Origin of the sequence: Nocardia sp. NPDC059240, from assembly GCF_042753865.1 — a bacterium.
GTDB lineage: Bacteria > Actinomycetota > Actinomycetes > Mycobacteriales > Mycobacteriaceae > Nocardia.
On sequence record NZ_JBHZAC010000011.1, the window covers coordinates 173,015 to 228,807 of the forward strand.

Consider the following 55,793-nt stretch of genomic DNA (forward strand, 5'->3'; position numbering starts at 1 on the left):
CACCGCATCAGCTGGTCGGGTGAGACGGCTGACCAGCCGATCCGGTAGGCGTACGGACGATGGTGCGCCAGTGGTGTTCCGCCGCGCGCAGCACGTCGTCGCCCAGGGCTTCCAGGAAGCGACCGGACATTTCGAGACGCGCAGCGGCGACGGAGCCGGGGCCGAGCAGGTTCGCCCCGCGGCGGACGGTCGCGGCCAGTCGCCGGTTGGCGGTGAAACCGATCAACGCCGAACGGTATCCGGCCTCCTCGTCGAGGGAGTAGCGGTGACGCCGCGACCCGGCGTCGCGGGTGCGGACCACCAGGCCCTGCTGCATCAGCACGTGCACGGCGTGGGAGATGGTGGCGGGACTGACCCGCAGCCGGACCGCCAGCTCGAGGGCGGTGGCGCTGGCGGATTCGACGGTGAACAGGTGGGCGAGCACCCCCGCGGCGGTGCGGGGCATGCCGTTGTCGATGAGCACACCGGTGAGCTCCGCGACGAATTCCGCGGGCATGCCGGGAATCTCGGCCGCCTCGCTCGGGGGCGCGGCGGGTGGGCGCGGTGTGCGGCGGGCCCGGTGCGTGGTGGCCAGCTGGGCGAGGTCCGCGCGATAGCGGCCCGGGCCGCCGTTGCGGGCGACCTCCCGGGTGACCGTCGAGGTGGGACGGCCCAGCCGCCGGGCGATCTCGGCATGGTCGAGTCCGCGCGCCAGCCCCGCGCCGATCAATTCCCGATCGGCTCTGCTCAACCTGCTGCCCGGCATCGATCCTCCGTATAGCCCCGCCCGCCAGTATGCGGAGGACCCGGAACCCGGTGCAACGCAGCACCTCTCGCGGGCATTGACCGGCAAGGTCATTGCAATCACCGATTCCCGCTCCGACCAGCCCGGATACCGCACCGGCCGAGCGTGATTCCGTTGACCGGCCATCAGCGCGAACCTAACGTCGGGCCCATGCGAGCCAGAGGAATCACCTATGACACCGGCTTCACCCCGGGCGGGCGCAGCTCCCGGCCCGACTTCGATCCCGACGCCGTGCGCCGCGAAATACGCACCATCGCCGAGGAATTGCACTGCGACGCCGTCCGGATCACCGGCGGCGACCCCGAACGCCTGACCATCGCGGCCCGCCACGCTGTCGACGCCGGACTCGAAGTGTGGTTCTCCCCCTTCCCCAGCGAGCTGTCCGCGGCCGAGCTGCTCCCCTACTTCGACGACTGCGCGCAGCGTGCCGCCGAGGTCGGGGCGCATGTCTTCGTCACCGGTTGTGAGCTCAGCCTTTTCGGGCCCGGGTTCCTGCCGGGCGCGGACACTTTCGCCCGCATCGCGACACTCGGTAGCGGTTTCGCCGCCGCCGCGACCGAGCTCGCGACCGCCTCCACGACGCTGAACGAGCTGTTGGCACAGATCGTGACGCGCGTGCGGGAACGGTTCAGCGGCAAGGTCACCTATGCCTCGGGCCTCTGGGAGTCGATCGACTGGACGCCCTTCGACATCATCGGCGTCGACGCCTACGGCGATCCCGAGGACCCGGCCTACCGGGCCGGGGTGCGCGAACTGCTGCGGCTCGGGAAGCCCTTGGCGGCCACCGAGGTCGGCTGCTGCACCTATCGGGGCGCGGCCGACCGCGGCGGAATCGGCTGGGACATCCTCGATTACGAGTCCGACCCGCCCCGCATCATCGGCGATCACATTCGCGACGAGGACGAGCCGGTGCGCTACATGCGCGCACTGTTCGCACTGTTCGAGGAGGAGGCGGTGGACACCGGATTCTGGTTCACCTTCGCGGGCTTCACCTACACCCACCGCCCGGACCCGCACTACGACCTCGACCTCGCCTCCTACGGGGTCTGCGCGGTCCAGCCCGACGGCAGCCTCACACCCAAGCGCGCCTTCCACGCGCTGGCGGAGATCTGCCGCAAGGGAATTCAGCCGGCGAGGGCTTCCGGCGGCTCGGCGAGCGCGGGGTAGTGGCGACGTAGGCGGTCGAGCTGGTTCTGCACCGCGCGCAGGTCGGCGCGTTTGCGGGCCTGGGCGTCGGGGCGAGTGACGTACAGCAGCTCGCGGTTGATCATGTCGGCATGGGAGCGGAGTTCCTTGACCAGGACTCGAGCTTGAGCGAGTTCGGGGTCTTCGATCATGGGGTTTCGCTTTCGCAGGCACAGGGGTGCGCGAAGTATGTCATGTTTCGTCCACCTTCGCTTCACCCGAGATTCAGCGAATGGTTCCACCCAGCAGCCGGTCCAGACCGCCGATGAGGAAGATCACCTGATCCTCGTAGAGCGCGGTCAGTTCCGGCTCGGAGGGCGCAACGCGTCCGGGATGCCATTCGTCGGCCCGGCTCAGGGCCTGCAGGAACCCCATCAGGGCGATGGCCCAGCGGGCCTCCAGGCGCCCGGGATCCGAGTCCGGGAACGCGCGGCGCAATTGGACGAGCAGCAGGTCGGGTAGGTCACCCTCGGCGGCGGTGAGGGCGGGATGGCCGTGCAGGGAGAGCCTGGTCACGATCTTGATCCAGCGCATGCCGCGAGTGCGATGCCGCAGCAGCAGGTCTCGATAGGGCTCGGTCACCGCGCGCACCAGAGTCTCCGCGGTGGGCGGGGTTTCGTCGGCCGCGAGCCGCTCGGCATTGGTGCGGATGCGATCACGGACGGTCGCGCCGAGATCGAGCAGCACCGCGGCGATCAGATCGTCCTTGGTGCCGAAGTGATAGTTGACCGAGGCGGGGCCGAGCCCGGCGGCCGCATTCACCGCGCGCACCGACACCGCGTCCACGCCGTCGGCCGCGAACAGGCGCTCGGCGGTCTTCACCAACCGCGTACGGGTCGCGGCGCCTTGGCGGTTCTGCATCGGGACCGTCATGTCACGAGCTTGGCACACCCGGCATATCGCCTCGTCGGACCGTCTCCCACTCAGCGGGACCGGCCAACTTGTGGATCACTTGATCCAGTTTTACTCGGGGTACCGCTCCGGGCGACGAAGCCCGGCGCACTCGGGTAAGGAGCTCCACGATGTGGACCGCTGATTCGATGAAATTCGGGGCCTTCCTCGCGCCCTATCACCCCCTCGACGCCGACCCGGCACTGCAGTTGCGGCGCGATATCGACCTCATGGAACACCTGGACCACCTCGGCTTCGACGAGGCGTGGATGGGCGAACACCACTCCACCGGGGCCGAAATCGTGCCCGCGCCCGATGTATTCATCGCCGCGGCCGCCGAACGCACGCAGCGGATTCGCTTCGGCACCGGCGTCGTATCGCTGCCGTATCACCATCCGCTGGTCACCGTGGACCGCATCACCCAGCTGGATCTGCAGACGCGGGGCCGGCTGATCTTCGGCACCGGGCCCGGCAAGATTCCGCTCGACGCGCACATGATGGGCATCGACCCGTCGGATCAGCGCCGCCGCCAAGGCGAAGCGCTGGAGGCGATTCTGGCGCTGCTGCGCGGCGAGGTCGTGAACATGACCACCGACTGGTTCACCCTGCGCGACGCCCGCGCCCAGCTGCCGACCTACGATCCCGCGGGCATCGAGGTCGCGACCGCGTCGACCATCTCCCCCAACGGGTCGGTGCTGGCGGGCACGCACGGACTGTCGCTGCTGTCGCTGGCGGCCAGCTCGCCCATGGGATTCGAAGTGCTGGACCGCAATTGGGGCGTCTACGAGAAGGTGTGCGCCGAGCACGGGTACACCGCCGACCGGTCGCGCTGGCGGCTGGTCAATCCGATCTTCCTGGCCGAGACGCGCGCCGACGCCGAGCGCGCGGTGAGCCGGCGCATCGGATCCATGGCGGCGTACGTGAACCGGCAGACCGGCGAGCAGCCCGCGTGGGCGGACACGCCCCAGGGCATCATCGATCAGTGGCGCAATGACAATCTCGGCGAATTCGGGCAGGCCATTATCGGCACGCCCGACGAGGCGATCGCACGGATCGAGGCGCTGATCGAGAAGACCGGCGGGTTCGGGACCATGCTGCTGCTGCACGTGGACATGGCGAGCTGGGAGGACACCAAGCGCAGCTACGAGCTGTTCGCCTCGGAGGTGATCCCGCACTTCAAGAACCGCAATCGCCGTCGCGAGGACAGCCTGCAGTACGCGGCCGACAATCGGGAGCTGCTGATCGGGCAGCTGGTCACCGCGATCACCAAGGCGCACACCGACTACTACGGCGGCGCTGCCGCGACGGGAGCGTGATCACATGCGCGCCACACAGTTTCTGAACGGCCGCTTCACCGCCGCCGAGGTGGCCGAACCGCCCGCACTGGGTCCCGGCCAGTTGCGGATCGCGGTGGCCGCCTGCGGCATCTGCGGCAGCGACCTGTCGATGTCGAAGGATCCGTGCCGGTTCGTCCAGGTGGCGGCTGACAGCGGATATCCGCTGGCCACCTTCGACACCGACCGCCCCGTGGTGCTCGGGCACGAGTACGCGGGACTGGTCTCCGAAATCGGGGCGGGGGTCACGGATTTCGCGGTCGGCGATCGGGTCGCCGGGATCGGGCTGGCGACCGAGCAATCGACCGGCATCCCGACCATCATCGGGTACTCGAACGAGTATCACGGCGCGTTCGGGGAGAGCATCGTCGTCGACGGCTACTGGGTGCGGCAGGTACCGGACGGTCTGTCGCTGGAGCATGCCACGCTGGCCGAACCGCTGCACGTGGGCGAGATGCACGTGCAGCAGTCCGGGTTGACCGCCGCGGATTCCGCGCTCGTGATCGGCTGCGGGACCATCGGACTCGGGGCGATCATCGCGGCCAAGGCACACGGGGCGCGACTGGTCGTGGCGTCGGAACCCTCCCCCAAGCGGCGCGAGCTGGCGCGGGCGGTGGGCGCGGATATCGTCGTGGACCCGAACGAACAGGACCCGATCGAGGCCTGGACCACCGCGGTCGCGCAGTCGGATTCGGTGGTCGGGCAGTCCGGGAACGGGATTCTCATCGCCTACGAATGCAGTGGTCGCGCGGGCATTCTCGGCACCTTGATGCGGACGATGCCGTTCAATTCGCGCATCCAGGTGCTGGCCGCGCCGTTCGACGACGAACCGATCATTCCGGTGGTCGGCCAGTTCCGGCGCATCGCGGTCAATTTCGGGCACGGGCCGCACGAGAACGCCTACGACATCACGCTGCAACGGCTCGCCGACGGCGAAATCGACGCCGAGGCACTGATCACCGGCCGCGTCGGGCTCGACGGCGTGGCCGACGCCTTCACCGCACTCCGCCACCCCGACCAGCACGTCAAGATCATCGTCATCCCCGGCGAGTAGTCGATCGAGTGGCACACCAGAGTGGGGATTTGTCCGAATCACCCGTGCTCGGTGTGCCACTCGACGAATTTCCGTGGGGGGAGCGGATTTGTCGTGAGACAGGACCCGGGTATGTCGTGAGACAGGACTCAGGGGCGGGGTTCGGGGGAAATGGGGGGATGCGGGTTAGGGTGGCTAAATGTTGGCTAATAATCCAGGTGGGGCTACGGGGCAGGCCCGGGTGATTGCGCTCTGCAATCAGAAGGGCGGGGTGGGAAAGACCACCTCGACGGTCAATCTGGGTGCCGCACTAGCCGAGTTGGGGCTGAAGGTGCTGCTGGTGGATCTCGATCCACAGGGGGCGCTGTCGGCGGCGCTGGGGGTGGCGCACCATACGCTCGAACTGACGGTGTACGACCTACTCGGGCGCAATGCGCCGCCGATCGACGACGTGCTGATCAAGTCCAGCGTGCCGAATCTGCATCTGCTGCCCAGCAATATCGACCTGTCGGCCGCGGAGATCCAGTTGGTCAACGAGGTCGGGCGTGAACATTCACTGCGGCGAGTGCTCGATCCCATCCGGGACCGCTACGACTACATCCTCATCGACTGCCAGCCGTCGTTGAGCCTGCTCACCGTGAACGCGCTCGCCTGCGCGGACGGTGTGATCGTTCCGATGGAATGCGAATACTTCTCGCTGCGCGGGCTGGCGCTGCTCAACGACACCATGGACAAGGTGCGCGAGCGGCTCAATCCGGGGCTCGAACTGTCGGGCATCGTGGTCACCATGTACGACCCGCGGCTGCTGCATTCACGGCAGGTGCGCGATCGGGTCGCCGAATCCTTCGGTGAACTGCTCTACGAGACGGTGATCTCGCGGACGGTGCGGTTCCCCGACTCGACCATCGCCGGGGAACCGCTGACCAAGTGGGATCCGAAATCTCGTGGCGCCGAGCAGTATCGGGAACTCGCCCAGGAGTTCCTGCGGCGCTCCGACCAGCCCGGCAGTCAGTTGATGATGTCCTCGATGCAGTAGCTCTGCGCCGCCGCGCGCAGGGTGAAACTGATGATCGTGGTGACGGTCGCGGAATTCGTCACCGGGACGGTCACTTCCGCGCCACCGTCGCCGGTGCGATGCGCGGCCATCCGATCATTGTCGAAAGATATTGTGCCGGTGAGCTTTCCGGGATTGTTCGCCAGCACCGAACCGGCGCAGACGAGTGGATAGCGTCCCTCGGTGTCGTCGGGTTGCAGCGGCTGCCCGATCCAGCGCGACAGGTAGCGGCGCACGGTATAGCGCGCATCGTCCTCGCTGAGCGCGGGTGCGGCAGTAGGGATCTGCGCGACGGAGGCTTGCGGCGCGGCCGTGGCCGACACTGTCTGCGAAGTGGTCCCGAGCGTATCGAGAGAACCGACCGGCGGCGTCCCGGTCCGCTCGGCGGCGGGGACGGTATGCGCGCTCGCGCCGCAACCGGCGACAACGCCGCACACGGCGGCGACGGACAACAGCCGCAATACGCGAAATCCGGATCGGGTCACGGCGCCCACGATAGTCGCGTTCACGACATCGGCTCAGCGCGTTCCTGTCCGAGCAGTTCGCGCGTAGCTGCTCCACCAGTCGTCTGCACATCTTGTGCACCTGGGGCGCGAGACTGCGGGGGACGTCGCTGTGGCCGATGAGGCCGAGGGCGCCGGTCATGACGCCGTCGGCGTCACGCACGACGGCGGCCGAACAACTCCAGCCTTCCAGCACCCGTTCGGCCTCGGTGGCCCGACCGGTGTCTCGCGTCTGTTCGAGCAGATAGCGCAACCTGCCACGGTCGGTGACGGAATATCGAGTCAGCGGGCGGCAGCCGACATCGAGGACGACCGGCTGGAGGTGTTCTACCTCTGGTGACCCGGATCGCCGGGGGCCGAGAACCGGCGCTTCTGCGTTGACGGCGAAAACGGTGAATTGCCAACGGTTTCCTGAAGGTCAGGCGTATGGTCCCAATCGGAAGCAAGCGGACCGGACGTCCGCTTCAGTCGATGTCGCCGGGGTGATCGCCGATGCCTGCCGTGGTCCTCGAAGCCGAAGGGCTCGAGAAGCGCTATGGCGGTGTGGAGGCGTTGCGCGGGGCCGGTTTTCAGGTCGCCGCCGGCGAAGTCGTGGCCCTTATCGGGGATAATGGGGCGGGGAAATCCACGCTGGTCAAATGCCTTTCCGGGGCCGAGCAGCCCGATGGCGGTCGAATCCTGATGGACGGCAAGCCGGTTCGGATGGCCTCCCCCACCGCGGCGCGGCGGCTCGGGGTGGAGACCGTGTATCAGGACCTGGCCGTCGCGCCCGATCTGGATCCGGCCGCCAATCTCTTTCTCGGACGCGAACTTCTGCGCGCGGGGGTGCTGGGCAAGCTCGGCATGCTCGACCGGAAGTCCATGAGAACCCAGGCCGCCGAACACTTTCAACGCCTCGGGGTGGTGCTGCCGCGCGACGACGTGCCGATCGGATCGCTCTCGGGCGGGCAGCGGCAGACGGTCGCGGTGGCGCGCGCGGTCATGTGGGCCAGCAAGGTCGTGTTCATGGACGAGCCCACGGCCGCGCTCGGGGTGGTGCAGCGCGAGCGGGTACTGGATGTCGTTCGCCGGGTGCGGGATCAGGGCATCGCGGTGGTGTTGATCAGCCACAATATGCCGGAGGTGCTGGCGGTCGCCGACCGCATCGAGGTGCTGCGGCTGGGACGGCGGGTCGCGCGCTTCAGCGCGGCCGATGCCACGCTCGAACAGCTGGTGGGTGCGATGACCGGGGCGTTGACCACGGAGGACGAGCCGTGAACGGGGTCCGCGCGACAACTCTGACAGTCCTGCGGCGGATCGCCGCGACCGGCACCTTCTGGATCGGGTGCGTGCTGGTGGTGCTGTACGTGGCGTTCAGCATCGCGCGCCCGGACGCGTTTCCGACGCGATTCACCCTGCAGACCTTGCTGATCGAGACTTCGGTGCTGCTGGTGCTGTCGGTCGGGATGACGTTCGTGATCATTACCGCCGGGATCGATCTGTCGGTCGGGATGGTGCTGATCTTCTCCGGGGTGCTCGGCGCGAAGACCATGGAATGGCTCAGCCCCGGACAGGACGCCACCCACGCCGGGTGGGGCATCATCCTGCTGGGATTGCTGATATCGCTTGCGGGCGGGTCGATCTGGGGTCTGGTGAACGGACTTCTGGTGGCCAAGGCCAAGATTCCGCCCCTCATCGTGACGCTCGGCTCGTTCGGTGCGGCACTCGGCGCGGCACAGTTGATCACCGGCGGTGTCGATACCCGCACGGTGCCCGGAAAGCTCCGCGACTCACTGGGTTTCGGCACGGTGCTCGGCGGGATTCCCGATCTGGTGCTGGTGGCGGTGCTGGTCACGGTGTTCGGGGCCTGGCTGCTGCACACCACCCGGTTCGGGCGCTACACCTATGCGATCGGCTCCAGCGCGGAGGCCGCGCGGCGCGCCGGGATCGGCGTCACCCGGCACCTGGTGCTGGTCTACCTGATGGCCGGAATGCTGTCGGGCCTGGCCGGTTTCATGAATCTCGCCTACTTCGGCACCACCACCATCGCCGGACACGGCACCGACAATCTCGACGCCATCGCGGGCGTGGTGATCGGCGGCACCAGCCTGTTCGGCGGGGTCGGATCGGTGCTGGGCACCGTGATCGGGGTGTTCATCCCGTCGGTTTTGCGCAAGGGCTTCGTCATCGCGGGGGTGCCGGTGTTCTGGCAGCCCATCGCGGTGAGCGTCGTGCTCGTGGCGGCCGTGTGGTTCGACCAGATCCGCAGGCGGTCCCGAGACCGGAAATAACCCAATGCAGTTCGAAGGTGAGGGCCTGATGATGAGGACAGGACGGGCGGCGATAGTGGCCGCCGTGGTCGTGGCGGTGGCCGGGCTATCGGCGGGATGCGGTGGCTCGGTGAGCAGTTCGGGCCAGACCGACGCCAAGAAGCTGGTGCTCATCCCCGGCGTCGCCAACGAACCCTTCTACATTTCCATGCAGTGCGGCGCGCAGGACGAGGCGAAGAAACTCGGCTACACCCTGGATACCCAGGCGCCCACCCAATTCGACGCCTCGCTGCAGACGCCCATCGTCACCGGCGTGATCGCGAGCAAGCCCGGCGCGATCCTGATCGCGCCCACCCACGCGCAGGCCATGGCCAGCCCGATCAAGCAGGCCAAGGACGCGGGCATCAAGGTCATCGAGGTGGATACCGCGCTCGAGGACACCACCATCGCGCTGTCGTCCATCTCCTCCGACAATGTCAAGGGCGGCGAACTGGCGGCGCAAACCCTCTCGAAACTGGTGGGCGACAAGGGATCCGTGCTGGTGATCAACACCAAGGCCGGTACCTCCACCACCGATCAGCGCGCCCAGGGCTTCGAGGACGAACTGAAGAAGAACCACCCCGGCATGACCCCACTCGGCGTGCAGTACAACAACAATGAGGCCGCCCAGGCCGCCTCCATCGTCACCGCCACCCTCGCCGCCCACCCCGACCTGGCCGGCATCTTCGCCACCAACCTCAGCTCCGCCGAGGGCGCGGCCACCGGCCTGCGCAACGCCGGGAAACTCGGCCAGGTCAAGGTCGTCGGCTTCGACGCCAGCCCCAAACAGGTTCAAGACCTCAAAGACGGCACCGTCCAAGCCTTGATCGCCCAAAACCCCGGCGACATAGGCAAACAGGGGGTGGACCAAGCCGCCGCCGCCCTCGAAAGCAAGCCCGTCACCCGCACCATCCAAACCACCATGATCGCCATCACCCAGGACAACATGTCCACCAACGATCAATACTTCTACAAGTCCAAATGCTGACGGTCATCCGAAACCCGGTGTCCGCCACTGATTCCAGGAGTCACCCATGTTCCGCAAACTAGCCGCCACCACCCTCATCGCCGCCGCCCTCACCGCCACAGGCACCGGCCTCGCCTCCGCCGCCGCCCCCGACCCCCAACCGGTAGCCACCCCGATCGCCCCGGCTGCCGCGGTCACCCCGGTAGCCGCAGGCCAAACCCAAGCCCTCCCAGGCGGCCAGATCGGCGGCGTAGTAGGCGGTGTCGCAGGCGCAGCCGTAGGCATCGTCATCGGCGGCGCCATCGGCTGCGTAGTAGCCGCCCCCGTCTGCCCCGCCACCGTCCTCATCGGCGCAGGCATAGGCGGCGTCGCAGGCGCAGCCATCGGCGCCCCCATCGGCGCAGGCATCGGCAGCGCCCTCGGAGCCCAAATCCCGGGCTGACCCCAACGAAATGCCGCCTCGGCCAACCTGTTCCGAGGCGGCATGACAAGGGTAATCAAGATCAGGGTGTACTCGTTGCGGAAATCTGCCGGATTTTCCGCGATGAGTACACCCTGATCTTGTTGTAGCGCCGGAGCGGTTCGGCTACCACTTCGAAGGTCATCCGGGCGGGCGGGGTGGGGCGGGCGTGACTATCATCGCGGGATTACTCGCCATGAAGGGTTCCGGAATGAGGTTAGCGAGATCGGGTGGCCGCGGGTGGCGGGCAGTGGTCATCGGGGTGGCGGTCGTTGTGGTGGCCGGTGCCTGCGGCGGGCAGGCTGAGCCGGGGAAGGCGGTTGCGTTTCTCGGGCGGAATTTCGATGGGGGGATTCCGTCGGCGGGGACGATGGATCAGGCTCGGCTGACTGTGGAGAAGCGGGCCTCGGGGCTGGGGCTCGGGAAGACGACGGTCAGCGTCGATACCGACATGATGACCATCGTCGTGGCTGGGGATGATGGCAGCGTGGCGCGGCTGTTGGCGAAGACCGGGCGGGTGCTGCTGCGGCCGGTGTTGGCGAGCAAGCCGTTTCAGGTTGCCACGCAGCGGATCGTGCCCGGACGCGACGCCCGGCAGAGCGGTGACGCCGCCGTGCAGGCGGCCACGATGGGCGGGATCGATTGTCGGTTGCCCGATCCGCTGATGGGTGGCGATGAGGCGACCCTGCCGTTGGTGACCTGCTCCAATACCGCCGACACCGTGTATCTGCTGGGGCCTGCGGTGGTGGATGGGCGAGAGATCTCGGATGCCAAAGGCGGGATGGATACTCGGACCGCGCGGTACGGGGTGACCGTGACGTTCAGCGAGAGCGGGACTCGGCAGTTCGCGCAGTACACGGCGGCGAATGTCGGGAAGCAGTTCGCCTTCGCCGTTGATTCGCAGGTGGTGTCGGCGCCGGTGATCGCGAGCGCCAGCTATGGCAATCAGAGTCAGATCGTCGGGAACTTCACCAAGGCTGCTGCGGATAATCTCGCGGCCGCTCTGCGCTACGGTGCGCTCCCGACGATCTTGACTCCGCAGGGCTAGCTCACGCCCGCGAGCGCGCGTTGCACCTCGACCGCCTGGCGGGTTTCCTCGGCCACCAGGTCGGCGTTGATCTGGGCACCGGCCATGGCGCCGGCGGCTGCGGCCGCACCTACCTGGGCGGACAGGTCGCTGACATTGCCGGCGGCCCAGACGCCGGGGATCTCGGTGCGGCCCATCGGGTCGGCGGGGATGTATTCGCCTGCGCCGCTGGGATGTTGGGTGGGTAGCAAACCCAGGTCGGCGAGGAATCCGGCGCGGGCGACCATGCGGGTGGGTGCGGCCAGCACGCCGCGGGCGACCACGGTGCCGTCGGTCAGCCGGACTCCGGTGAGCCGGTCATCGCTCACCTCGACGGCCGCGATCTCGCCGTCGACGACGCGAACTCCCCGGGCCGCCAACTGCTCCGCTTCCTCCTCGGTCGGCGGGGTATTGGTGTGGGCGAAGTAGACGACGTCGGAACTCCACTGCCGGAACAACAGTGCCAGGTGAATTCCCATGGGGCCCAGGCCGAGTACGCCGATCGGCTGATCGTGCACCTCCCAGCCGTGGCAGTACGGGCAGTGGATGACATCGTTACCCCAGCGTTCCCGCAGGCCGGGGATCGGGGGCAGTTCGTCGACCAGGCCGGTGGTGATCAGCAGGCGGCGGGCCCGCGTCGACCGGCCGTCGCTGAGGGTGACCACGAATTCCTCGCCCTCCCGGACGATTCCGCTCACCTCACCCGACACCACGGCACCGCCGTACTGCCGCACTTCCTCGCGACCCCGCGCCACCAGCTCCGCGGGCGCCACGCCCTCGCGGGCGAACAATCCGTGCACCGCGTGCGCGGGTGCGTTGCGCGGGCTGCCCGCGTCGATCACCACCACCGAGCGCCGCGCCCGGGCCAGCATCAGTCCTCCGTTCAGTCCCGCGGCACCGCCGCCGACCACCACCACGTCATAGCTGCTGTTCAGCAGATCGGTCATTGATGACCACCTCCTGCAGACGACCATGCCGCCGCAACGACCAGACTGGCAAACTTGTTTGCCGATATGGCAAACTCGGATCATGACCTCCGACCTCGACCGGGCCCTGGACGGGGTGGGCCTGCGCCTGCGTGAACTGCGCAAACAACGAGAAACCACGCTCGCGGAGCTGTCCGCCGAGACCGGCATCTCGGTCAGCACCCTGTCGCGCCTGGAATCGGGTGCGCGCCGCCCGACCCTCGAACAACTACTCCCCCTGGCCCGCGCCCACCAGGTCACCCTCGACGAACTGGTGGATGCCCCGCAGACCGGCGACCCGCGCGTGCACATGCGCCCGATCACCCGGCACGGCATGCAGATGCTCCCGCTGACCCGGCGCGTCGGCGGCATCCAGGCGTTCAAGATCATCCTGCCGCCGCGCTCCGGCCGCACCGAACCGACACCGCAGACGCATGAGGGCTATGAGTGGCTCTACGTCCTCAACGGCCGTCTGCGTTTCGTGCTCGGCACCCATGATCTGATCCTGGAGCCCGGCGAGGCCGCCGAATTCGATACCCGGGAACCGCACTGGTTCGGCTCGGCCGATGACGAGCCGGTCGAATTCCTCAGCCTCTTCGGCAAACAGGGCGAACGCGCCCATTTCCGGGCGCGTCCCCGCAACGACTGACTACCCTCGGTAGCGCGGCCCGACCAGCGCCAGCGCGGTTTCGACTGCCACACCGATGATTTCGGTGACATCGCGCCCGTCCTCCACGGTGGAGGCGATGAGTTCCCGGAACCCGCCGAACAGGATGGTCGCCATCTGCCGGTTCGGCGGATGCAGCCCCGCCGACTGGAATTCCGGTGTGGCGGTGAGGTTCTGAATCAAAGCGATGAACGCCTCGGCCGCCTCGCGATGCAGCTGCCGGGCCCGCTCCCCCAGCGCCGGGGTGTCACGGATCCAGGCCAGCGTGATGGAGGTGTCGTCGCGCGACGCCCCGATCCACGACTCGATCGCCTGATGCACCTGCACATCCCAGGGCGCGGTGGCGTCCACGGCGGCGTAGATCTGCTGGATGGTGTCGTTGTTGCGTTCGGTCAGCAGCGCCACGAAACAGTCCTGCTTGTCGGCGAAGTGCTCGTAGAAGGTGCGCCGCGAGGTGCGGGCCAGCCGCACCACATCGGCGACGGTGGTGTCCTTGTAGCCGCGCTCGCGGACCGCGTCGGCCATGGCGTCGAGCAGTCGCCGCTGGAATCCCGAGTCGACGGCGGGTTCGGAGTCGGCCCTCGCGGTGGGTTCGGCACGGGTCACGAGCATCAGCGTAGTTTCTCGGATCTCCTGGACCGCTGCGGCGGGTCCCCGTGCGCGCCGCGGCGTGTCGGGTATGACCCGCCGCGGCTCGGCGGGTGACCGTTCAGGCGGTGACCTGTTCGGGGTCGGTGGTGGCTGCGACTGCGGTGCGATGACCGAAACGGATGGTCCCGTCCTCGATTCGCCCGTGCCGCAAGGTGATCACGTCTTGGGCATAGTTCATGCCCAGCCGCCACGGGGCGCGTGATCCGGCCTTGGGGAAGCGGTCCATGGCCCGCAGCACGTACCCGGCCTGGAAATCCATCAGCGGCCCGCTGGTGACGCTCGGGTCCGGCCAGGGTGTGGCCTTGTCGTAACCGCGAGCGTCCATGTGCCGCAACAACCGACAGACGAATTCCGCGACCAGGTCGGCCTTGAGCGTCCACGAGGCATTGGTGTAGCCGATGGTGAAGGCGAAATTCGGGACGCCCGAGAGCATCATGCCCTTGTAGGCCATGGTGTCCGGCGGCGCGATCTCACGGCCGTCGACGGTGAGCGCGACCCCGCCGAGCGCCAGCAGATCCAGTCCGGTCGCGGTGACCACGATGTCGGCAGGCAATTCCGCACCCGACTCCAGCCGGATCCCGTCGGCGGTGAACCGCTCGATGCGATCGGTCGCCACCGCCGCCTTCCCGGCGCTGATGGCCCGGAACAGATCTCCGTCCGGCACCAGGCACAACCGCTGATCCCACGGGTTGTAGGTCGGCTTGAAATGCGTGTCGACGTCGTAGCCTTCGGGCAGCTGCTTGATGGCGAGATTGCGGAAGAACTTGCGCATCATCTGCGGCCGCCGCTGACTGAGCTGATAGATGAGCGTGCTGACGAGCACGTTCTTCCATCGGGTGACCGTGTAGGCACGACGGTTACCCAGCTTCTCGCGCAGTTTGGTGGCAATGCCGTCAACGGTCGGCACCGACAGGATGTAGGTCGGCGAGCGTTGCAGCATGGTCACCTGCGCGGCGGTCTCGGCCATCGCGGGTACCAGCGTCACCGCCGTCGCCCCGCTGCCGATCACCACGACACGCTTTCCGGCGTAATCGAGTTCGGCGGGCCAGTGCTGCGGATGCACGACCTGCCCGGTGAAGTCCTCGATCCCGGCGAAGTCCGGGATGTAGCCCTCGTCGTAGCGGTAGTACCCGCCGCACAGGTAGAGAAAGTTGCAGGTGATCGTCGAGGTCGCGCCGTCGTGGGTGTAACCCACCGTCCAGCGCGCCTCTTCCGAGGACCACGAGGCCCCGGTCACCTTGTGCCCGTAGCGGATTCGACGGTCGATGCCCGCCTCGGCGGCGGTGTCGCGAATATAGTCGAGAATGGCGGGCCCATCCGCGATGGCTTCGGCGGCCACCCACGGCCGGAACCGGTAACCGAGGGTGTGCATATCGGAATCCGAGCGCACCCCGGGATACCGGAACAGATCCCAGGTGCCGCCCATGGCCTCGCGCGCTTCGAGAATCGCGTAGCTGCGATTCGGGAAGGCTTCCTGAAGATGGTGTGCCGCACCGATTCCCGACAGTCCGGCCCCGACGATCAGGACGTCCACGTGTTCGGTCATCGTCTCGCTCCCTTCGCGGCCCGGCTGCGCGCGGCGCCCATCACGACCGACACTGCGTCGTAGTAGTGGGTCGGGCTCACCCGCGTCAAGATGTCGAACAGGTAGGCGTCCGGCCCGACCAGAATCCGCGCCTTACCGTTTTCCACTCCACGGCAGATGATTTCGGCCGCCTTCTCCGGCGTGGTCATGGCAATGGCCTCGAATTCGTCGGCAATCTGCTCGTGGCTGCGACCCCGGCCCTCGGGGTCTTTGCGTACCCGCCCGTTGCGGGCGATATTGGTCTTGATCCCGCCCGGATGCACGGTCACCGCGGAGACGCCGGTACCCCGAAGTTCCTGCCGCAGCGCGTCGGTGAAGCCGCGTACCGCGAATTTCGCCGCACAATAAGCACTCTGGTTAGGCATCCCCGCCAGCCCGAACACGCTGGAGGTATTGACGATCGCGCCGCTGCCCTGCTCGACCAGGATCGGCAGGAATGCCCGGGTCCCGTTCACGACCCCGTCGAAGTTGATGCGCCGCAACCATTCGTCGTCCTGCGGAACGCTCTCGATGACCGAGGATGACACCGCCACACCGGCATTGTTGAACACCGCGGCCAGCGGCGCGGGCAGCCATTCGCGCACCTCGTCGGCGAAGGCGAGCTGTTCGGCGGCGTCGCTGACATCCAGCACCCGGGTCAGCACCGGACCGCGCAGCGCCGCGGCCGTCTGCTTTAGCCCGTCGGCGTCGATATCGGCGATGGCGACGGGCGACCCACGGCGGGAAAGCAATTCGGCCAGTCCCCGACCGATTCCGGAGGCCGCGCCGGTGATCATGACCGGGCGGCCGGACAGTGGCCTAGAGGTTCGGGGCATCGGAACTCCTGGATTCTGCGGTGCGAATATGGGTGTCGATGAGGTCGGCGAGAGTGGGCCAGAGCGCCTCCGGCAGATCGTGACCCATGCCGGGCAGGGTGTGGCGGCGCGCGCCGGACACCGCCGCCGCGGTGACCTCGCCACCGGTCGGATTCACCATGCGGTCGCGATCGCCGTGCAGGACCAGGGTCGGCGCGGTGATGGTGCGCACCTCCGCGGTCCGGTCCCCCGACTTCATGATCCCGGCCAACTGCCTGCCGACCCCCGCCGCCGGGCGCGGATCACGATCCCAGGTGGTTCCGGCGGTGGCACGAATCCTATTCTCGTCGAACGGATATCCGGCCGAGCCGATATGCCGGTACATCTTCACCGCGGCGTCCGTGTGCTCGTCCCGGGTGCTCGCGGGCTTGCCGAACATGCGCGCCCACGTCGAGAGCGCGGGCCGCCCCACCCGGGCCGCGCCGGTGGTGGAGAAGATCGAGGTCAGCGATGACACCCGGGCGGGATACCGGGCCGCGACGGTCTGCGCGATCATGCCGCCCATCGACATGCCGACCAGATGCGCGGTGTTCCAGCCGAGCACGTCGAGCAGTCCGAGCGTGTCCAGGCCCAGATCACCGAGATCGTATTGCTGTGGGTCCCAGCGCTTGCGGAGCATGTCCACCGGCCCCGGCGGACGGAAGCGGGCGTGCGTGGAACGGCCGACATCGCGATTGTCGAAGCGCACCACGTCATAACCGCGGTCGGCCAGTAGCGCCACCAGACCGTCGTGCCATTCGTGCTTCTGCTGTCCGAGCCCGGCGATCAGCAGCAGCGGGACGCCACTACCGGACCGCTCGTAGGTCAGCTCGATGCCCCGGCCGACCTCGGCCACCTGCTCGCTCATGCCGTCACCTGCTCGCCACGCGCGCTGTCGTTGTCACCGCTCGCCTCCGCCGCCGGCTCGGTCACCGCCGGTCGCAACGGCCGCCGGTACACGACGGCCCGGCCCTTCTTCGCGGGAACCAGTGCGACACCGCGGAAGTGGGCGCGCTCGTCCGGATCATCGGTGGTTTCCAGGGTGAAATCGCGCAGCAGCACGCGCAAGACCACATTCATCTCCATGGTCGCGAACGCCGCGCCGATGCACCGGCGCGCACCGCCGCCGAACGGAATCCAGCTGAACGTGCCCGGCCGCACCCCGAGGAAGCGGTCCGGATCGAAATCCCGTGGGTTGGGGAACAATTCGGGATTGTCGTGCATCAACCGGATGCTGACCATCACGCCCTGCCCGCGCGGCAGCGTCCAGCGGCCCAGTTGCAGCGAGTCCGCGCGTACCTTGCGCGCGGTGGCGTCGATGACCGGGCGCACCCGCTGCGTCTCGAGCAGCACCGCTTCGCGCAATGCGGAACCGCCCGCGTCGGCCTCGGCGACCAGTCGCTCGAGAATGTGCGGATGCCGGCGCAGCCGTTCGATGGTCCAGGCCAGCGAGGTGGCGGTGGTCTCGTGCCCGGCGGTGAGCAGGGTGAGCAGTTCGTCGGCGATCTCGCTGTGCGTCATGGTCGAACCGTCGTCGTAGCGGGCTTGCAGCAGCATGGCCAACACGTCGTCCCGCTCGCTCAGCTGGGGGTCCGCGGCGGCGCGCTCGATCAGCCGCAGCACGATCCGGTCGTATTCGGCGCGGTGCGCGGCGAACCGCGCCCACGGCCCGAAGCGCCCGAACAGCTTGCGCGGCACCGGGAGTGCCGCCAGCGCGGAGCCCACCAGCACCAGTTTCGGTAGCAGCGTGCGCAATTGGTCGAATTCGGCGCCCTCAGCTCCGAAGACCGCGCGCAGGATCACGTTCAGCGTGATCCGCATCATCGAGTCCATGGTCGCGAACTCGCGTCCCGAGGGCCAGTCCGCCAGCTCGCGGACGGCCTCCTCCTCGATCAGCGATTCGTAGACCGCCAGCCGTCGGCCGTGGAAGGGCGGGGTGAGCAGTTTGCGTTCCTTGCGGTGTTCCTCGCCGCGCAGCGCGAAAAGCGAACCGGGGCCGAGGAATTGGCCGAGGTTGGCATCGATGTTGTCGACCAGGTCGGTGTGCGTGGTGAACAGCGCCTTGACCTCCGCCGGGTCCGACAGCACCAGCGTCGGTCCGAAGCGTGGCATGTTCACCATGAACGCCGAGCCGTAGCGCTCGTGTAGTCGCCGCCACGCGCGGGTGCGTCCGGCCAGGATCTGAACGCCCTGGACGAAGGCCGGCGTGGTGGGTCCATCGGGCAGTGTCACTGTGGTCATGCGCCATCTCCCAGCCTGGTACCTCTGCGTACCACTCGGACGGTACGCGCGTGTACCGCCGTGTGGCAAGGGTCACTTTTCAGGCCGGGAAGTGGCGCGAGTCCCCGAACGGAGGTTGCCGTCAGTGAACGGGCGGCAGCACCGTACGGAAGGGGTGGGCGGGATCGAAGATCGAGATCGGCGGACCCTCCCCCGCCGGATGCACCTGCAGCTTGCCGGTGTCGTCGATGAGAACGCGCCGCCCCGGATAGGTCCGTCGAGCGATCTCGGCGTCGCGGTCGTCGAACGCATCACAGCCGGTGAAAACCAGGACACCGTAATGCAATTCGGTCGCGTAGCAACTGGCCGGCCAGCGATGCAGCCAGACGTCGAGATCGAAGAGGGATTCGGGTTTGGGCAGGTCGGTGCCAACCGTCATGCGGGGATCGTAGTCCCGTAACACGCAGCCCGGATCGAGTTCGGCGAGCGCGTCGCGGCGAGTCCCCGTATGGATTGCGTCAAGGTCGCGCGTCCATTCACAGGATGCTCTTATTGCAGTGCAACTGCAATAAGACGTAGAGTCGAGACATCACCCGATACCGAGGAGATCACCGATGACCACCGAGCCCACGGAACCCACCGCCCCCATCATCGCCGCATACCAGCGCGCCCTGTCGACACTGCCCTTTACGGACACCGCCGACTTCGACGACGCGGCCCGCGGACTGATCGCCCGGCGGGAGCCCGGCGCGATCACCGATGACAACGGAAAAGTGGTGTGGGACGGGGATTCCTACGACTTCCTCGGCGGCGACTGCCCCTACTCGGTGCATCCGAGCCTGTGGCGGCAGTCCGAACTCGCCTCGCAGCAAGGACTTTTCGAGGTCGTGCCGGGCGTCTACCAGGTGCGCGGCTTCGACATCTCCAATATGACGCTCATCGAGGGCGAGACCGGCGTCGTCATCATCGACCCGCTCACCACCCGCGAAACCGCCGCGGCCGCACTGGCGCTCTACCGCGACCACCGCGCGCACCGGCCCGTCACCGGGCTGATCTACACGCACTCGCACATCGACCACTTCGGCGGCGCGGAGGGCGTCATCACCGCCGAGGACGCCACCTCGGGCCGCTGCCCGGTCATCGCGCCGGAGGGCTTCCTCGAACACGCGGTGGCGGAGAACATCTTCGCTGGGACCGCCATGGCACGCCGGGCCGGGTACATGTTCGGCACCGGACTCCCGCACAGCGTCAAGGGCACCGTGGGAACCGCACTGGGACAGACGATTCCGGTCGGCACCGCCGGAATCATCGCGCCCACCGTGGATGTGACCGAGAGCGGACAGGAGATCGTGGTGGACGGGGTGCGGCTGGTGTTCCAGCTGACACCCGACACCGAGGCACCCGCGGAGATGAACATCTTCCTGCCCGACCATCGCGCATTGTGCATGGCGGAGAACGCCATTCACACCATGCACAATCTGCTCACGCTGCGCGGCGCGCTGGTCCGCGACGCCCACAACTGGGCCTGGTACCTCACCGAGGCGATCAATCGCTATGCCCGCAACTCGGAGGTGGTGTTCTCCTCGCACCTGTGGCCCACCTGGGGCACCGAGCGGGTCGTGAAGTTCATGTCGCTGCAGCGGGACATGTACGGCTACCTGCACGATCAGACCCTGCGCAAGCTCAATCAGGGACTGGTCGGCACCGAGATCGCCGAGGATTTCCCGCTGCCGCCGGCGCTCGAGCAGAGCTGGCACACGCACGGGTACTACGGCACGGTCAGCCACAATGTGAAGGCCATCTATCAGCGCTACATGGGCTGGTACGACGGCAATCCCGCTCATCTGTGGGAGCACCCGCCGGTCGAGAACGCCACCCGGCACGTGGAATTCATGGGCGGCTCCACCGAGGTGCTGCGCAAGGCCCGAATCGCCTATGACGCAGGCGATTTCCGGTGGGTGGCGCAGGTGGTCAACTACGTGATCTTCGCCGAGCCGGGCAACGAGCAGGCGAAGGCGTTGCAGGCCGACACCTTCGAGCAGCTCGGCTATGGCGCCGAGTCGGCCACCTGGCGCAATGCCTACCTGTCCGGTGCGTACGAGCTGCGTCACGGCGGCTTCGGCACCCCGGCCAAGTCCGAGTCGGCCGCCTCCATGCTGCGGGGCCTGACCGTCGAGCAGATCTTCGACGCCATGGCATTGCGGGTGAACGGGCCCAAGGCATGGGAATTGCGACTGGTCATGGACTGGACGCTCACCGATCAGGGCCGGACCCACCGCATCGAGATGAGCAACGGACTGCTGGTGCACTACGACCGCTTCGAAGGCGACGGCCTGCCCGACGCCGACGCCACCTTCGAACTGACCCACCCCACGCTGATTCGGATCCTGCTCATGGACCGGGACTTCCCGGCCGCCTTCGCGCGCGGCGAGCTGCGGGTGCACGGCGATCCTTCCGCCTTCGGCGAGCTGGTGGCCGCACTGGACGAACCGGACCCGGACTTCGCTATCGTCACTCCCTGACGGCGGCGACGGGAGGTCTCATGGTGGAGGCCGGTACGGAACAGTTCATCGATGCCTGGCAGGACCGGGCGGTGGCGCTGATCGCGAACTTCGCGGTCGGCGCGCCGCCCTATGACGCGCTGCCGAAGTCGATGATGGACGCCGACTTCCTGCCCGCCGCCTACCTGAATATCGACCTGTTCTTCCGGTTCGTGCGCACCGGGGCCGAACCGAGCGAGGTCGATACCGAGCCGCTGGTGGCGCGGGCGGTGTCACTGGTCCGCGACGGCATGCCACTGTCGGAGGCGCTCACCAACTATCGGGTGGGGCTGACGTTCGTCTGGAATCAGGTGGTCGGCACGCCGGCCCCCGAGGCGGCGGTCACCGCGGCCACGAGCGCGTTCCGGCTGGCCCAGTACGTGGCGCTGATGACGAGCCGGATCGCGGACGCCTGCGTCGACGATGTACGCCAATCCCGCTACGACCGCATCGAACAGCATCGGGCGATCGCCGAAGCCTTGCTCACCGGCGGCGATCCGTACGAATGGGCCGAGGACGCGGCCGTCACCCTGGTGGACAGCTACGTGGTGGCGGTCATCCGGCTCGGGGACGCCGCGCCCGGCATCCTCACCGAACTGCGGCGGCGACTGGGCGGCATCGCGGGCAGCTTCCTCTACCGCGACAGCGGCGGGTGGACGACCCTCCTGCCGTTGCGCGCGGCCGCCGACGAGAGCGCGGCCATCGGCAGCCTCACCGAGATCCTGCAACCCCGCAATCGCAGCGCGAAATCCGCACTGTGGGTGGGCATTTCAGCCGCACCGACCCGTGATCGACTACCCGCCGCGTTCGCCGAGGCACGGGTGCTGGCCGAGACCGGCCGCGCCCTGCGCCGCCCGGGCATGGTCTGCCGGCGCGAGGACATGGTCTTCGAATACGCCATCGCCACCTCGGGCGCGACCGCCAACCTGATCCAGGTGCTCGACCCGCTCGACGCGCAGCCGGTGCTGGCCGAGACCCTGGAGGTGTTCATCCTGCAGGACTTCAACCAGAACGGCACCGCCCGTGAGCTTTCCGTGCACCGCAATACGGTGACCTACCGGCTCACCCGCATCGCCGAACTCACCGGCTACGACCCGCAGACCCCGACCGGGATCTCGACTCTCATGGGCGCGCGGGTGGCCCGCCAGCTCGGCGAGCCCGGCCGCTGATTCCGGGGATCAACCGGTCGCGCCGACGAGCAGTCCGACGATGAACTGGACGAAGCCCTCGATGCGCTCGCGCGGATAGGCGTCCGGATCGCTCACCGCCAGCCGGCCGAGCATTTCCGCGATGGTCAGCAGGGAGTTCGTCAGCAGTCCGGAATCGATTCCGGCCCAGCGGGGATCGGCGACCAGACCCATCCGGACCACCGCCTCGGCCTGGTCGAAGATGCCCGCGCGGGAACTGCGGATGGCCTCGCGATACTCGTCGGGGGCATTGCCGGGGCCCGCGAGCAGTAGCCGCCAGCGGGTCGGATTGCTCAGCGCCACATCGACGAACGCCCGGACGGTCCCGGAGGCGGCGACCACCGGGTCCGCGCCGAGCAGATCGGTGGGCAGGGTGTCGGCGACCTGTTCGAGGGCGCGTTCGCGTTCGCGTTCCAGCAGGGCGGCGACCAGGTCGGCGCGGGTCTTGAAGACGGTGTAGAGCACCGGCTTGCCGACCCCGGCCTCGGCGGCCACGGCCTCCATGCTCAGTTCGTGCAGTTCGGCCTTCTCCAGGACGGCGAAGGCGGCGTCGAGCAGCTGCGCCCGGCGTTCCTCGGGGGGCAGCCGGGGCGCGTAGCGGCGGCGTGGTCGATCCTCGGCCGCCCGTGCGTGCGCTGCCGCCGCAGGGGGTTTGCTCACTGCCACTCCGCTTTCACCGGCCCATTCTGTCATCCCGGTTCCCGAGGTCACGCGCCTGTCCGAACTAAAGCTACGCGCCCGTTGTATTCGGCGCCAGCAATTGCTACGGTTGCGTCATATTGCATGGGATCGAGCCCGTAGAGGAGCCCCAGTGAACTTCGATCCGACCAACCTCCGCCGAACCGATTACGGCTTCTTCGGCCCGGATTCGCCGAGCTGGAAGGTGTGGACCTCGCCCACCGCGGTGATCGGCTTCCAGCGCGCGGTCACCCTCGAGTTCTTCGATCCCTTCCTGACCGCGTCGGTCGCCGACACCGGCAAGATCTACTCCGACGCGCGCAGCCGGCTCGACGCCACCTTCGCCTACTTCCTGATCGTGGCGATCGGCGACTCGCGCACCGCGATCCAGGCCTCCGAACACCTGATGACCGTGCACGCCAAGAGCACCGGCATCGAGCCGATCAGCGGCAAGCGCTACAGCCCCAACAACCCGGAAACCCAGCTGTGGATCCACATCACGGGCTGGCAGTCGGTGCTCAAGGCCTACGAGATGTTCGGTCCCGGACTGACTCCCGAGGAAGAGGCCCGCTACTGGCAGGAGTGCCGGATCGCCGCGGAACTGCAGACCTGCGATCCCGCGGACGTGCCCGTCACTCGCGAGGGGATTCGCGAGTACTACGCGAATGTCCGTGCGCGCCTGTGCAGTTCGGAACGCGCCGAGGAGGGCATGCACCAGATGCTGTTCACCTCTCCCAAGAACGGCGCGGGCTTGACGTACGCGCTGGGCGCACGCCTGCTGTCGTTCGCCTCGATCGCGACGCTGCCCAAGTGGATGCGGCATCTCGGCCGCTTCGACCGGCCCCGCATCGTGGACCTGCTGGTGAAACCGGCTGCGCGGATTCTGGTCTGGCTGTTCACCCTGTTCAACAAGGCGGGCCTGATCATGGCCGCGCCGATCATCGCGCCGATGGCCGGGCAGATCCTCGAACAGCACTTGAAGTTCGAGGTCCCCGAGCACGCCGAGACGGTGACACCGGCGGCCGCGCGGGAACTCTACGGCAGCCGGGGTCATCGAAGCGTCTCCGCCGCAGGCTGATTCGGCGACCGGACCTCATCGACAGGTGAGGTCCGCTGCGGGGCGGATGCCGTCGAGCAGGAAACGCTCGACGGCTTCGTCGGCACAAGGGATCGGGGACGGATACGCGCCGTGCCCACCGGCGTCGACGGTGACCATGCGGGCCCGATCGCCTAAGGCCCGCCGCAGGTTCAACGCGCCGCTGTACGGCGTGGCCGGATCCCGGAGGTTCTGCACCAGCAGCACATTCGCGGGGCCGGAGGAATTCACGACCGTGCGCGGGGCGGGCGGGAACGGCCAGGTCGCGCAGGGTGAATAGCCGTGCGGCATACCGGCGGTGAGCGGATAGCGGGCTCGATCCTCGGCAACGGCGGTCGCGTAGTCCGGCACGGCGGTCGGCCAGGCCACGTCATTGCACAGGGTGGCGACCAGGACGGCGGTCGATCGCTGGGCGGGTTCCTCGGGTGCGGCGGGGCGGGCAGCGGGCAGCGTTCCCGAACCGGCGGCGGCATTGATCACCTGGGCCACTCGGGGAAAGTTCCGGTCGTCGTACAGGCCGTCGAGCAGGATCTGACGTAATCCATTGCCGCTCAGGGTCGATAGTTCAGCTCCCGGCCAGGGCAGCGGACTGCGATCCAGACGTGCCGCGAGCGTGAGGAATTCGCCGCGCACGTCCTCGGGCGTCGCCGCGACCCGGTCGGGATTGCCGGCCGTGGCGGCCCAGCGAGCGAAGTCCGGGAACCGATCCTCCACGCCGACGGCGTAATTGGCCTGCCAGGCACGCTCGACCCGGTCGGGGTCGGGGTCGTCGTTGCTGTCGGACAGCACCCGGTCGGTCCGATCGCCGAACAGCGTGGTGTACACCGCCAGCACATACGTGCCGTAGGACTCGCCCCACGCGGATATCTTGTTCTCCCCCAGCGCCTCTCGGATGCGATCGAGGTCGCGCGCCTCGGTCCGGGTCCCGATCGACCGCACCAGCGCGCCGCCATTCTGTGCACACGCCCGAGCCACGCCCTGCTCGATCTCGACATTCGCCGCGATGCCGCCGTCGGCGTCGGGCCACGACCGCAACCGCTCCACAGCCAGATCCTGCGGTGCGAGATGGCAATTCGCCGGGGTACTGGCACCCAGGCCGCGCGGATCGAATCCGATCAGGTCGTAGGCGTCGCGGACCGACTCCGGCAGTTTCGCGCCCCGGGTCGACGGCAGCCCGAGCCCGGACCCACCCGGACCGCCCGGAATCAGGAACAGGACGCCGCGCCGCTGCTGCGGATGCGGGCTGCGGATGCGCGAGACGGCGAGGGAAATCCGCTCACCGCCGGGCTTCTCGTAGTCGAGCGGCACCGACACCGTCGTGCACTCCTGGCGTGGGTCCAGCCCGCTGCCCTGGCAGGCCGTCCAGGTCGGCGTCGCCTCGGATGCTCGCTCGCACGCTGTCACCGCGGACATCAACAGCCCCGTCAACCCCAGCGCCACGCCGAGCCGCACTCTTCGCTTCATGTCGTCGACGCTAGGAATCGGGAGTCCTCGCGGACCTCACCCCACGGTGCCGGTCTCGACTCCCCCTCCAGGACTATGCAACGCCGGCGATTTACGGCGCGACCGCCAGGAACGCGAACGCGCCGAACAGCGACAGATGAACCGTGCCCTGCAACAGGGTGGCCCGACCGGGGACCACGGTCAGCAGTCCGACGACGACGGTGAGAGCGAGCAGCACCATCTCCGTCGCGCCCAGGCCCAGCAGCAGCGGGGTATCGATCCAGATCGAGGCCACCGCGACCGCGGGAATGGTGAGGCCGATGCTGGCCATGGCCGAGCCGAGCGCGAGATTCAAACCCACCTGTACCCGGCCGCCCCGCGCGGCCCGCACCGCGGCCAGCGCCTCGGGGAGCAGCACCAGCAGAGCGATCACCACACCCACCGCCGCCCGCGGCAAACCCGCCGCGTCGACGCCGGATTCGATGGCGGGCGAGATCGCCTTGGCCAGCCCGACCACCCCGACGAGGGCCACCAGCAAGAGCCCGGCGCTGGTGCGGGCGGCACGCGCGGTCGGTCGATCATGCTCGTCGGCCTCGCCACTGCCCGGTTCGACGGGCAGGAAATCTTCCTTGTGCCGGATGGTCTGCACGGCCACGAAACAGCCGTAGAGCACCAGGGAGGCGACCGCCGCGAAGGCCAGTTGCGCGGGCGAGAATTGCGGTCCCGGTTGACTTGTCGTGAAGGTCGGCAGCACCAGGCTCAGCGTCGCCAGGGTTGCGACGGTGGCCAGCGCCGCGCCGGTGCCCTCGGCATTGAAGACCGCGACCCGCCGCCGCAGCGCGCCGACCAGCAGCACCAGTCCGAAGATGCCGTTGCAGGTGATCATGATCGCCGCGAACACGGTGTCGCGTGCCAGTGGTGCGGCCTTGTCACCCGCCGAAATCATCAGCGTCAGAATCAATCCCACTTCGATGACCGTGACCGCGACGGCAAGTACCAACGCGCCGAACGGTTCCCCGACCCGGTGCGCCACCACCTCGGCGTGATGCACGGCCGCCAGGACGGCCGCGAGGAGCAGGGCGAATATCGGGATGTCGGCCAGCAGTGACAACTGGCGCCCCCAGACGGCGGCGAGTACTACGACGGCGAGCAGGGGAACGGCGACTGTCCAGCGAAATCTCTGCATATGCTTTCCAGCATAGAGAGCGCATGTAACAGTTTCGGATCGTCATGATCCATAGACGTTCCACGCGGTAAGGCGCTCAACTTGTAACCAGCCGTTCAGAACCATTTTTCCGGCGGTTTTGTGATCGCTACCACGTGGAACGACATTGGCATATGGAACACCTTCCGCACTCACATGAGCGGAGTGAAGTCCCGGCTCGCGAGGTACTCCGGTCGCGGATACGGCGCGGCGAACGGGTCGAGCAGCGTGTTGTCCACGCTGTTGAACACCAGGAACAGATTCGAGCGCGGGAACGGGGTGATATTGCCCGCCGAACCGTGCATGAGATTCGAATCGAACAGCAGCGCCGAACCGGCCGGGCCGGTGAACTGGGTGATGCCGTGCTTGCCCGCGAGGTCGGTGATCGCCTGCTGCGAGGGGACGCCGATCTCCTGGTGGCGCAACGACTCCCGGTGATGATCCGGCGGCGTCTCGCCCTGGCAGGGCACGAACGTGCGGTGCGAGCCGGGCATGACCATGAGACTGCCGTTGAACGGGAAATTGTCGGTCAACGCGATCGACAGGCTCACGGCGCGCGGCGCGGGCATACCGTCCTCGGCATGCCAGGTCTCGAAATCCGAATGCCAGTAGAACCCGCTGCCGGTGAAACCGGGCATGTAGTTGACGCGCGACTGGTGCAGGTACACCTCCGAGCCGAGGATCTGGCGGGCCAGTCCGGCAATTCGGCTCTCGCGCACCAGATCCGCGATCAGGGCGCTGAGGCGGTGCACCTCGAAGATCGAACGCACCCGGTGCGAGCCGGGCTCGAGGATGACGCGCTCGTCCAGCATCAGTTCGGGATCGCCGGTCAGTCTGTCGATTTCGGCGACGACGTCGACGACCTCGTAGCGGTCGAGCAGGCCGTCGAGAATCGCATAGCCGTGGTCGTCGAATTCGGCGAGACCCGGCGTGCCGATCTCACCCCAGACGGTCGGGTCGTCACGATCGATCGGCGGCGTGCCCGCGACGGTGCGGGTGCGGTAGCGGTCGATTCTGCCATTGTCAGACAACGTCATTCAGGACCTCCTCGTCGACGGTGACCAGCGGGTAGACGCCGTGCTCGTCATGCACTTCCCGTCCGGTCACCGGCGGATTGAACACGCACAGCATGCGCATGCGGGTGCGGGCGAACAGGCGATGGCGTTCGTGGCCGTCGAGCAGATACATCGAGCCCGGGCCCAGTTCGTAGGTGAGTCCGCGGTCGAGATCGACCACGGTACCGGCACCCTCGACCAGCCAGACCGCCTCGACGTGATGCCGGTAGTGGAACTCGTGGATGGTGTCGGCCTCGATGGTGGTCTCGTGGAAGGAGAATCCGACCCGGTCGCCACCGAGCACGATGCGCTTGCTGCGCCAGCCCGGACCCGAGACGTCCCGATCGGTACCGGTGATCTCGTGCGTGGTGCGAACGATCATGTCAGTACCCCCGCCCGTCGGAGACCGCATCCATCGACGCGGCCAGCAATTCCAGGCCGTGATCGAGCTCGGCGTCGGTAATCGTCAGCGGCGGCAGCAGTTTCACCACCTCGTCCTCGGGGCCGGAGGTCTCCACCAGCAGTCCGCGCTGGAAGGCGGCCGCGCACACCTTCTCCGCCCGCGAGGCGTCCTCGAAGACGACGCCGTGCACCAGGCCGCGCCCGCGGGTGCTGATGCCGTCGAAGGCGGCGACCATGCCGGTCAGGGCGCTGTCGACCCGCTCGCTCTTGGCTCGGGTGGCGGCCTCGAGGGTGTCGTCGGCCCAGTAATGCTCCAATGCCGTTCGGGCGGTGACGAAGGCCGGATTGTTGCCGCGGAAGGTGCCGTTGTGCTCGCCCGGCTTCCACAGGTCCAGTTCGGGTTTGAACAGCACCAGCGCCATGGGCAGGCCGTAACCGCCGATGGATTTGGACAGGGTCACGATATCCGGTGTGATTCCGGCCGTTTCGAAGGAAAAGAACGGGCCGGTGCGGCCGCAGCCCATCTGCACGTCGTCGACGATCAGCAGAATCTCACGGGCAGAACACAATCCGGCCAGCGTGCGCAGCCACTCCACGCCCGCCACATTCACCCCGCCCTCGCCCTGCACCGTCTCGACGATCACGGCGGCGGGGCTGTCCAGCCCGGAGGAGGCGTCGTCGAGGACGCGCTCCATCCATTCGAACGAATCATCGTCCGCGCCCGAGAGATAGCCGTCGAACGGCATCGACGTGGCGTGCTGCAGTGGCACGCCCGCGCCCGCCCGCTTGGCGGCATTGCCGGTGACCGAGAGCGCACCCAGGGTCATGCCGTGAAAAGCGTTGGTGAAGTTGAGGATTTCGGTGCGGCCGGTCGCCTTGCGGGCCAGCTTGAGCGCCGCTTCCACGGCATTCGCGCCGGTGGGTCCCGGGAACTGCACCTTGTAGTCGAGACCGCGCGGCCGGAAGATGCGGTCGCGCAACGTTTCCAGCAGTTCCCGCTTGGCCACCGTGGCCATGTCCAGGCCGTGGGTGAGCCTGTCACCGGCGATGTAGTCGAGCAGCGCCTGCTTGAGCACGGGATTGTTGTGGCCGTAGTTGAGCGCGCCCGCCCCGGCGAAGAAATCCAAGTATTCCCGGCCGGTTTCGTCCCGCAGCCAGGCTCCGGACGCGGTGTCGAACACGGTCGGCCAGGAGCGGCAGTAGCCGCGCACATTCGATTCGAGCTCCGCGAAAACCGTCATGTCGGGGATAGTCATCGCCATACCTCCTGAGGGGTGACCGGTGCGATGCGGTAGAGATCCTCGGGCTGGTGCCCGCCCGGAAACTGGTCCGCCGTGAACAGCGGGGTGCGGGTCAGCGCCGCACCCCGCCGGCGGGCCAGGGCCGAGAACGTGGCGACCGAGGCCGGATTGTCGGGAGAGATCGTGGTTTCGAGCTGCGTGACACCGTGGGCCGCACAGCTTTCCAGCAGCACGTCGAGCATGGCCACGGCCAGGCCCTGACCACGGTGCGCGTGGTCGACGGCCACCTGCCACACGAACAGGGTGCGCGGCCAGGCGGGGCGGGTGTAGCCGATGACGAAACCGGTTACCTCACCGTCGATTTCGACCACCAGCGAGGTGTCGGAGAAGTCCCGGCACCACAGCAGGTAGGCGTAGCCGGAATTGGTGTCGAGCACCTGGGATTCCTCGGCGATACGCCACATGTGCGCACCGTCGGCGAGCACGGGCTCGCGAATCCGAACGGATCGAGTGTCGAGGGTTTGCTGGGATATCGCGTCAAATTTGCTGATTGGGATCTGCATGACTCCCTCAGCCTGACCGTGAAACTTTGAGGTCTACCGTGCGAACTCATTGCGATCTCATGACGATCCGATGACCGCGCGCCGTAAAGAGCTCCGGAAAGCCGCTATTTCGGCATGTCGAGGCGATATCCCAGACCACGGACCGTGACCACGATGCGCGGTTCGGACGGATCGGTCTCGATCTTGGTGCGCAGTCGGCGGACATGCACGTCGACCAGCCGCTCATCACCGAAGAAGCCTTCGTCCCAGGCCCGTTCGAGCAGCAGCGGGCGGCTCAGCACCCGGCCCGGATTGGCGGCCAGTTCACACAGCAGCCGGAATTCGGTGATGGTCAACGGAACCGTGTCGTCGCCGCGGCGCACCACCCCGCCGTCCGGCGAAAGCACCAGCGCGCCATGCTCATCGGTGTCCAGCACGATCTCGGCGGGCGGTTCGCCGACCGGATCCTCCGGCAGCGCGCCCAGATGCGGGCGGCGGCGCAACGCCCGGATGCGGGCGCTGATCTCCTTCGTCTCGAACGGCATGGTCACGAAATCATCCGCGCCGGCCTCCAACGCCGCGACCACATCGTGGGTGTCCTCGGTCCCGCTGACCACCAGGATCGGCACCTCGTGCGCGCGGCGCACCTCGCGAATACAGGTGAAGGCGTCCATTTCACCGACCAGCAGATCCACGATCATCACATCCGGCGCCCCCTGGGCGCGCAGGCGCTCCAGCGCCAGCTCGGCAGCGCCCGCCGCGTCGACGTCGTAGCCCTCCAGTTCCATCGCCTCGCGCAAGGCGATGGGGACCCGGTCGGCATCCCCCACGATCATCAGGCTCGCGGCCATTAATCCACATCCTTTCGTCCGGAGGACGTCCCGATACGTCCAGCGGACAATCACCGCGCCGCGGTGATCGCATTCGACTAGGTCGAATACCCGAACCTTAGTTCAGCGAAACATTGGGTGATTCCGGTTATGCGGATCGATAGCTCACGCACATCAATCGAATTGCCTCATGTCACAAGGTTATAACGAGAGAACACGACCGGCAGTTCTCGACATTCGGGTGGCCGGGCCCATTTGCGACATTGTGAGAACAGGCACAGGCGATTTCGGCGCGGAGTCAGTGCGAGCGGTCGCGCACCGCGATGTCGATGACCGGGCTGCGCGCGGGGTCCAGCCAGCGCATCACCTCGTTCAATTCCCCGCCCGGCAGGGCGACGCAGCCCGCGGTGGGATTACCGTCACCGACGTGCAGGAAGTAGGCCGAACCCGCACCTCGGACCACGGGCGAGCGGTTGTAGTCGATGACGACCGCGTGGTCGTAGGCCGGACCCGCCGTGCCCAGATCCTCACCGGCGGATTCGTTGAACGGGCAGGTGCCGGGCGCGCACGAGTAATGGGTGTTGTAGTACTTGGAGTCCACATCCGAGACCCACCAATCCGAATCCGTCACCCGCAGATACGGAAGTTTGGTCCCATTGTCGGCCGCGATGCCGAATGCCTCTGTGAGGGGCCAGATTCCGGCCGGGGAACGCGTCGCCGTCTCGCTGGTCAGGCCGATGCCCTGCGCGCCCACATCGGCGCGGTAGGGGCCGATCACGCGGACCCATCTCGTTCCGCTGCCGGTGTCACTGCGGTTCCAGGCGGTCAGGGTGGCCGTGGTGGCGGTGGCCGAATCCGCGATCACCGTGATGAGCTGTTCGGCGGGCCCGGAGTAGGCCGGCTGTTCCTCCGGCGGAGCGGGCTTACCGGCGCAACCGGCGACCGCGGCGAGGACGGCGGTGGCCATGATCGCGGAGACCAGGCGGCTGCGGGCGATGGGCATAGTCCTGCCAGTCTGCCGCACCCCGATAAGCTCCAATCCTTATGGCCCTGAACTCGACCATCCACACCGTCACCATCCATCTGGCGGATGTGGATCGCAACGTCTACGAAGAGCTCGAGCTCCGGGTCGCGCGGCACCCCTCCGAGACCGCCGAATACATGCTGACCCGCATCCTGGCCTACTGCCTGGAATACACCGAGGGAATCACCTTCAGCGACGGTGGAGTCTCCTCCGCCGACGAGCCCCCGGTCGTCATCCGCGACCTCACGACCCGGCTCGTGGGCTGGATCGACGTGGGCGCTCCCGACGCGGACCGAATCCACCGCGCCAGCAAACTCGCCGACCGAGTCGCCATCTACACCCACCGCGACCCGGTCAAGGTACTGGCCGCCTTGCCCGCCAAGCGGATTCACCGCGCGGCGGACATCCCGGTCTACGCCTTCGACCGCGATTTCATCGCCGCCGGAGCCGCGGCCTTCGACCGCCGCAATGAGCTGACCCTCTCGGTCACCGACCGCCACCTGTTCCTCGAGGTGAACGGCACATCGCTCTCGACCGATATCACTGAGTATCGCCTGGACGAGCCTCAGGGCTGAGCGCCGAAACGACCTGTCGCCATTGCGGATTCGCGGAGGCGGGGCGGGAACCCCGGACCCAGTCGGGCGGAAATGTCTTCGTGGTGAAGGGGCTCGCGGCAATGGGAGCAGACGACTTCGGCGTGGGTGTCGTGGTCGCAGGCGGTGTGGTGCAGGACGATCGGCTTGCCGGTGTCCGGGGCGAGGTAGCGGTCGCCCCAGGCCATCATGGCGGCGATGACCGGGAAGAAGTCGCGGCCCTGATCGGTCAGCCGGTATTCGTGGCGAATCGGGCGGTCCTGATACGGGACCTTGATCAGCAGGCCCGCCTCCACCAGGCGGGTCAGGCGCTGGGTGAGGATATTGCGGCTGAGGCCCAAGGTGGCTTCGAAGTCGTCGAAACGCTTTGCGCCGTAGAACGCTTCGCGCAGGATCAGTGGCGTCCACCAGTCACCCAGCAGGTCGACCGTGCGGGCCACGGTGCACGGCCAGTTCGCGAAACTCGTTCGTTTCATGCGGTCACGGTATCCAGGCGGGCGGGGACGTACTTGTGCCAGGGGGTGCCGACCCATTCGTCGCGGGAGTCGAAGGAGGTCAGTTCGTTCGGGGCGGCACCGGTGGTGACGCGGGTGCCCTGGGCGTCGTCGACGGAGAGACCGAAGCCGTTGGGCAGCGACAGGTGGCCGGGCCGCATGCGGTCGGTGGGCTCGACCGACACCTGGGCGGAGCCACGCCGGGTGGTCACCTGAACCAGGTCACCGGCGGCGAGGCCGAGGCGGTCGGCGTCGGAAGTGCTGATCCGGAGGGTTCCGGCCGCATCACGCTTGCGCCAGGCCGGATCTCGGAAGATGGTGTTGGCGGTGAAGGCCCGTCGCTCACCGGCCGAGAGGATGAACGGCCAGTCGCCGCCGTCGTCCGGGGCATCGGGCAGGGTCGCGATCACTTCCAAGAGTTCCGGGATCTCCAGGCGGATCACCTTGTCACGCAGCCGATTCCAGGTCTCGGCATAGTCGTCCTCCGAGATGACGACGCCGTGCTTGCCAGTGAGGATGGCCTCGAACAACCGCTCCCCGGCCGCCAAACCCGTTCCGTACCCGGCACGTTCGACGCTGGCCGGGAACTTGCGCACCATGTTGTAGGCCGCCGCCCACAGCAGCGCGGCCGAGGCCGCACCGTCCGGCAGCGTCTCCCCCAGCGTGCGATACAGCAGCACGGGAGCCAGTTTCGAGCGGACCGGATCGCCGAGCACTCCCAGGAACGCCATCGCGAAGGCTTCGCGGCCCTGCGCGAGCGCGGCCCGCAGTGGCGCGTAGTCGGCCTCGCCGACGACCCCGGCGGCCTCGGCCAGCCGGGCATGGATCTCGGGCTCGGGCAGCACGCCCTCCGGCGCGGGCAGCACCGGGTGGCGCAGGTGGAAGATATTGCGCGGGAAGTCGAAGTTGAAGAATGTGGCCTCGTACTTCTCGAACTGCGTGGGGGCGGGCAGCACGTAATCGGCCAGGCGGGCGGTCTCGGTCATCGCGACATCGATCACCACCACCAGTTCCAGCGCCTCCAGGGCCTCGCGCATGCGCGCCGAATCAGCCAGGGAGTGCGCGGGATTCGCGCTCTCGACGATCATTCCGCGATACCGGGCGGGATGATCGGTGAGGATCTCCTCGCTGATCACATTGCACGGCACCAAGCCACTCACAATGTGTGCGCCGACCACGGGACTCTTGGGCCCCTCGCCCGCCGGATGCCCGCGGTCGTGTCCGAGATTGGTCAACCCGGTGAAAGCGTATTGGGTGCCGGGCTTTCCGACATTGCCGGTGAGCACCCACACCAGCTTCTCGACATAGCTCACCACCGTCGAATACCGGTTCATCTGCACGCCGAGATCCTCGAGCGCGGCCACCGAGGACGCGCGCGCCAGCCGGTGGGTGGCGGCGGTGACCAGATCCAGGTCGACATCGGCGATGGCGCAATACTTTTCGATCGGTACCGCGCGCAGCACCGGCAGCACGGCGTCCAGTCCGGTGGCGTGCTCGGCCAGCCAATCCTGGTCGATCAGGTTGTCGCGCACCAGGATCGCGGCCATCGCGGAGAGCAGATACACGTCCGTGCCGGGCCGCAGCTGCAGGTGGAAGTCGGCCAGCTCGGCGGTCTCGGTGCGCACCGGATCGAGCACGATCATCGACCGGGCGGGATCCTTGGCGATCTCCTTCAACACCGTGCGAGCCCGCGGAAAGCCGTGCGACTGATACGGATTCTTGCCGATGAAGAACGCCACCTCGGCGTGCTCCACATCGGCGCGCAGCGGGTGACCGGCCATGCGGGCGCCCACCCAGAAGTCACCGGTCTTCTCCTGTGCCAGCGCACTCGACCGATACTTGATGCCGTAGGCCGCCAAGGTCGCGGGGGCGTACGCGCCGCCCAGGTGATTGCCCTGGCCGCCGCCGCCGTAATAAAAGATCGACTCCCCGCCGAAGTGGTGGCCGAGTTCCAGCAGCCGGGCCGACACCTCGGAAATCGCGGTGTCCCAATCGATTTCCTCGAAGCTGCCGTCCGGCCGCCGCCGCAATGGCGAGGTCAGCCGGCCGGTGTGCCCGTTCTGGTAGCGATCCAGCTGCAGGGCCTTGTTGCAGGTGTAGCCCTCCGACGCCGGGTGCAGCTTGTCACCGCGGATCTTCTCGAAGGTCCGGCCGTCCGGCCCGAGCAGCACCTGGATGCCGCAATTGCACTCGCACAGGATGCATGCCGTGGGCTGCCACTCCGTCATGTGAGCAGCGTAACTCGAGTCAGTTCACTAGCGCTACGGACTACAGATCCTTGACCGTGATTCCGAAGGTATGGGCGAAGACCGGGGCCAGGTCGAACAGCTGCATATTGGTGATGACCGCACCCGAGAGCGATTCCACACCACCGGTGATGCCGAGCGAGCGAGCCTCGCGCAGGTCCACGTTCTTCAACTTGGCGTTGCGCAGCGTCAGCCCGGAGATCTCCGTGCCCGGAAAGCTCACCGCCGTCAGCTTGGCGTCGGTGACGTCCAGATCGCGCAGCACACAGTCCACGAACTTGACCTCGTTGAGCACCGCACCGCGCAGGTTCACCGAATCGAACTTGCAGTTGTGAAAGCTCACCCGCCGCAGCGTCGACCCGAACGCCTCCACCCCGGACAGCGCCGCCAGCACGAATTCCACATCCATCCAACTGGTTTCGGACAGATCGGTGCGAATCCAGCGGGTACTGCCCAGCCACACGTCGTTGAACCGCGAATACCGGAAGAACCCGCCGGTGACCGTGGTCGCCGACACCGCGCACTCGGTGAACGTCACCCCGCGCACCTGCGGATCGTCGAGCGAGAGACCGTCGAAGTGCGCGCAGTCGTAAGCCCCCGCACTCTCGATCTCCTCGCGCGCCTCCAGAAATCGCGCGAACGGCAGATCGGCCAACTCCCGTGGCATATCGCTTCCTTACCGGATCGGATCGAACATCGGATCGAACAAGCGAACCCGACCGTACTCCCGGCCCCGGACAACCCTGCCCAACCACCCCGTGCTCTCGTATGGACCCCACCTGCTACTCCGAGGCGGCTCCGGCCTGCCGATCGACAGTTCAGTGCGCGGCGGGCGGGGTCGCGTCGTCGCCGACGAGGGTGGCCAGGAGGTCACGCAGGGCATGGCGTTGGTCGGATGAGAGGGCGGCGAACATCTCGCCGGCGGCGTCTCGGCGGGCCTGGGACATTTCGGCCAGCACCTTGCGGCCCGCAGTGGTCGGGGTGACCAAGGTGGCGCGGCGGTTGGCCGGATCTGTTTCGCGGGCAACGAGTCCGGCGGTGACGAGGGCGTCGACGACGGTGGTGGCGGAGCGGGGGACGATGCCGAGGTGGTCGGCCAGGGCGGACATGCGCAGGGGTTCGTCGGCGTGCTCGTCGAAGCGGCCGATGATGCGCAGGGCGCGGGCCTGGGCGGGGGTGAGGCCGAGGGGGGCGAGGCGGGCGGACTGGGTGCGGCGCAGGCGTTTGGTGCTGCGGAAGAAGAGTTCGGCCAGGTCGTCGTCGCTGCCCGGGCTCGAGGTTTGTCCGCCGGGGCGGGTGGCCGCGGTCGCGTGGGAGTCGTCGGGGTGACTGCTCGGCATGATCTAGAGCATAACTCATTGTCCCCGGAACAATTATGAGTCAAACTCAGTTACAGCGCATGACTCCGTTCGAAAGGAGGCGCTATGGCTTCATCCACGGACACTGTGGATACACAGACAGAACTCGGCCGGATCGTCCGGCTCTTCCATCCCTATCGCGGGCGGCTGGCCCTGGTCGGCGCCCTCGTCGGCCTGGCCTCGCTGGCCGGGCTGGCCTCACCGTTCCTGCTGCGCGGGATCATCGACGACGCCCTGCCGCACGGTCGCACCGGACTGCTGACCCTGCTGGCCGCGGGCATGATCGCGGTGGCCGCGCTCAACAGCGTGTTCGGCGTGCTGCAGACCTACATTTCGACCGCCGTCGGGCAGAACGTCATGCACGATCTGCGCTCGGCGGTGTACGCGCGGCTGCAGTCCATGCCGCTGGCGTTCTTCACCACCACTCGCACCGGCGAGGTGCAGTCGCGCATCGCCAATGACATCGGCGGGATGCAGTCCACGGTCACTTCGACCCTCACCTCGCTGGTCTCCAACTTCACCTCGGTCGTCGCCTCGGTGATCGCCATGTTCGCGCTGGACTGGCGGCTCACCCTGGTCTCACTGGTGATGCTGCCGCTGTTCGTGTGGATCAGCCGCAAGGTCGGCTCCGAACGCCGCCGCATCACCGGCGAGAAGCAGCGCAAGCTGGCGGGCATGTCGGCCATCGTGGAGGAATCGCTGTCGGTCAGCGGAATCCTGTTGTCGCGCACCATGGGTCGCGCGCCGGCGCTGGTCGACGACTTCACCCGCGAATCGCGCGGACTGGTCGATCTGGAGATCCGCTCCAGCATGGCCGGGCGGTGGCGGCAGTCGACCATCTCGATCGTCATGGCCGCGATGCCCGCGGTGATCTACTGGGCGGCCGGAATGACCGTCGCCTCCGGACATCCCATGGTGTCGATCGGCACCCTGGTCGCGTTCACGACGCTGCAGAGCGGACTGCTGCGGCCGACCGTCATGCTGCTCTCGACCGGTGTCGACATCCAGAGCTCCCTCGCCCTGTTCGGGCGGATCTTCGAATACCTGGATCTGCGACCGGATATCACCGAGCCGAGCAAGCCCGCGAAGCTGCCGAAGCAGGTGTCGGGGGCGGTGCGGTTCGAGCACGTCGGATTCGCCTACGACAGCGATCGAGACGTGTTGAGCGACATCGATATCGACGTGCCCGCTGGAACCAGCCTCGCCATAGTCGGCGAAACCGGTTCGGGCAAGACGACTCTCGGCTACCTGGTGGCCCGGCTGTACGACGTCACCTCGGGGCGGGTCGCCGTCGACGGTGTCGATGTGCGGGACCTGTCCTTCGCCGACCTGTCCACCGCCGTCGGCGTGGTCTCGCAGGAGACCTACCTGTTCCACGCCTCGGTCGCGGACAACCTGCGCTTCGCCAAACCCGAAGCGACGGACGCGGAACTGCACGAGGCGGCTCGCGCGGCGCAGATCCACGAGCACATCATGAGCCTGCCCGACGGCTACGACACCAAGGTCGGCGAACGCGGCTACCGCTTCTCCGGCGGCGAGAAGCAGCGCCTGGCGGTGGCCCGCGCGATCCTGCGCAATCCGCCGATCATGGTGCTCGACGAGGCGACCAGCGCGCTGGACACCCGCACCGAGCGGGAGGTGCAGGCGGCCATCGACGCGCTCTCGGCCAACCGGACCACCATCACCATCGCGCACCGGCTGTCCACGATTCGCGACGCCGACCAGATCGTGGTGCTGGATCAGGGCCGGGTGGTGGAACGCGGCACCCACCGGGAACTGGTGGAGCGCAACGGCTTCTACGCCGATCTACTCGCGCGCGACACCTTCGAGGACGTGGTGGGCGCGCTCGAATAGCGGGTGAAATCCAGAGGAAGGCCCTGCCGTCAACGCCGACGGCAGGGCCTTCTGCTGATCCGGACCGGAGGCCGCCGGGCAACGGCCTACCAGCCCGGCGTGCCGCCGATCGGCACGTTCACCCAGCTGGGCGCATTCGGATCGAGGTCGAGATGCTGTGGCAGCAACTGACTTTCGTTCAGAAGCGGCCGCAGTGGCAGTCCGCGGGGGAAGTTGAAGGCGAACACGTCGACCCGCAGGCGGTGACCCGGTTGCAGGACCGCGTCGGTGGCGGTCAGGCCCAGATCCACGGTGGTCGGCTGTCCCGGCACCAGCGGCTCCCGATCGGCCAGGGTCAGTACCGGGTACGGGTCGGTGTAGTCGCCGTTCGGTGAGCGGGTCGCCTTGTCCTCGTCCACCTTTCGCAGCGACGCGGTCAACTGTCCGGAGGTCAGCACGGTCGAGCGGCCGTCGGGGGCGACATCGTTGAGCGTGGCCGACCAGTAGCCGTCCGTGGCGTCGAGCACCGTGTTCAGGTGCAGGCTCACCGGGCCCGAGATGAGCGTCGGCGCGGCCACCGGCTGCCCGGTGAATGTGAGGCCGTTGAGCTCCATCGGCCGGGCGTCCTTGGCGCAGGCGTCCAGCACGGCGGTGACACCGGCGGTGATCTGCGCCGTGTCCCGCGAGCACAGACTCATGACGCCGGGGCCGACCGTGAGTCGTTGCGGCCCTGCGGGTTCGGTGCTCAGACTGCCGTCGTACACGCTGGTGGCGGTGCCGCTGGGCGCGCCCGACAGGTACATGCGCCGGTAATCGACGTCGGCGCGCGGGAATTCACCGGTCGTGGTCCAGCCGCCACCCTGCTGGAACAGTGTCACCGGGCCGTAGGTGTCGATGCCGTTGTCGATGCCCTTGAGCCACTTGTCGAACCAGGCCCGCTGCAGCACGTCCAGCCGCGGCGGCGCACCGGCCACACCGAAGCCGCTGCCGGGATCGGCGTGATAGGTGTCGCCCATGATCAGCTGTTTCTGCCCGGGCGGCAACGGAATCGCGTTGTAGATGCGCGGTTCGGAGTAAGTGAAGATGTCGTGCCAGCCGCCGTAGACCATGGTCGGCACCCGCACCCGATCCGGGTGACCGAGCCAGCCTGCGCGCAGCGAGCTGTCGGGTTCCAGCAGGCTCCTGAGGTTGTCCGGGATCTCCGGGACACTCTGGATGGTCAGCGCTTGAATGATGTAGTCGAAGAACGTGAACGGGCTCTGCAACCGGTCGGCCAGCCACTTGAAGTCGAAGCCGCCGGAGACGAGCGCGGTCAGATCGGGAACGAGCTTGAGACTGTCCACGCCGAGCAACCACGGTGGGATGAAACCGAATCCGAGCGCGCCGCCGGTGGCCAGCACGTCACGCACCAGGTCGCTGCCAGGTTCCACCGGGAAGATGGCCTTCAGTGCGGCCGGTTGCTGTTCGGCGGCCTGCACCTGGTTGATCGCCGAGTACGAGATGCCGGACATGCCGACCTTGCCGTCGGACCACGGTTGTTGCGCGGCCCAGTCGATGACTTCCACGCTGTCGCGCTGCTCGCGCTCCTGGAAGACCTGCCAGACGCCCTCGGAGAAGCCGGTGCCGCGCACGTCGGCGACGACCTGGGTATAGCCGGATTGGATCAGCTTGCGGTCGGCGGTGAAGACTCGGCCCGCGCCGCCCGGCAGCGTCTTGACCAGGTCGGAGAGTCCGCCGAGGCCGACGCCGGAGAGGTCGAAGCCCTGCAGGAAGCCCGAGAGCGTGTCCGACAGTCCGGGAATCGACAGCGCCGAATCCGCGATCATGGACACGAGTTTGGTGTACGGGGTGAGGTTCACGATGGTGGGCAGCGGGGTGTCGACGATATGCCCGGCGGCGTCCATGGGCCGGTACACATTGGCCTTCAGCACGGTGCCGTCGCTCATGGTGATCGGCACATCCCAGTCGATGTGCACGCCCGGATACTGCGGCGGCGCATCGGCGGTCGCGGTCCAGCCCGCGCCCAGAGCTCCGGCGTCGGGTTCGGCCGTGGCCAGCGGCCGCACCAGTGCCCCGACGGTGACGGCGGTGGCCAGTAGTGCGAGCGCGCCCAGCGTGCGGCCCCTGATCTTCCTGAGTCTCATCCCATCCCCATGACGTCGCTTGGAAACAACTGCGTACCCAACGCAGGACTGTAACGGCCGACACTCTCGTACGCAAACGTGGCGCGTGCCATAGGTTGACCGAATGAGCACAGCAACAGGCGAATTGGCAGGACGAGTGGCGCTGGTGACCGGCGGCGGACGCGGGATCGGGCGGGCGATCAGCCACGCCCTGGCCGCCCGCGGGGCCGCGGTCGCGGTGAACTGGGCACGGGACGAGAAGTCGGCCGAGGAGACCGTGACAGAACTGCGGTCGGCCGGAGCGACCGCGCTGGCCGTGCGCGCACCCGTCGATGACGCGGACGCGGTGGCCGCCATGGTCGACCAGGTGACGAGTGAACTCGGCCCGATCAGCGTGCTGGTCCACAACGGCGGCATCGCGAGTCGCGGACGGACCGTGGCCGATACCGATCCCGCCGAAGTGGAACGCCTGCTGCACATTCAGGCGATCGGGCCGCATCGCCTGACCGGACTCGTATTGCCGGGTATGCGCGGGTGCCCGCGCGGGGACATCATCATGATCAGCAGCGTCGCCGCGCACGGCCTGGGCGCGAACGGCGCGCCCTACAACATGGCCAAGGCGGCACTCGAGGCGCTGGCGCACACCCTCGCGAAGGAGGAGTCCGCCAACGGGATTCACGTCAATATCGTCGCGCCGGGTCTGGTCGCCTCGGATATGGGCGACCGCCTCGCCAAGGCGGTCAGCGGCGGTACCGTCGCCCGCGCCGCCGACCTCGACGCGAGCTCGCCGTTCGGTCATGTCTGCCGACCGGAGGAGGTCGCCGACGTGGTCGCCTTCCTCGTCTCCCCCGCCGCCGGATACCTCACCGGCCAGCGGATCGTGGTCGACGGCGGCGCGTATCCGCACCGCGCCTGACATCGATCGGGGACGTTTGCGAGACCGGTCGGCGAGTCGTCGGCGAAGGTTCAATATCAATTCACGACCGGTCGGTATTACGAGTCCGGCGGACCGGGAAGCGTGGTTAGCTGACCATGCGCCTGCCCTCCGACAGGCCGAAACCGACCGTTCTCGGGAGGATCCCATGCCCACAACCGACAAGCCTTGGCCACAAGGAACTCCGTGTTGGGTCGACTGCTCCGTCGACGATCCCGCCGCCGCGCGGGACTTCTACTCCCAGCTGCTGGGCTGGGACGTGCTCGACAGCCCGCCGGAGGCCGGTGGGTATCTGATGGCCATGCTCGACGGCCGCCCGGCCGCGGGCATCGGGCCCAAGATGGGTCCGGGACCGATGCCGTCGGTGTGGACCACCTACTTCGCCGCCGACAGCGCCGACGCGGTCGCGGGCGCGGTCACGGCGGCCGGCGGCATGGTGTTCATGCCGCCTATGGACGTCATGGACGTCGGCCGCATGAGCATCGCCGCCGATCCCGGTGGTGCGGTGTTCGGCGTCTGGGAAGCCAAGGCACACACCGGCGCCGGGATCTTCAACGAACCGGGCGCGTACTGCTGGAACGATCTGCACACCACCGCGTACGCGCCGTCGCAGGAGTTCTACAAGCAGGTCTTCGGCTGGTCCTTCGAGGAGATCGGTGGCGGCGGCATGACCTACTCCACCTTCGCCGGAGCCGACGGCCGTCCCATGGGCGGCGCTGCCGACACCACCGGGCAACCCGGCCCGGACGCCAACTACTGGCTGACCTGGTTCCAGGTTGCGGGCACCGACGCCGCACTGGAGAAGGCCAAGGAACTGGGCGCGACGGTCATGATGGGACCCGACGACAGCCCGTTCGGACGGATGGGCATCGTGGCGGGACCACAGGGCGAGGTCTTCGGACTCATCGACACCACGGTCACCATCGGCTGAGCCGACTTCCCTGGAATCATCGACAAGGCCGAGTGGCGTTGCGCCACTCGGCCTTTCACCTGTCAGGGTTCAGGTCACCTGTCAGGGCTCAGGAGAACAGGCGCGCCACGAACGGCACGCTGTCGGCCAGCGACGCGATCATGGCGCCACTGTGATCCTTGCCCGGGTACACGTGCACCTCGGGATGTGTTCCGGCGACGGCCATGTCGGCCACCAGCTTGGCGGTCAGCGGCGCGGGCACATCGGTGTCGTTGGTGCCCTGGCCGATGAACAGCGGACGGTCGTAACCGGTCAGCGGCACATCCATGACCGTGCGCGCGACGGGCACGAAATCGCCCTCGGACAGCGGCTTGGACACCAGCTGGTTGAGCGAGACGCCGGTGGCGCGGTCGGCCATATCGGCGAAGCAGAGCGTCTGCCCGTCGGTCACCAGTTGCTTGCCGAGCGGGGTGAGGTAGCTGTCGAGATCGAAGTCCGGGCGCGCGGCCTTCAGGCCGTTGAGCACATAGGTGGCGTAGGCGGTGATGTGCGAGGAACCGATGGGCGGGGTGTTGGGGCCGATCAGGGTCGCGGCGTCGACGATATTGGAGGCCGGGCCGGTGGCCACCGCGCCGCGGTAATCCAGTTCGGGCGCATAGGAAGTCGCGAGCGAGGCGGTGAAAACCGTTGCGCCGCCGCCCTGCGACTGGCCGATGGCCACCCACTTCTGCGCGAGGGTGTCGTTCACAGCATGCGCGGCGCGGACCATGTCGATGGCGGCGTGAGCCTCGGCGCGGCCGTCGAGGTAGGCGTGCACGCCGGGGGTGCCCAGTCCGATGTAGTCGGTGGCGACGATGGCGTAACCCTGCTTCAGCCAGGTGGCGAGGAAGCCGTTGTCGCGGTCGGAGCGGCCCGTGACCGAGGGCGCGCAGTCGTCGCCGATGCCGACGGTGCCGTGCTCCCAGGACAGCACCGGCCAGCCGCCGGGCGGCGGGGTGCCCGCGGGGGTGAACACGACGCCGGTGGACAACGCCGGGGTATCCGAAGAGTCGCGGGTCCAATAGGTGAGTTTGCGTGCCGAACCCGTGCCGTCGATCCATAGGTTCTGCGGTAGCGCCTCGTCGCCGATCACGGCGCCCGGGGCCTGTCCGGCGGTAGCGGGCGGGTCGGCCAGGGCGGTGGCGGTCACCGGGCCGGTGGCCAGCAGTGCCGCCGAGACCAGCGTGATCACGGTGCGTCGGGTCATCGGTGGGTCCTCTCGTAACTCATCTCGCCTTGGTGTCACAGTGAGACACTTCGGCCAGACTATCCTGTGAAGTGTCACATTGAGACACCAGGGTGGGCGACACGGCAACGAGAGGGTGGAATGACGGCACCGACCGGGCTGCGCGAACGAGAAAAGGCCAGGGTACGAGGCGAATTGATCGACGCCGCGCTGCTGCTGTTCGAACACCGCGGCTTCGAGCAGACCACCGTGCAGGAGATCGCCGACGCCGCCCACGTCTCGCGCCGCACCTTCCACCGGCATTTCCCCTCCAAGACGGCCGTCGTGTTCGCCCACGAGGAAGACGTGATGGCCCACCTGCTGGCCGCCCTGGACCTGCGCCCGCCGACCGAAGCGGTGTTCGCCGCCTTACGAGCCGCCCTGCGCGACTTCCTGCTCGACGACTCCCAAACCGAACTGCGCCGTCGCCAGGCCGACACCGCCCGCCGCGCCCGCCTGGTCCTGATCACCAATCCGCAACTGCGCCAAGAGAACTTCACCGGCGCCTTCGGCCGCCGCGACGCCCTGGCCCGCAACTTCGCCCACCGCGGCGGCCTGCCCGAAGACGATCTCCGCGCCAAACTCGCAGCCTCCACCTGCTTCTCAGCCTTCGGCGTGGGTTTGGACCACTGGGTGACCCAGCCGGATCCCTCGGTCCACGGCCTCTACGAGATCCTCGACAACACCGTCGCCGCCCTGCAGCACGGCCTCGAAATCGACTCGGCGACAGGCTCTGCTGCATCCTGAACGAGACGGCGGCGTGAACGAGGCGACAGCGCGGCAGCCGGAATCCGCCACATGCAGCGCAGATTCCGGTCGTACCGCCGGATGGCAGGTGGCCGGGATCAATCCGGATTCGCCGCAGCCCTCCGAGCCCGCCCGGCGACCGTCGGCCAGGAGGTGGACGGCCACGGGATGGCAGACCGATACTGCCGGTGGCGAGCCGGAATCCACCACGGGCAGAGTGGATTCCGGTCCCGCGCACGCTGGGGAACCGAGGCGCGGTGTCCTGGTTCAGGAGATGGCGGGCTGGAGTGCCGCCGTGGCGTCGTTGATATGCAGGACGGCGTCGGCTCGCTCGAGCAGGTCCGGGGTCAGGGGGAAGTGGCCGTGTGGGATGACATCGGTGCGGGGCGTGCCGGTCATCGCCCCTGCGGTCAGTCCCAAGGTGGGGATGCGGGTGTCCAAGAGAGCCTCGTAGCTGCCCGGGGGCGGCGCATCGAGACCGAAAGTGGCGCTGCGGCCGAGGCTTCCGGCGATGAAGGTGTAGTCGAGGTCGCCCAGGGCGTCGACGATCGCTCCCGCGCTGGACCAGGTGTGCTCCTGGTCGGGCAGGGGCATCACGCTCTGGACGCGTTGCAGATGCAGGTTGTGGGAGAAAACGAGGGTCGGACCCCGGCGGGCCTCGAGGCGGCGGATGGCGAGCAGGTTGTGGGCCATGAGCGTGTCGCGGACGGCCAGCAGCGGGGTGACGCGCACGGCCGCAGGCAGGGGCTTGGCGCATTGTGCGTGGTAGCGGAGCAGCCCCAGGCCGGCGGTGAGATGTGTTTCAGCCCTGAACCATTGGCTGCGGGAGGTGGCGGCGATGAGTTCCGGGGCGCGTCGGTGGAGGTCGAAGAGCAGGTCCTCTCCGAGCTCGCGCAAGCGGCGTGCTTCGGGGGTCGCGCCCGGGGACATGGCCGGGTCGAGGACGGATTCCGGGCGGCTCCAGCGGTGGTCATCTCCGGCCAGGCTCGCTACGTCGTGGTCGAGACCGAGGTAGTCGCGACCGAACTCCAGGTAGGGGCGCGGGCTGGGCGCGCTGTAATTCTCGGTGGGAGCGTCGAATCCGTGGAACGTCACCCGGTCTTCGGGCGGGCGGGTGCGATTGTGGTCGCGGATCCAGGCGACGAGCTCCCGGTTGGTCTCGCGCTCGCCCCATTCGTGGGAGAAGCCCGCGCGGACGACCTGTTCGAGGTCGCCGGGGTCACCCTGCACGTAGTCGTTGACGGTGAGCGCGGCGACGCGGTCGATCTCGAGGGCGATCGAGCGGAAGCCGTGCTCGACCAGCCGGGCGAAGAGTTCGTTGCGGATCCGGGCGAAAGCGGGTTCCTGGTGCGTCGGCTCTCCCAGGCCGAGCAGCTCACATGAGGCGGGGACGAAGTCGCGAATGTCCTGAGTCATGTCCATGAATCGTATCGTTGAAACGTCGATTGGCAGTCGGACTGATGTTTCCCCAGTTCAATGTCCGGTGCCGCCCGGTAAAGTCTCAAACCGATGTCCAACCTGCGTCCCGCCGACCTGGCCCGTGCGCACGGCCTGTCGACCCAGGCTGTGCGCAACTACGAAGACGCCGGATTCCTGCCGCCCGCCACCCGCACGGCGAGCGGCTACCGGATCTACTCCGAAACCCACGCGGTAGCCCTCGACGCGTTCCTCGCGCTGGTACGGGCGCACGGGCACGCGACGGCGGGCCGGATCATGACCGCCGTCCACGCCGGCGACCTGGACACCGCGCTGCTGCTCATAGACCGCGGCCACGAACAGTCGTTGCGGGACCGCGACACCCTCGACACCGTCCGCCGGGCCGTGCACCACCTGACCGCCGAAACCGACGTCACCCCACCGCCTTCCGACACCGATGCCTGGAGTGTCGGCGAACTCGCCCGCCATCTGGAGCTGACCGCGGCGACGCTACGCAAGTGGGAGCGCGCCGGAATCCTGCTTCCCGCAAGGGAATCGGCGACCGGCTACCGCCGCTACAGCGCGGAGGACCGCCGTGACGCCGAGCTCGCCCACCTGCTGCGCCGCGGCGGCTATCCGCTGGCCCGGATTGCCACCGTGGTCGCGCAGGTACGCGCGGCCGGCGGCACCGATTCCCTGGCGCGAGCCCTGGCAGACTGGCGCGACCGACTGACCGCGCTGAGCCTGGCCCGGCTCGACGCGGCCGGTCTATTCGGTCGCTACCTGCGCCTGCGCGAGGGTTAGTGAGAGGCCGTGCGCACGGGCTGTTCCAGGCCGCGCGCAGGCGTCAGAGCAGGCCGCGCAGGCGCAGGTCCGTCACGTACTTGTCGATGAGTTCCCTTGTCAGGTGCGGGATGTCGCCGTTGGGGCCGAGCTTCGCCTGTTGGACGGCGGCTTGGAATCGTTTGGCAGGGAGGATCGAGCCGGGGATGGGCAGGCCGGGGCGGTGGTAGGCGTGCAGGAGCGGCTGCACCGAGGCGGTGCGCTGGTGTTCGGGCAGGGTGCGCAGGGCGGTGTCGAAGCGGGTGAACCAGTCGCGGTAGTCGTCGATGCGGTCGATGGGGTGGCCGGATTCGATGAGCCAATCCACGAATTCGTCGAGGGAGATGCCGTCGTCGTGCGGGTTGAGGACGTCGTAGGTTTCGAAGCCCTCGGTCACGCGGGCACCCAGGGTGGTGATGGCGGCGGCGGTGAAGTCGGCGGGCAGGCCGTCGTAGTGGGCGCGGCGGCGGTTGCCGTGGGAATCCAAGGCATAGAACGATTTCGGGGCCAGGCCGGTGGCGAGCACACTGAGCAGCAGGCGGGTGAACATGTCGGGCAAATTGAGTTGCCCGGCGAAATCGCTGTGCGCCAGGATCATGTCCGAGCGGAACACCGCCACCGGGAGCCCGCACAGGTCGTGCGCCTCGCGTAGCAGCACCTCACCGGCCCACTTGCTGTTGCCGTAGCCGTTGGCGTACCCGTCGTCGAGCGAACGCACGGCGCTGATCTCGCGGATGTCGCCGTCCTCGGTGAACACGGCCGGATCGATGGTCGCGGCGACTGCGACGGTGGACAGGTAGGTGACGGGCTTGCGGGTAGTGGTCAGCGCCAGCCGGATCACCTCGGCGGTGCCGACCACGTTGGGCCCGAACAGCTGGCCGTAGGGCAGCACGTGATTGACCAGGGCCGCGGGGTGCACGATGAGATCGACGGCGTCGGCGAGATCCTGCCAATCCTCTTGGCTCAGACCGAAATTCGGTTCGCCGATATCGCCGGGCAGCACCCGTAGCCGCCGCTGCGCCAGCGCACGGTAGTGCCGTGTCAGTTCGGGATCGCCGCTGTCGAATACCTCGTCCAGCCGTTGCCGGGCGGCCTCGGCGTCGCGGCCACGAATGATGCACACGAGGGTGCCGTCGGTCTCGTCCAGGCGCTGCAGCCATTCCAGGCACAGGAAGCGGCCCAGGTAGCCGTTGGCACCGGTCAGCAGCACCGTGCGTGGCGGCTGCGGGGCGAGGGGCAGCGCGGGCGCCGACGACAACGTGGCAGCGTCGATGAACCGGTCGAGAGTGAGTTCGGCGGCGCGAATCTCGGTGCCGTCGTGGATGGTTGCGGCCGTCGGCCGGGTTCCGCCGGAGTCGCGTTCGGCTTCGATGTGCGCGGCCAGCTGGGCCAGCGCGTTGGCCGGGCTGACGATGACGCCGACGGGCACCTCGACGTCGAAGAGGTCGCGCAACAGCGTCGAGAACGACAGTGCCGACAGCGAATCCCCGCCCAGATCGGTGAAATGCGCGTCGGGCCGCGGCTCCTCGCCGCCGAGGATCGCCCGGGCGGCCCGGCACACCGTCTCGAGCACCGGCGCGTCGGCGGCCGACGCACGCAGGGCGGCGAGCTCGTTGTCCTGCTGTTGCGCCAGCTCGGTGTAGAGCTCCTCCAGGCGTGCGCCGTAGCGTTCTTTCAGCTTGGGCCGCAAGTGTTTTCCGATGCCGGACAACAGCCCGTTCTCCTGCGTGAACGGTTCGTCCTCGAGCAGGAAGGCGCGCGGGATCTCATACGATTCCAGCTCCGACGCCTTGGCGATGTCCTGCAGCGACGCGGTGATGGCCGCGGTGCGGACGGCGGGCTCGAGCGCGCGGGCCGCCTCGGTCGGCACGATCACCGCCAGCAGCTGCGAGCGTTCGCTGGAGCCGTGCACGAAGATCTGGGCGATGAGCGGGCTGGTGGCGTAGGCGGCCTCCAGCTTGGCCACGGTGACGAACTCGCCCTGCGACAGCTTGAGCACATTGTTGCGGCGGTCCACGTACACCAGGTAGTCGGGCCGGACCTCGGCGACGATATCGCCGGTGCGGTAGAAGCCGTCCGCGTCGAAGATCTCGGCGGTCACCTCGGGCCGTTTGAAGTAGCCGGGGATCTGCATCATCGACTTCACCAGCAGCTCACCGCGCGGATGCGGCTTGTCGGTGGAGAAGTAGCCGAGCTCGGGCACATCCTCGAGGCGGTAGTCGAGCACCGGTGGGCGGCGGATCTCGTTGTCGATGAGGATGCCGCCGCCGGCCTCGGTGGAGCCGTAGCCGTCGATCACCGGCTGCCCGAGCACCGAGTTCATGAACTCCTTCATCTCCGCGGAGATGGGCGCGCTGCCGACCATGACGCGGGCCAACCGCCCGCCCAGGAAGTCTTCGCGCAGTGCGGTTTTCACGGCGATGTCGGCAGCGTCGGCGGATTCACCGGCGGCGCGGCGGCGCGCGGTGTCGCTCTGGTAGCGCTGGAACACCATGTCGCATACGCGCGGCACGAAGAACAGTTCGGTGGGGCGGACCAGGGCGATGTCCTCGAACAGGGTCGACATATCGCTGGAGGCGGCGAAGTAGGCGGTGCCGCCGCGCGAGTAGGTGCCGGTCAGCACCATGCGCCCGGCCACGTGACTCAGCGGCATGTAGCAGAAGTTCAGGACCGGAGCGGGAATGATGGTGGGGCCCTGCCACATTCCGGCCAGCAGACGGTGCGGGTACATCGCACCCTTGGGGGTTCCGGTGGAGCCGGATGTGTAGATGAGCAGGGCGAGCTCGTCGTCGTCGGCCGGTGTGTGCAGCGGGACCTCCGGCAGTGTGGCGCCCCGATCGGCCACGGCGGCAAACGATTCCACGGTGACGGTGCCCGACTGTTCGGCGCGGCGCTGGGCGGCGGCGAAGATCTCGGCCTGCCGGTCGTCCTCGGGTTCGAAGTCGAAGACCACGAGCGAGGTCACCGGTGTGCCGCTCAGAACACAGTCGAGTGCGGGTTCGAGCAGCTCCAGACTCACCGCCAGGGTCCGCGACCCGGTTTCAGTGAGGATCGAATGCCATTGCGCGGCAGTCGCGCTCGACTGCAGGGGCACGGCGACCAGGCCCAGCCGGATGGCGGCGAGTTCGACGGCCGCGAAATCACCGCTGGCGAAGCCGAGGACGGCCAGGAAGTCCGCGGCGCGCACGGGATTCCGTTCGTCGTGATGCAGTCCGGCGGCGAGATGACCGGCGCGCGACCACAGTTCGCCGTAGCTGATGGTCCGGTATTCGGGCAGCAGCCGGCGGGTGCGCCGCCCGTCGGCGTCGAGGACGATCTCGGTGGCGCGCTCGCCGATGGCCGGACGCTCGGCGTAACCCTCCATCAGGGTCGCCGCCACCTGCGCCAGACCCAGACCGGGCCGGCGGGCAGCCTCGGCCACCTCGGGATTCGGCATGGCGACGCGGATCTGCTCGTCGGCCATCAGGCGCTCGAAGCGCTTGGCGATCTCGGCGTGCGCGAGCCTGTCGGCCAGCCGCTGGTTGAGTTCCGCGCGTGCGTTGTCGTCGACCATGAACTGCCTCCCTGGATCCGCGCCGGAACGACTCGCGCAGCCATCATGCAGCGATCATGAATGGCGAGTTGCGTTCCGGCGACCGGATTTCACCCGTCAATTAGCGTTGCTAACTATTCAACGATGCGCGGGTGTGGAGAGAAAGTCAAGAACCCCGCGGCGCATCCCTGCCAGGATGCGCCGCGACACGACGGCGTGCTACTTGTAGCCCAGATCGGCCACCGCGGCATCGATCAGATCGGCGATCGCCGCGGGCTGCGAGGCCAGCGAGGCATGGCTCGCGGCCAGCTCCACGGTCCGGCGCGGATTCATGCGCTCGGCCATGCGGCGCTCATTGTCCGGGTTGATCATGCGGTCCTCGGTGGAGACCTGGTACCAGACCGGCTTCGACCGCCAAGCCGGGACGGTGACCGTGTCACCGAAGGTGGAACCGAGCGGGGCCTTCTGGGTCACGGCCATGACCAGCGCCTCGTCCTCGGACAGGTCCTGGCAGAAGCCGCCGTGGAACTTGTCCTGCTCGATCCACAGGTAGCCGTCGGAATCCGGCGCGATGACATCCACCGCCGCGGGCGGCAGCTGCTCGGTGAGCTGCCCCGGGCTCTCCCCCGCATCCGGCGCGAAGGCCGCGACATAGACCAGGCCCTCGACATTGTCTTCGTTGCCGGCCTCGGTGATGACCGCGCCGCCGTACGAGTGCCCCACCAGCAGCACCGGACCCGCGACCTGCCGCACCATCTTGCGGGTGCGTTCGGCGTCGTCGGCCAGGGAGGTGAGCGGGTTCTCCACCGCGTGCAGTGACTCGTAGCCGCGCTTGCGCAGCTCCACGATCAGTTTGGCCCAGTGGGCCGCGCCGCCCCAGAATCCGTGCACCAGAACTATCGCGGGCTTGTCCGCCATGGCGTTTCTCCTCTCGAAGTGCTGATCCTTATCGCTTCCCGGGTTGCGGGATTTACGCTAGTCGGATGATGGGGCAAAGACCATGACGGAATCGCCGCGAAAATTTGCCGATTCACCGGAAACGGCGGAGTTGGATGCGCTCTCGGAGATCCTCGAGACGGTGCGGCTACGGGGCCGGACCGTGAGCCGCCACAGCGCCGAACCCGGTGCGCCGGTGCGGTTTCCGGCCAGTCGGGTGCTGCACATCGTGGAGCGGGGAGCGGTGCGGGTGCGGGTCGAGGGTGAATCCGCCGACACCACAGTCGCTTCCGGGGACATGGTGGTGCTGGCCCGCGGCGACACACACGAACTGGAGGCCGTCGACGGGCCCGCCTCCTGGGTGACCGGCTCGTTCCTGGTGGACGAACCACAGGCGGCCCCACTACTTTCCGTGCTCGCGCCCGCGATCGTCATCTGCGGCACCGGACCCGGCCGGGAATGGTTGCCGCTGAGCCTGGAACTACTGCTGGTCGAGGTCACCGAGCCCAGACCCGGTGCGGCCGCGATGATCTCGCGAATCCTGGATCTGCTGTTCATCCACGCCCTGCGCGCCTGGTCCACCGATGCCGCAGCACCCGGATGGCTCACCGCCGCACTGGATCCCGCCCTCGCGCCGGTCCTGACCGCCATCCACCGCTCCCCCGCCGCCCCTTGGTCGGTATCGGATCTCGCGGGCCTGGCGGCTATGTCGCGCACCACCTTCACCGACCGCTTCACCCGCCGCATGGGCCAGCCACCGGCCGCCTACCTGGCCGACCGGCGACTGGCCCGCGCCGCGACCCTGTTGCGCACCACCACAATTCCGATCGCGGCACTGGCCCATCAGGTCGGTTACGACTCCGAGGCCGCGTTCAGCCGCGCCTTCCGGCGGCGCTACGACGTCCCGCCCCTGCGCTACCGCAAGGGGACGGGCAGCTGAATTAGCGCCGGGTGGCGGAGGACAGTCGCAGCCGCCGACCAGGCATGGACGATGCCCGGTCGGCGGCCGATCGCGTCGACGATCACGGAATCCGCTGGTCCAGCTGCGGATTCATGGGAACGTCGGGGTCAGACCAGTGCGTCGTCGGTTGCGCTGGGTTCGGCGGCAGGACGGTCGGTGCGCAGCAGCAGGCCGCAGCCGAGGGCGGCCAACACCATGACCAGCGCACCCGCCACGGCCATGCTGTTCATGCCCGAGGTGAAGGCCGCGCGGGCGGCGGCGAGCAGCGCGTCACCGGTCGCGCCGGGCAGGGTGGCGCTGACACCCACTGCACCGCCGAGGGTTTCGTGGACGGTGTGCGCCGCGGCGGCGGGCAGGTCGGCGGGGACCGCGCGGTCGACGTGGTGTTCGTAGACGGCCGCGCCGATACTGCCGAGCACGGCAATGCCCAATGCGCCGCCGAATTCGCCGCCGGTTTCGAGGACCGCGGACGCGGCACCAGCCCGCTCGGCCGAGACCGTGCCGATCGCCAGGTCGGTGACCAGGGTCATCACCATCACCAGGCCCGCGCCCAGCAGTCCGGCGGCGATCAACACCAGCACCAGCGAATGCACGCCCACCAAGGCCATGACCGCGAAACCTGAAGCCGCGATGAGGAATCCGGCGGCGACCACGGGCCCGGGACCGACCTTTGGTGCCAATGCGGCCGCCAACGGGGCTGCACCACCCACCAACACGGCAGGGGCCAGCGACCACAGGGCTGCGATGAACGGGCTCAATCCGAGGACCGATTGCAGATACTGGGTCACGAACACCGCGTTGCCGACCAGAGCGAACATCCCGAGCAGCTGCGCCAGCACCGACACCGAGTAGGCGCGGCGGGCGAAGAGTGCGGCATCCAGCATGGAGTCGGGAACTCGCCGCTGCCGGATCGCGAAGACCACGCCGACCGCGACACCGGCCAGCAGGATCAGCAGCCGCACCGGGGTGAATCCGTTGGCGGCCCACTCTTTCAGGCCGTAGATGACCGGGATGACCGCGCCCAGTGACAAGGCGGCACTCGGCCAGTCGAACCGTTCCGGGCGCGCCCCACGGAATTCCGGCAGCAGCAGCGGGGCCGCCACCAGCAGTGCGATCATGGCCGGGATATTGACCAGGAACACCGATCCCCACCAGAAGTACTGCAGCAGTGCGCCACTGAGCACGGGACCGATCGCGACACCACCGGTCATCACCCCGGCCCACACGGCCATGGCCTTGGTGCGGTCAGCGTCATGGGTGAAGATGTTGCGGATCAGCGCCAGGGTCGACGGCATGAGCGTGGCCCCCGCGATACCCAGCACCGCGCGAGCGGCGATGAGCGCCTCCGCGTTCGGCGCGTAGGCCGCCGCGAAGGAGGCGACGCTGAAGCCGACCGCACCGATCAGCAGCAGCCGGCGTCGCCCGATCCGGTCGCCGAGCGCACCCATGGTGAGCAGCAGTCCGGCCAGCACGAAGCCGTATACGTCGAAGATCCACAGTTGCTGTGTCGCACTGGGATCGAGATCGCGGACGATGAACGGCACCGCGAAATACAGCACCGAGACATCCATGGAGACCAGCAGCAACGGCAGGACGAGCACCGCGAGCGCGATCCATTCCCGCCGACCCGCACGCCGGTTTTCTTCGCTGTTCATCGACTGTCGTGACTTTCGTTCCGGGAGAAGCAAACCGGCGTCAGCCTGCCCGGACCGGCTGGCAGGCCCCTGGTAGCTGCTTGCCAGCACGCTGCCAGCCCACCCGGCCACCATGACCGGTCGAGCTCCGTTCCATCCCGCACCGGCCCGACACATCCGTTCGGGCGATGCCTGTTCGCTCCGGGCTGAGCAGCGCGCAGAGCGCGCGGTGATCCGATGGGTCACACTCGAACCGCACACATCCGACGAATTGCCCGAGGAACCATGCCCAACCTCCCCGACGACGCGCTGCGCGTCGAATCCCCTGCGCGTTACCGGATCTCGAATACGGCGGCCTTCTGGCTGTTGGCGGTCGCGCTGGGGCTGTTGCTGTTCGCGTCGGCGGCGCCCTCGCCGATGTATCCGGTGTATCAGCAGATGTGGCATTACTCGTCGCTGGTTTCGACCGGGGTGTATGCCGCCAATGCCGTTGCGCTGCTGGTGACACTGCTGTTCGCGGGGTCGCTGTCGGATCACATCGGGCGGCGGCCGGTGCTGGTGGCGGCGGTGCTGGTGGAGTTGGCGGGCACGCTGGCCTTCGCCGAAGCCCAGTCGGTGACCTGGCTTTTCACCGCCCGCATCGTGCAGGGCGTCGCGACCGGGCTGGCCACCGGCGCGATCACCGCGACCCTGATCGACCTGCAGCCCGCCGAATCCCGGCTGGGCGCTTTGATGACGAATGTGGCCGCGGGTGGCGGGCTCGCGGTCGGCGCGATCAGCTCCGGACTGCTGGTCGCCTACGCGCCCGCGCCGACCCGGCTGGTGTACTGGCTGCTGGCGGCGGCCTTCACCGTCATCGTGATCGGGGTGCTGCTGATCCCGGAGACGGTGCGGCCCGACGGGCAGGGGATGGCGTCGCTGAAACCCAGAGTGTCGGTGCCGCAATCGGTTCGGGCGGCATTCATCACCCTGGTGCCGTCGATCTCGGCCACCTGGGCGTTGGGCGGGCTCTACCTGGCGCTCGGCGGAGCGCTCATGCGGGTGCAGTTCCATGTGTCGACGCCGCTGGCGGGCGGGCTGGTAGTGGTTGCGCTGCAGGGCACCTCGGCGGTGACCGCGCTGCTGGCTCGGGACTGGACCATCGATCAAGCGCTGCTGCGCGGGCCGATCCTGCTCATGACCGGTGTCTCGGTGGCATTGCTCGGGGCGGCGACACATTCGGTGTGGCTGTTCTTCGCGGCCAGCATCGTGGCCGGGATCGGGTTCGGGCCGTCGTTCTCGGGGGCGCTGCGCATGCTCACCGGGCTGGCTCCCGCCGAGGCACGCGCGGAAGTGGTGACGGCCATCTACGTGGTGTCGTATCTGTCGCTCAGTGTTCCGGCCGTGATCGCCGGACTGTGCGTGCAGCGCTTCGGGCTGGCCGCCACCACCTACGGGTACGGGTTCATCGTGATCGCGCTCGAGGCGGTCGCCATGGTCGGTTCGCTGCGTCACCGCTCACCGCATACCGCGCTGGCCGGGCATCTGTGCCCCGCGCCCTGCCCCGGTTCGGTCGCCCCGATGCCGCGTGTCGTGTCCGCGCACCCGTGACGCCACACCGGTGACATATGCCCTGGGTCGAGCCTGACCTGTCTTGTTAAGGTGGACAGATGATTTCCACCCGTCAGGCTTGGCGTCGGCTGCTCTAGCAGCCCGATGAACCATGACCACGGGCTGTACGCAGCCCGTTCTCCTGACCGGACCGGCAGCTCGTGCAGTCCTCGCTGAACCACAGGAGTTGTACGGTGACCACCCCTTCGGATTCCTTCGCCGCCACCCGCGACCGCAGTGACGAACTCGCCGCCGAGGTAGCCGCCCACCCCGACCGCTTCCGCGTCCTCACCGGCGAACGCCCCACCGGCAGACTGCATCTGGGCCACTACTTCGCCACCATCCGCGAACGAGTCCGCCTCCAGGCCCTCGGCGTCGACCTCTGGGTCATCCTCGCCGACTACCAGGTCATCACCGACCGCGACAGTCTCGGCGCCGTCCGCGAAAACGTCCACAGCGCCGTCCTCGACTACGCCGCCGCCGGCATAGACATGACCCAAGCCACCATCTTCACCCACTCCGCAGTCCCCGCCCTCAACCAACTCATGCTCCCCTTCCTGAGCCTGGTCACCGAGGCCGAACTGCACCGCAACCCCACGGTCAAAACCGAACTGGCAGCCTCCGGCCGAGCCCTCAGCGGATTGTTGCTCACCTACCCCGTCCACCAGGCGG

53 protein-coding genes and 1 pseudogene (2 of these 54 running past the window's edge) are annotated in these 55,793 nt (G+C 68.0%); 23 read left to right on the top strand and 31 right to left on the bottom strand.

Annotation, left to right across the window (positions count from 1 at the left end):
- Positions 1–48, top strand: partial view of an FAD-dependent oxidoreductase gene (locus tag ACFXHA_RS34660; protein ID WP_379363709.1) — the 3' portion only. Its footprint begins 1,188 nt before the window's first position; the window shows 48 of its 1,236 coding nt (coding positions 1,189–1,236); the start codon falls outside the window, past its left edge; its stop codon occupies positions 46–48.
- Here ACFXHA_RS34660 and ACFXHA_RS34665 read toward each other — a convergent pair.
- A complete protein-coding gene (locus tag ACFXHA_RS34665) occupies positions 8–745 on the bottom strand; it encodes a helix-turn-helix domain-containing protein (protein WP_379363711.1) in 738 nt (245 codons plus the stop codon). The genes ACFXHA_RS34660 and ACFXHA_RS34665 overlap by 41 nt on opposite strands.
- 189 nt (positions 746–934) lie before the next feature.
- Between ACFXHA_RS34665 and ACFXHA_RS34670 the strand changes: the two genes are divergently transcribed.
- Positions 935–1,951: a hypothetical protein gene (locus ACFXHA_RS34670; protein WP_379363713.1), complete on the top strand. Its 1,017-nt coding sequence runs from the start codon at positions 935–937 to the stop codon at positions 1,949–1,951.
- On the opposite strand, the gene ACFXHA_RS34675 is transcribed toward ACFXHA_RS34670, so the two are convergent.
- Both ACFXHA_RS34675 and ACFXHA_RS34680 read right to left on the bottom strand, forming a co-directional pair.
- Positions 1,909–2,121 carry a hypothetical protein gene (locus ACFXHA_RS34675; protein WP_379363715.1) on the bottom strand — a complete coding sequence of 71 codons (213 nt, stop codon included), beginning with the start codon at positions 2,119–2,121 and terminating at the stop codon, positions 1,909–1,911. The genes ACFXHA_RS34670 and ACFXHA_RS34675 overlap by 43 nt on opposite strands.
- 73 nt (positions 2,122–2,194) lie before the next feature.
- Positions 2,195–2,842, bottom strand: a complete 648-nt coding sequence (locus ACFXHA_RS34680) for a TetR/AcrR family transcriptional regulator (RefSeq protein WP_379363717.1) — start codon at positions 2,840–2,842, stop codon at positions 2,195–2,197.
- A gap of 149 nt (positions 2,843–2,991) precedes the next feature.
- Between ACFXHA_RS34680 and ACFXHA_RS34685 the strand changes: the two genes are divergently transcribed.
- The 3 genes from ACFXHA_RS34685 to ACFXHA_RS34695 all read left to right on the top strand — a co-directional run bounded on the left by ACFXHA_RS34685 (position 2,992) and on the right by ACFXHA_RS34695 (position 6,263).
- A complete protein-coding gene (locus ACFXHA_RS34685) occupies positions 2,992–4,176 on the top strand; it encodes an LLM class flavin-dependent oxidoreductase (protein WP_379363719.1) in 1,185 nt (394 codons plus the stop codon).
- A gap of 4 nt (positions 4,177–4,180) precedes the next feature.
- A complete protein-coding gene (locus ACFXHA_RS34690) occupies positions 4,181–5,248 on the top strand; it encodes an alcohol dehydrogenase catalytic domain-containing protein (protein WP_379363721.1) in 1,068 nt (355 codons plus the stop codon).
- Between the two features lie 178 nt (positions 5,249–5,426).
- On the top strand, positions 5,427–6,263 hold the full coding sequence (locus tag ACFXHA_RS34695; protein ID WP_379363723.1) for a ParA family protein: 837 nt from the start codon (positions 5,427–5,429) through the stop codon (positions 6,261–6,263).
- On the opposite strand, the gene ACFXHA_RS34700 is transcribed toward ACFXHA_RS34695, so the two are convergent.
- On the bottom strand, positions 6,236–6,766 hold the full coding sequence (locus ACFXHA_RS34700; RefSeq protein ID WP_379363725.1) for a hypothetical protein: 531 nt from the start codon (positions 6,764–6,766) through the stop codon (positions 6,236–6,238). The genes ACFXHA_RS34695 and ACFXHA_RS34700 overlap by 28 nt on opposite strands.
- Before the next feature lie 187 nt (positions 6,767–6,953).
- Positions 6,954–7,070 (bottom strand): annotated as a pseudogene (locus ACFXHA_RS34705) (hypothetical protein); the annotation flags it as partial.
- A 206-nt stretch (positions 7,071–7,276) separates the two neighbouring features.
- Between ACFXHA_RS34705 and ACFXHA_RS34710 the strand changes: the two are divergent.
- The 5 genes from ACFXHA_RS34710 (at position 7,277) to ACFXHA_RS34730 (ending at position 11,547) form a co-directional block, all read left to right on the top strand.
- A complete protein-coding gene (locus ACFXHA_RS34710; protein WP_379363727.1) occupies positions 7,277–8,041 on the top strand; it encodes an ATP-binding cassette domain-containing protein in 765 nt (254 codons plus the stop codon).
- A complete protein-coding gene (locus tag ACFXHA_RS34715; RefSeq protein WP_379363729.1) occupies positions 8,038–9,054 on the top strand; it encodes an ABC transporter permease in 1,017 nt (338 codons plus the stop codon). The genes ACFXHA_RS34710 and ACFXHA_RS34715 overlap by 4 nt, the downstream gene beginning before the upstream one ends.
- A 28-nt stretch (positions 9,055–9,082) precedes the next feature.
- Positions 9,083–10,060: an ABC transporter substrate-binding protein gene (locus tag ACFXHA_RS34720; RefSeq protein ID WP_379363731.1), complete on the top strand. Its 978-nt coding sequence runs from the start codon at positions 9,083–9,085 to the stop codon at positions 10,058–10,060.
- A 46-nt stretch (positions 10,061–10,106) separates the two neighbouring features.
- A complete protein-coding gene (locus ACFXHA_RS34725; protein ID WP_379363733.1) occupies positions 10,107–10,481 on the top strand; it encodes a hypothetical protein in 375 nt (124 codons plus the stop codon).
- A gap of 292 nt (positions 10,482–10,773) precedes the next feature.
- Positions 10,774–11,547 (top strand): hypothetical protein, encoded by a 774-nt coding sequence (locus ACFXHA_RS34730; protein WP_379363735.1) that lies wholly within the window; start codon positions 10,774–10,776, stop codon positions 11,545–11,547.
- On the opposite strand, the gene ACFXHA_RS34735 is transcribed toward ACFXHA_RS34730, so the two are convergent.
- Positions 11,544–12,512 (bottom strand): NAD(P)/FAD-dependent oxidoreductase, encoded by a 969-nt coding sequence (locus ACFXHA_RS34735; protein WP_379363737.1) that lies wholly within the window; start codon positions 12,510–12,512, stop codon positions 11,544–11,546. The genes ACFXHA_RS34730 and ACFXHA_RS34735 overlap by 4 nt on opposite strands.
- A gap of 82 nt (positions 12,513–12,594) precedes the next feature.
- Between ACFXHA_RS34735 and ACFXHA_RS34740 the strand changes: the two genes are divergently transcribed.
- Positions 12,595–13,179 carry a helix-turn-helix domain-containing protein gene (locus tag ACFXHA_RS34740; protein ID WP_379363739.1) on the top strand — a complete coding sequence of 195 codons (585 nt, stop codon included), beginning with the start codon at positions 12,595–12,597 and terminating at the stop codon, positions 13,177–13,179.
- On the opposite strand, the gene ACFXHA_RS34745 is transcribed toward ACFXHA_RS34740, so the two are convergent.
- The 6 genes from ACFXHA_RS34745 to ACFXHA_RS34770 all read right to left on the bottom strand — a co-directional run bounded on the left by ACFXHA_RS34745 (position 13,180) and on the right by ACFXHA_RS34770 (position 18,925).
- Entirely contained in the window at positions 13,180–13,803 is a 624-nt protein-coding gene (locus ACFXHA_RS34745; RefSeq protein WP_379363741.1) for a TetR/AcrR family transcriptional regulator, read from the bottom strand. It abuts the gene before it with no gap.
- A 103-nt stretch (positions 13,804–13,906) separates the two neighbouring features.
- On the bottom strand, positions 13,907–15,394 hold the full coding sequence (locus ACFXHA_RS34750; RefSeq protein ID WP_379363743.1) for a flavin-containing monooxygenase: 1,488 nt from the start codon (positions 15,392–15,394) through the stop codon (positions 13,907–13,909).
- Positions 15,391–16,248 (bottom strand): SDR family NAD(P)-dependent oxidoreductase, encoded by an 858-nt coding sequence (locus ACFXHA_RS34755; protein WP_379363745.1) that lies wholly within the window; start codon positions 16,246–16,248, stop codon positions 15,391–15,393. Before ACFXHA_RS34755 ends, ACFXHA_RS34750 begins: the two co-directional genes overlap by 4 nt.
- On the bottom strand, positions 16,232–17,134 hold the full coding sequence (locus tag ACFXHA_RS34760) for an alpha/beta fold hydrolase (protein WP_379363747.1): 903 nt from the start codon (positions 17,132–17,134) through the stop codon (positions 16,232–16,234). The genes ACFXHA_RS34755 and ACFXHA_RS34760 overlap by 17 nt, the downstream gene beginning before the upstream one ends.
- The gene (locus ACFXHA_RS34765) at positions 17,131–18,507 is read right to left on the bottom strand and encodes a cytochrome P450 (RefSeq protein WP_379363749.1); all 1,377 of its coding nucleotides are present in this window, start codon (positions 18,505–18,507) and stop codon (positions 17,131–17,133) included. Before ACFXHA_RS34765 ends, ACFXHA_RS34760 begins: the two co-directional genes overlap by 4 nt.
- 121 nt (positions 18,508–18,628) lie before the next feature.
- The gene (locus tag ACFXHA_RS34770) at positions 18,629–18,925 is read right to left on the bottom strand and encodes a hypothetical protein (protein ID WP_379363751.1); all 297 of its coding nucleotides are present in this window, start codon (positions 18,923–18,925) and stop codon (positions 18,629–18,631) included.
- Positions 18,926–19,100: 175 nt separating this feature from the next.
- Here ACFXHA_RS34770 and ACFXHA_RS34775 point away from each other — a divergent pair, with 175 nt between their 5' ends.
- Both ACFXHA_RS34775 and ACFXHA_RS34780 read left to right on the top strand, forming a co-directional pair.
- A complete protein-coding gene (locus ACFXHA_RS34775) occupies positions 19,101–21,008 on the top strand; it encodes an alkyl/aryl-sulfatase (RefSeq protein WP_379363753.1) in 1,908 nt (635 codons plus the stop codon).
- A 20-nt stretch (positions 21,009–21,028) separates the two neighbouring features.
- Positions 21,029–22,195: a PucR family transcriptional regulator gene (locus ACFXHA_RS34780; protein WP_379363755.1), complete on the top strand. Its 1,167-nt coding sequence runs from the start codon at positions 21,029–21,031 to the stop codon at positions 22,193–22,195.
- Positions 22,196–22,204: 9 nt separating this feature from the next.
- Here the strand turns inward: ACFXHA_RS34780 and ACFXHA_RS34785 are convergent, their stop codons facing one another.
- Positions 22,205–22,873 carry a TetR/AcrR family transcriptional regulator gene (locus ACFXHA_RS34785; protein WP_379363757.1) on the bottom strand — a complete coding sequence of 223 codons (669 nt, stop codon included), beginning with the start codon at positions 22,871–22,873 and terminating at the stop codon, positions 22,205–22,207.
- Between the two features lie 151 nt (positions 22,874–23,024).
- Here ACFXHA_RS34785 and ACFXHA_RS34790 point away from each other — a divergent pair, with 151 nt between their 5' ends.
- Positions 23,025–23,969, top strand: coding sequence for an oxygenase MpaB family protein (locus ACFXHA_RS34790; RefSeq protein ID WP_379363759.1), 945 nt, complete (start codon positions 23,025–23,027; stop codon positions 23,967–23,969).
- A 15-nt stretch (positions 23,970–23,984) separates the two neighbouring features.
- On the opposite strand, the gene ACFXHA_RS34795 is transcribed toward ACFXHA_RS34790, so the two are convergent.
- From ACFXHA_RS34795 to ACFXHA_RS34830, 8 genes are all read right to left on the bottom strand, one after another.
- The gene (locus ACFXHA_RS34795; RefSeq protein WP_379363761.1) at positions 23,985–25,451 is read right to left on the bottom strand and encodes an alpha/beta hydrolase; all 1,467 of its coding nucleotides are present in this window, start codon (positions 25,449–25,451) and stop codon (positions 23,985–23,987) included.
- A gap of 91 nt (positions 25,452–25,542) precedes the next feature.
- On the bottom strand, positions 25,543–26,616 hold the full coding sequence (locus ACFXHA_RS34800) for a calcium:proton antiporter (RefSeq protein ID WP_379363763.1): 1,074 nt from the start codon (positions 26,614–26,616) through the stop codon (positions 25,543–25,545).
- 170 nt (positions 26,617–26,786) lie between these two features.
- Entirely contained in the window at positions 26,787–27,671 is an 885-nt protein-coding gene (gene thpD / locus ACFXHA_RS34805; RefSeq protein WP_379363765.1) for an ectoine hydroxylase, read from the bottom strand.
- Positions 27,658–28,071: an ectoine synthase gene (locus ACFXHA_RS34810; protein WP_379363767.1), complete on the bottom strand. Its 414-nt coding sequence runs from the start codon at positions 28,069–28,071 to the stop codon at positions 27,658–27,660. Before ACFXHA_RS34810 ends, thpD begins: the two co-directional genes overlap by 14 nt.
- A gap of 1 nt (position 28,072) precedes the next feature.
- Positions 28,073–29,347 (bottom strand): diaminobutyrate--2-oxoglutarate transaminase, encoded by a 1,275-nt coding sequence (gene ectB / locus ACFXHA_RS34815; protein ID WP_379363769.1) that lies wholly within the window; start codon positions 29,345–29,347, stop codon positions 28,073–28,075.
- Positions 29,344–29,895, bottom strand: coding sequence for a diaminobutyrate acetyltransferase (gene ectA, locus ACFXHA_RS34820; protein ID WP_379363771.1), 552 nt, complete (start codon positions 29,893–29,895; stop codon positions 29,344–29,346). Before ectA ends, ectB begins: the two co-directional genes overlap by 4 nt.
- 104 nt (positions 29,896–29,999) lie before the next feature.
- Positions 30,000–30,725 (bottom strand): response regulator transcription factor, encoded by a 726-nt coding sequence (locus ACFXHA_RS34825; RefSeq protein ID WP_379363773.1) that lies wholly within the window; start codon positions 30,723–30,725, stop codon positions 30,000–30,002.
- Between the two features lie 277 nt (positions 30,726–31,002).
- Positions 31,003–31,707 (bottom strand): L,D-transpeptidase, encoded by a 705-nt coding sequence (locus ACFXHA_RS34830; RefSeq protein ID WP_379363775.1) that lies wholly within the window; start codon positions 31,705–31,707, stop codon positions 31,003–31,005.
- A 41-nt stretch (positions 31,708–31,748) separates the two neighbouring features.
- Here ACFXHA_RS34830 and ACFXHA_RS34835 point away from each other — a divergent pair, with 41 nt between their 5' ends.
- Positions 31,749–32,303 carry a YaeQ family protein gene (locus ACFXHA_RS34835; RefSeq protein WP_379363777.1) on the top strand — a complete coding sequence of 185 codons (555 nt, stop codon included), beginning with the start codon at positions 31,749–31,751 and terminating at the stop codon, positions 32,301–32,303.
- Here the strand turns inward: ACFXHA_RS34835 and ACFXHA_RS34840 are convergent.
- The 4 genes from ACFXHA_RS34840 to ACFXHA_RS34855 form a co-directional block, all read right to left on the bottom strand.
- Complete coding sequence (locus ACFXHA_RS34840) at positions 32,294–32,797, bottom strand: winged helix-turn-helix transcriptional regulator (RefSeq protein ID WP_379363778.1); 504 nt, start codon at positions 32,795–32,797, stop codon at positions 32,294–32,296. The genes ACFXHA_RS34835 and ACFXHA_RS34840 overlap by 10 nt on opposite strands.
- Positions 32,794–35,043, bottom strand: coding sequence for a molybdopterin-dependent oxidoreductase (locus tag ACFXHA_RS34845; protein ID WP_379363780.1), 2,250 nt, complete (start codon positions 35,041–35,043; stop codon positions 32,794–32,796). Before ACFXHA_RS34845 ends, ACFXHA_RS34840 begins: the two co-directional genes overlap by 4 nt.
- A 40-nt stretch (positions 35,044–35,083) precedes the next feature.
- The gene (locus ACFXHA_RS34850; RefSeq protein WP_379363782.1) at positions 35,084–35,728 is read right to left on the bottom strand and encodes a pentapeptide repeat-containing protein; all 645 of its coding nucleotides are present in this window, start codon (positions 35,726–35,728) and stop codon (positions 35,084–35,086) included.
- A 151-nt stretch (positions 35,729–35,879) separates the two neighbouring features.
- Positions 35,880–36,401, bottom strand: coding sequence for a MarR family winged helix-turn-helix transcriptional regulator (locus tag ACFXHA_RS34855; protein ID WP_379363784.1), 522 nt, complete (start codon positions 36,399–36,401; stop codon positions 35,880–35,882).
- An 84-nt stretch (positions 36,402–36,485) separates the two neighbouring features.
- Here ACFXHA_RS34855 and ACFXHA_RS34860 point away from each other — a divergent pair, with 84 nt between their 5' ends.
- On the top strand, positions 36,486–38,273 hold the full coding sequence (locus ACFXHA_RS34860; protein WP_379363785.1) for an ABC transporter ATP-binding protein: 1,788 nt from the start codon (positions 36,486–36,488) through the stop codon (positions 38,271–38,273).
- Between the two features lie 86 nt (positions 38,274–38,359).
- On the opposite strand, the gene ACFXHA_RS34865 is transcribed toward ACFXHA_RS34860, so the two are convergent.
- On the bottom strand, positions 38,360–40,396 hold the full coding sequence (locus tag ACFXHA_RS34865) for a CocE/NonD family hydrolase (RefSeq protein WP_379363787.1): 2,037 nt from the start codon (positions 40,394–40,396) through the stop codon (positions 38,360–38,362).
- A 103-nt stretch (positions 40,397–40,499) separates the two neighbouring features.
- Between ACFXHA_RS34865 and ACFXHA_RS34870 the strand changes: the two genes are divergently transcribed.
- Both ACFXHA_RS34870 and ACFXHA_RS34875 read left to right on the top strand, forming a co-directional pair.
- The gene (locus ACFXHA_RS34870; RefSeq protein WP_379363789.1) at positions 40,500–41,291 is read left to right on the top strand and encodes an SDR family NAD(P)-dependent oxidoreductase; all 792 of its coding nucleotides are present in this window, start codon (positions 40,500–40,502) and stop codon (positions 41,289–41,291) included.
- 166 nt (positions 41,292–41,457) lie between these two features.
- Positions 41,458–42,240, top strand: a complete 783-nt coding sequence (locus tag ACFXHA_RS34875; protein WP_379363791.1) for a VOC family protein — start codon at positions 41,458–41,460, stop codon at positions 42,238–42,240.
- Between the two features lie 88 nt (positions 42,241–42,328).
- On the opposite strand, the gene ACFXHA_RS34880 is transcribed toward ACFXHA_RS34875, so the two are convergent.
- Positions 42,329–43,465, bottom strand: a complete 1,137-nt coding sequence (locus tag ACFXHA_RS34880; protein WP_379363793.1) for a lipase family protein — start codon at positions 43,463–43,465, stop codon at positions 42,329–42,331.
- Between the two features lie 120 nt (positions 43,466–43,585).
- Here ACFXHA_RS34880 and ACFXHA_RS34885 point away from each other — a divergent pair, with 120 nt between their 5' ends.
- Complete coding sequence (locus tag ACFXHA_RS34885; RefSeq protein ID WP_379363795.1) at positions 43,586–44,230, top strand: TetR family transcriptional regulator; 645 nt, start codon at positions 43,586–43,588, stop codon at positions 44,228–44,230.
- 267 nt (positions 44,231–44,497) lie between these two features.
- Here ACFXHA_RS34885 and ACFXHA_RS34890 read toward each other — a convergent pair whose 3' ends face one another.
- Positions 44,498–45,646 (bottom strand): erythromycin esterase family protein, encoded by a 1,149-nt coding sequence (locus ACFXHA_RS34890; RefSeq protein WP_379363797.1) that lies wholly within the window; start codon positions 45,644–45,646, stop codon positions 44,498–44,500.
- A gap of 93 nt (positions 45,647–45,739) precedes the next feature.
- Here ACFXHA_RS34890 and ACFXHA_RS34895 point away from each other — a divergent pair, with 93 nt between their 5' ends.
- Positions 45,740–46,450: a MerR family DNA-binding transcriptional regulator gene (locus ACFXHA_RS34895; protein ID WP_379363799.1), complete on the top strand. Its 711-nt coding sequence runs from the start codon at positions 45,740–45,742 to the stop codon at positions 46,448–46,450.
- Positions 46,451–46,493: 43 nt separating this feature from the next.
- On the opposite strand, the gene car is transcribed toward ACFXHA_RS34895, so the two are convergent.
- On the bottom strand, positions 46,494–50,021 hold the full coding sequence (car, locus tag ACFXHA_RS34900) for a carboxylic acid reductase (RefSeq protein WP_379363801.1): 3,528 nt from the start codon (positions 50,019–50,021) through the stop codon (positions 46,494–46,496).
- Between the two features lie 198 nt (positions 50,022–50,219).
- Complete coding sequence (locus tag ACFXHA_RS34905; protein ID WP_379363803.1) at positions 50,220–50,918, bottom strand: alpha/beta hydrolase; 699 nt, start codon at positions 50,916–50,918, stop codon at positions 50,220–50,222.
- A gap of 82 nt (positions 50,919–51,000) precedes the next feature.
- Between ACFXHA_RS34905 and ACFXHA_RS34910 the strand changes: the two genes are divergently transcribed.
- Positions 51,001–51,876: an AraC family transcriptional regulator gene (locus ACFXHA_RS34910; RefSeq protein ID WP_379363805.1), complete on the top strand. Its 876-nt coding sequence runs from the start codon at positions 51,001–51,003 to the stop codon at positions 51,874–51,876.
- Between the two features lie 128 nt (positions 51,877–52,004).
- Here the strand turns inward: ACFXHA_RS34910 and ACFXHA_RS34915 are convergent, their stop codons facing one another.
- Entirely contained in the window at positions 52,005–53,552 is a 1,548-nt protein-coding gene (locus tag ACFXHA_RS34915) for an MFS transporter (protein WP_379363806.1), read from the bottom strand.
- Between the two features lie 264 nt (positions 53,553–53,816).
- On the opposite strand from ACFXHA_RS34915, the gene ACFXHA_RS34920 reads away from it, so the two are divergent.
- Together ACFXHA_RS34920 and trpS are read left to right on the top strand one after the other, a co-directional pair.
- On the top strand, positions 53,817–55,121 hold the full coding sequence (locus tag ACFXHA_RS34920) for an MFS transporter (RefSeq protein ID WP_379363808.1): 1,305 nt from the start codon (positions 53,817–53,819) through the stop codon (positions 55,119–55,121).
- 194 nt (positions 55,122–55,315) lie between these two features.
- Positions 55,316–55,793, top strand: partial view of a tryptophan--tRNA ligase gene (trpS, locus tag ACFXHA_RS34925; RefSeq protein ID WP_379363810.1) — the 5' end (the start) only. Its footprint extends 575 nt past the window's final position; 478 of the gene's 1,053 nt are visible here — the first part of the coding sequence; its start codon is at positions 55,316–55,318; its stop codon lies off the right edge, out of view.

Excerpts from the sequence above, each read along its gene's own strand:
- ACFXHA_RS34665 (WP_379363711.1), bottom strand. The coding sequence starts at position 745 with ATGCCGGGCAGCAGGTTGAGCAGAGCCGATCGGGAATTGATCGGCGCG.
- ACFXHA_RS34670 (WP_379363713.1), top strand. The coding sequence starts at position 935 with ATGCGAGCCAGAGGAATCACCTATGACACCGGCTTCACCCCGGGCGGG.
- ACFXHA_RS34675 (WP_379363715.1), bottom strand. The coding sequence starts at position 2,121 with ATGATCGAAGACCCCGAACTCGCTCAAGCTCGAGTCCTGGTCAAGGAA.
- ACFXHA_RS34680 (WP_379363717.1), bottom strand. The coding sequence starts at position 2,842 with ATGACGGTCCCGATGCAGAACCGCCAAGGCGCCGCGACCCGTACGCGG.
- ACFXHA_RS34685 (WP_379363719.1), top strand. The coding sequence starts at position 2,992 with ATGTGGACCGCTGATTCGATGAAATTCGGGGCCTTCCTCGCGCCCTAT.
- ACFXHA_RS34690 (WP_379363721.1), top strand. The coding sequence starts at position 4,181 with ATGCGCGCCACACAGTTTCTGAACGGCCGCTTCACCGCCGCCGAGGTG.
- ACFXHA_RS34695 (WP_379363723.1), top strand. The coding sequence starts at position 5,427 with ATGTTGGCTAATAATCCAGGTGGGGCTACGGGGCAGGCCCGGGTGATT.
- ACFXHA_RS34710 (WP_379363727.1), top strand. The coding sequence starts at position 7,277 with ATGCCTGCCGTGGTCCTCGAAGCCGAAGGGCTCGAGAAGCGCTATGGC.
- ACFXHA_RS34720 (WP_379363731.1), top strand. The coding sequence starts at position 9,083 with ATGATGAGGACAGGACGGGCGGCGATAGTGGCCGCCGTGGTCGTGGCG.
- ACFXHA_RS34725 (WP_379363733.1), top strand. The coding sequence starts at position 10,107 with ATGTTCCGCAAACTAGCCGCCACCACCCTCATCGCCGCCGCCCTCACC.
- ACFXHA_RS34735 (WP_379363737.1), bottom strand. The coding sequence starts at position 12,512 with ATGACCGATCTGCTGAACAGCAGCTATGACGTGGTGGTGGTCGGCGGC.
- ACFXHA_RS34740 (WP_379363739.1), top strand. The coding sequence starts at position 12,595 with ATGACCTCCGACCTCGACCGGGCCCTGGACGGGGTGGGCCTGCGCCTG.
- ACFXHA_RS34750 (WP_379363743.1), bottom strand. The coding sequence starts at position 15,394 with ATGACCGAACACGTGGACGTCCTGATCGTCGGGGCCGGACTGTCGGGA.
- ACFXHA_RS34755 (WP_379363745.1), bottom strand. The coding sequence starts at position 16,248 with ATGCCCCGAACCTCTAGGCCACTGTCCGGCCGCCCGGTCATGATCACC.
- ACFXHA_RS34760 (WP_379363747.1), bottom strand. The coding sequence starts at position 17,134 with ATGAGCGAGCAGGTGGCCGAGGTCGGCCGGGGCATCGAGCTGACCTAC.
- ACFXHA_RS34765 (WP_379363749.1), bottom strand. The coding sequence starts at position 18,507 with ATGACCACAGTGACACTGCCCGATGGACCCACCACGCCGGCCTTCGTC.
- ACFXHA_RS34770 (WP_379363751.1), bottom strand. The coding sequence starts at position 18,925 with ATGACGGTTGGCACCGACCTGCCCAAACCCGAATCCCTCTTCGATCTC.
- ACFXHA_RS34775 (WP_379363753.1), top strand. The coding sequence starts at position 19,101 with ATGACCACCGAGCCCACGGAACCCACCGCCCCCATCATCGCCGCATAC.
- ACFXHA_RS34780 (WP_379363755.1), top strand. The coding sequence starts at position 21,029 with ATGGTGGAGGCCGGTACGGAACAGTTCATCGATGCCTGGCAGGACCGG.
- ACFXHA_RS34795 (WP_379363761.1), bottom strand. The coding sequence starts at position 25,451 with ATGAAGCGAAGAGTGCGGCTCGGCGTGGCGCTGGGGTTGACGGGGCTG.
- ACFXHA_RS34800 (WP_379363763.1), bottom strand. The coding sequence starts at position 26,616 with ATGCAGAGATTTCGCTGGACAGTCGCCGTTCCCCTGCTCGCCGTCGTA.
- thpD (WP_379363765.1), bottom strand. The coding sequence starts at position 27,671 with ATGACGTTGTCTGACAATGGCAGAATCGACCGCTACCGCACCCGCACC.
- ACFXHA_RS34810 (WP_379363767.1), bottom strand. The coding sequence starts at position 28,071 with ATGATCGTTCGCACCACGCACGAGATCACCGGTACCGATCGGGACGTC.
- ectB (WP_379363769.1), bottom strand. The coding sequence starts at position 29,347 with ATGACTATCCCCGACATGACGGTTTTCGCGGAGCTCGAATCGAATGTG.
- ectA (WP_379363771.1), bottom strand. The coding sequence starts at position 29,895 with ATGCAGATCCCAATCAGCAAATTTGACGCGATATCCCAGCAAACCCTC.
- ACFXHA_RS34825 (WP_379363773.1), bottom strand. The coding sequence starts at position 30,725 with ATGGCCGCGAGCCTGATGATCGTGGGGGATGCCGACCGGGTCCCCATC.
- ACFXHA_RS34830 (WP_379363775.1), bottom strand. The coding sequence starts at position 31,707 with ATGCCCATCGCCCGCAGCCGCCTGGTCTCCGCGATCATGGCCACCGCC.
- ACFXHA_RS34835 (WP_379363777.1), top strand. The coding sequence starts at position 31,749 with ATGGCCCTGAACTCGACCATCCACACCGTCACCATCCATCTGGCGGAT.
- ACFXHA_RS34840 (WP_379363778.1), bottom strand. The coding sequence starts at position 32,797 with ATGAAACGAACGAGTTTCGCGAACTGGCCGTGCACCGTGGCCCGCACG.
- ACFXHA_RS34845 (WP_379363780.1), bottom strand. The coding sequence starts at position 35,043 with ATGACGGAGTGGCAGCCCACGGCATGCATCCTGTGCGAGTGCAATTGC.
- ACFXHA_RS34850 (WP_379363782.1), bottom strand. The coding sequence starts at position 35,728 with ATGCCACGGGAGTTGGCCGATCTGCCGTTCGCGCGATTTCTGGAGGCG.
- ACFXHA_RS34855 (WP_379363784.1), bottom strand. The coding sequence starts at position 36,401 with ATGCCGAGCAGTCACCCCGACGACTCCCACGCGACCGCGGCCACCCGC.
- ACFXHA_RS34860 (WP_379363785.1), top strand. The coding sequence starts at position 36,486 with ATGGCTTCATCCACGGACACTGTGGATACACAGACAGAACTCGGCCGG.
- ACFXHA_RS34865 (WP_379363787.1), bottom strand. The coding sequence starts at position 40,396 with ATGAGACTCAGGAAGATCAGGGGCCGCACGCTGGGCGCGCTCGCACTA.
- ACFXHA_RS34870 (WP_379363789.1), top strand. The coding sequence starts at position 40,500 with ATGAGCACAGCAACAGGCGAATTGGCAGGACGAGTGGCGCTGGTGACC.
- ACFXHA_RS34875 (WP_379363791.1), top strand. The coding sequence starts at position 41,458 with ATGCCCACAACCGACAAGCCTTGGCCACAAGGAACTCCGTGTTGGGTC.
- ACFXHA_RS34880 (WP_379363793.1), bottom strand. The coding sequence starts at position 43,465 with ATGACCCGACGCACCGTGATCACGCTGGTCTCGGCGGCACTGCTGGCC.
- ACFXHA_RS34885 (WP_379363795.1), top strand. The coding sequence starts at position 43,586 with ATGACGGCACCGACCGGGCTGCGCGAACGAGAAAAGGCCAGGGTACGA.
- ACFXHA_RS34890 (WP_379363797.1), bottom strand. The coding sequence starts at position 45,646 with ATGACTCAGGACATTCGCGACTTCGTCCCCGCCTCATGTGAGCTGCTC.
- ACFXHA_RS34895 (WP_379363799.1), top strand. The coding sequence starts at position 45,740 with ATGTCCAACCTGCGTCCCGCCGACCTGGCCCGTGCGCACGGCCTGTCG.
- car (WP_379363801.1), bottom strand. The coding sequence starts at position 50,021 with ATGGTCGACGACAACGCACGCGCGGAACTCAACCAGCGGCTGGCCGAC.
- ACFXHA_RS34905 (WP_379363803.1), bottom strand. The coding sequence starts at position 50,918 with ATGGCGGACAAGCCCGCGATAGTTCTGGTGCACGGATTCTGGGGCGGC.
- ACFXHA_RS34910 (WP_379363805.1), top strand. The coding sequence starts at position 51,001 with ATGACGGAATCGCCGCGAAAATTTGCCGATTCACCGGAAACGGCGGAG.
- ACFXHA_RS34915 (WP_379363806.1), bottom strand. The coding sequence starts at position 53,552 with ATGAACAGCGAAGAAAACCGGCGTGCGGGTCGGCGGGAATGGATCGCG.
- ACFXHA_RS34920 (WP_379363808.1), top strand. The coding sequence starts at position 53,817 with ATGCCCAACCTCCCCGACGACGCGCTGCGCGTCGAATCCCCTGCGCGT.